The following is a 51047-nucleotide window of genomic DNA, read 5'->3' on the forward strand; positions in this document are numbered from 1 at the left end:
GCAGCAATAAAAGCGGCTCATCGGACGCCCCCAGGAAAGCGCCCAGCCGGAACGGAAATCGACTTCACGCTATGGTGATAAGCGATTTATAGAGAGCCCTCAACATTCACATATTTTGAAGAGTTTCAGCATATTATTCCTTATGAAAAAATGGATAATGAGTATAGGCATAATTTGTTTGATTGGAGCATTATATATGCTTCCTGTGGCATTTGGTGAGAGACTTACGGTTAAAGAGGATTCGCCTTCAACAACAGAGCAAGCTTGTGAAATATTCATAGAAGTGGAGGGACAACAGGAGAAAATCCCTTTAGAAAAGTATGTGACTGGTGTGGTAGCTGCAGAAATGCCTGTTTCATTTAAAAAAGAAGCTTTAAAGGCGCAAGCTATTGCTGCAAGGACATACGCGTTGAAATCGACAAATTACGGTAAAATAGCTATCGCTCCTACTGTTGCTAGACAAGTTTTTTACGATAAGGAGCAAAGAAAAGCGAATTGGACTAGCAATTTCCCGGGGAATGAAAAGAAAATTGTCGAGGCTGTTAACGAAACGAAAGGACAAGTTCTTCTATATAATAATGAATTAATTACGGCAATGTTTCACTCTACTAGCAATGGAAAAACAGAAAGTGCTTACGATTTTAGTGGCAATGATGTACCTTATCTACAAAGTGTTGCGAGTATTTCGGATCTATCATCACCAAAATTTTCAGCGACGAAAGAATGGACATTAACTGAATGGAATGCACTGTGGCCAGTTAAATGGCAGGCAAGTGATTTCAATCGTGTACAGTTCTTTATAAATGACTCAGGACGTGTTGAGCGCATGCAGTTAGGTAAGAATGTGTGGTCAGGACGAGAAGTACGAACACTTTTAGAAATATCATCAACGGATTTTAAAATTAACTATAATTCTGCCGCTGGAAAAGTACAGGTGAGCACAAAAGGATACGGACATGGAGTAGGGATGAGTCAATATGGAGCAGAGGCTATGGCAAGTGATGGGAAAAGCGCTGCCGAAATTTTACACTATTATTATCAAGAAATTGAGATAAAAAAGATAGATGCATGTTTAAAATAACTTCTAGTTGTTCACACTGCAACTAGAGGTGATGAAAATGAGAGAGGATAAAAATAGTAAAACTTCTCACAATCAACAAGATGAAAAAGTTCAATTACAGAAGAAACCGTGGTTTTGGCCGGCTGTTTACGCTGGTGGCGCTCTAATGCTAGCAGGTTTGCTACTTGGATACAATAGTCTCGTATCAAAGGTAGAAGAGGCGCCGTCACCAAATGTAGCAGAAGTAGATTCAGGTCCTGTAGTTGAAACAAATGCAAGAACAGAAACAATGAAGTACCCATTCAAGGAAGCAAATCTTAGTAAAATTCAAGTTTCTCAAGAGTTTTATGAAGTAGAGGCTAATGCAGAGTCGCGTGAAAAAGCACTAATGGTATTTAATCAAACATTTACGACATCTTCCGGTATTACTCTTTCTATGAATGGTGAAGAATTTGAAGTACTTGCTGCTTTAAGTGGTAAAGTAAAACAAGTAAAACTTGATGCATTTACAGGCAATAAAATTGTTATTGAGCATGCAGATGGTAAGGAAACACATTACAGCTCTGTAAAAGACATTGCTGTCAAGGAAGGCGATGAGGTAACACAAGGTCAAGTACTTGGAAAAGCGACTGACAATGAGTGGAACCAAAGCGCTGGCGTAAACTTGCATTTTGAAGTACTAGAAAACGGGAAATATATTAATCCGAAAAAATTACTAGCATTTTAATTTATTTCAGTAGAAGTCTCTCACCTCTATAGGTGGGAGACTTCTACTGGTTTAAGACACTTTTCAGCGAGTATCCAAAAAACTGCTGAAATAGAGGAACTCAGGCTAAGAACTTCACATCCTGTAAAAGCGCCTGAGTGACCACCATCGTGTTGCTGTCGCTACGCTTTCACGCTAAAAACTAAAGACTCCGAACGTAATTATGCCGAGGTATGATAGTAAAATTCGTAGATTTCAAATATAGTAAATGATAATTTACAATGGGAGAAACGAATACTAAAAAATGCATAAAAAATCAGTAATATATCGTGAAAATGTAAAACGTGTTCTGAATAGCTTTGTCCTTACATAAGGTGAAGAAATGCGCAGACGTGCATCTGATGCCAACGCCATTTGCGAAATTGTGTGGAAAGGACGAAGAACGTGCACGAGCACATTCGGAAGCGCTGCATACGCCTCGGTGAGTTATTGATTGAGACGCGTGAAACTGTGCGTGTCCTCGCGAAAATGACAGGTTTTTCAAAAAGTACGGTGCACAAAGATTTAACAGAGAGATTGCCAACAATACATGAAGGATTAGCTGAGCAAGTGAAGGAAATTCTCGCTTACCATAAGGCCGTACGTCATATTCGTGGAGGAGAGGCAACGAAAAACAAGTGGAAAGAAAGAGCGAGTCAAGATTGATTCGTTCTTTTTTAAATGCAAAGGACAAGCTAGATTCTTATTTTTGATTTCCTTACATAATTAGAATTTTTCAAAAACAGGGGCTCATCACCCAAAGTTGTGGGCTGACTATTGTTAATAAGTGTTTTCATTTTAAATAGTTGGTTGGAGTGGAGACTGGGTGACTCCTTGGGGATTAGCGATAGAGGAACGAAGGCTAAGGGCATCACGTCCTGTGATAACGCCTTCGTGACCAACATCGTGTTGGCCTAAGCGGCTCATTGGACGCCCCCAGGAAGCTCTGCTCTGCGCGAAAGCGAAGCGACAGCAACAAATGTTTAATCTGTGAGAAAGCGAAGCGACAGCAACAAATGTTTTAACTGTGCGAAAGCGAAGCGACAGCAACAAATGTTTTAACTGTGCGAAAGCGAAGCGACAGCAACAAATGTTTTAACTGTGCGAAAGCGAAGCGACAGCAACAAATGATTTATCTGTGCGAAAGCGAAGCGTCAGCAACAAATGTTTTAACTGTGCGAAAGCGAAGCGACAGCAACAAATGTTTTCTGCGCGAAAGCGAAGCGGCAGCGATAAAAGCGCCCAGTCGGAACGGAAACCAACCCTCGTTAGGTGATCAGCCAAAAAAGAATGTTTAAACAATTTCTTCTTTTCAATAACTGTTCATATAATTGAAGGAATGCAGTTCTATTCACTAAAATTAGGTGAAATTACCAAAAGGATATGATAAAATATTCTAGATAAACAGATAAAAATGAACGTTATGTAGTTGGAACTGGCGGGAAGGAGAAATAATAAAATGTTTTCTAAAGATATAGGCATTGACTTAGGAACTGCGAACGTATTAATACACGTTAAAGGTAAAGGAATCGTCTTAAATGAACCATCTGTTGTGGCGATTGATAAAAAAACAAATAAAGTATTAGCGGTGGGGGAAGAGGCTCGCCAAATGGTAGGGCGTACACCGGGGAATATTACTGCAATTCGACCACTACGAGATGGCGTTATTGCGGATTTTGATGTTACAGAAGCTATGCTAAGACATTTCATCAATAAATTAGATGTAAAAGGATTTTTAGCGAAACCACGTATTTTAATTTGCTGTCCAACAAACATTACTAGTGTTGAGCAAAAAGCTATTCGCGAAGCTGCAGAAAAATCAGGTGGAAAAAAAGTATACTTAGAAGAAGAACCAAAAGTTGCAGCAATTGGTGCAGGCATGGATATATTCCAACCTAGTGGTAATATGGTAGTCGATATTGGCGGTGGAACAACAGATGTAGCAGTTCTATCAATGGGTGATATTGTAACGAGCGAATCCATTAAGGTTGCAGGAGACGTTTTTGATAATGATATTTTACAATATATTAAAAAAGAATATAAATTGCTAATTGGTGAACGTACTGCAGAAGCAATAAAAATCACAATTGGTACAGTCTTTAAGGGCGCGAGAAACGATTCAATGGATATTCGTGGTCGTGACATGGTGACAGGTCTACCACGTACAATAGAAATTCACTCTGAGGAGATTGAACGTGCATTACATGAATCGGTTGCTATGATTGTCCAATCTGCAAAAAATGTTTTAGAAAAAACGCCACCAGAGTTATCAGCTGATATAATTGATCGTGGGGTCATTATTACTGGCGGTGGTGCATTACTACATGGAATGGACCAGCTATTAATAGAAGAGTTAAAGGTACCTGTGTTCATTGCAGAGCACCCTATGGATTGTGTAGCAATTGGTACAGGCATTATGCTTGAAAATATTGATCGAGTGCCCGCATCCTTATAAAAATATAATGAGGTGATTCCTTTGTTTAAAGGGTTTTATACAGTTGCAACTGGTATGATTGCACAACAAAGACGAACAGAATTACTAACTAATAATTTATCAAATGCGAATACACCAGGGTTTAAAGCAGACCAATCAACAATTCGGTCATTTCCCGACATGCTTATGTCAAGTGTAGGAAAAACAAATGCACCTGCTAATCAGCAAGCAGGCTCTCAATATATGAGTCAAGTTGGCGCTTTAAATACAGGGATTTATATGCAAGAAACATTGCCAAATTACATACAAGGTCAAATCTATAGCACAGACTTCACGACGGATATGGCTTTGATCGATGGAAACTTACCGCAAAATGAAGATGGCACTACTGGATCTATTTTCTTCCGTTTAGCACATCCAGAGGGTGGCGAGGCATACACACGTAACGGGAATTTTACATTAGATGGTCAAGGCTATTTAGTAAATCCACAAGGACTATATGTGCTATCAGACAGAGGTCAACGCATCCAGCTACCGAATGATGATTTCCGCTTAGATGAGAACGGTGCAATTTACGTTAATAATCAGCAAGTTGCTCGTGTTGGAGTATCATTTTCAGCGAATCCGAACATGCTACGTAAACAGGATAATGGGTTAATTCGAACAGAAAATGGTGAGAACTTACCTACAGCTTACGGTGCCAATGGCGTATCCTTTACACTGCGTCAAAATTATCTAGAGGGCTCAAACGTAGATTCTAGTCGCACAATGACGGATTTAATGACAGCTTATCGCGCTTTCGAAGCTAACCAAAAAGTGTTACAGGCTTATGATCGCAGTATGGAAAAGGCTGCCAATGAAATCGGAAAAGTATAATAGGCGAATAGGAGACGTTTAATCATGCTACGTACAATGATGACTGCAACAAACACGATGGGGCAATTACAAAATAAAATTGATACAATTAGTAATAACATTGCTAATAGCAATACACTCGGCTTTAAATCACAAGAAGCTACATTTAATGAAATGCTTTATCAGCAATTTAATAATGACAAGCAAGACCGTGCTGTTCGACAATCACCTGTTGGCATTCGTTATGGTTCAGGTGCAATGCTTGGACAAATCCAATCAAATCAAAAGCAAGGCTCTCTACAAACAACAAATCGTGACCTTGATTTAGCTTTTACAAAACCAAAGCAATATTTCAATATTTTGATGCCAAATGGTGAAAATGGCACAAAAACAGTGTATACTCGTCAAGGTGACTTTTATTTATCACCATTAAATAATGGAACAGTAATGGTTGTAACTGCAGATGGATATCCATTGGCAAACTCAACAGGACAAGCTATTACATTACCGGATAATGTGAAAAGTTTCGCGGTCCGTAATGGGGGCGTATTAGAGGCATTAGACTCAAATGGAAATACTATTCGTACTGATTTAGCAGTGACAGAGTTCCAAAAGCCACAGCTAATGGAGAAAGTTTCTGGCTCCTATGTTGGATTGCCGAATAACCTAGCTCAACTTGGATATACACAAGCTGAAGTTATCACTGAATTACGAGGAGCAAATCGTCAGCAAATTGGCATGCAAAGCGGGTCGCTAGAAATGTCGAATGTAAATCTTTCAAAGGAAATGACGGATTTAATGCAAACACAGCGCTCTTATCAATTCAATGCTAGAGCAGTAACTTTAGCAGACCAAATGCTTGGGCTCATTAATGGTATTCGATAGTAAATTCGTTATTACTGTTTAGTAAGGAATGAAGAGGAGTACAATCTATGACAAACGATTCAAGTCGAGGTTCTGTGCAAACAAAAGCAACCGATACGCCACCAGAAGAGAAGGAACACGGCTCAAATGGAGAGCAACAAGAGGTTCGATGGGTGCAAATACGGCTGATTCCGATTTGGCTACGCGTTGTACTTATTATCATCTTAGTTGTTGTTGCTGCAGTTTTAGGTGCAATGTTTGGCTATAGTGTGATTGGACAAGGTAAAGCCATGGATGTTTTTAAACCCGAAACATGGCAGCATATATTTGATATTATGAATGGTAAAGAATAATTTTATTCTTTACCATACTTTGTGTTTACATAATTTAAGGGGGAAAAGAAATGTTAACAGCAGAGCAAATTCAAGCAATTCTACCACATCGTTATCCATTTTTATTCGTTGATCGTATCGTTGAATTAGAAGAAGGTAAGCGTGCAGTTGGTTTAAAAAATGTCTCTATGAACGAGGACTTTTTTAATGGGCACTTCCCAGGCTATCCAGTAATGCCTGGAGTATTAATTGTAGAGGCATTAGCACAAGTTGGTGGAGTAGCTTTATTAAAAGCAGATGAATTCCAAGGACGTCTAGCTTTCTTAACAGGTATTGATAATTGTCGTTTCAAGCGCCAAGTAGTACCGGGAGATCAACTTCGATTAGAAGTAGAGTTCGTGAAACTACGTGGAGTAATGGGCAAAGGTCACGGTGTAGCGACAGTCGATGGAGAACTAGTATGTGAAGCAGATATTTTATTTGCAATTGGACCTGAGCAACCAAAACAGGCTTAATTTGCAATTATAGGCTAAAAGATATAAAATAATTATGTCGAATAATGTCTTTACTGTTAATCTTTCAATAGTTTATCTTTTGTGACATGAATGCAGTAAAAGAAAAGAATGTCATTTTATAAAAATGCAATGGCGTATATGTTATTGTGAATTGAAATACATGTAATTTTAGTTTTGTTTTTAAAACGTAGGAGGATTATATAGATGTATAAGGAATTGTCTTCAGGTGTTAAAATTAGCATTACACGTTCGATTTCAACATCTTTTGAATCATACTTAGCAAGTATTGATTGGAAAGAAGAGCGCTTTTCTATGGAAGACTTCATTGCTAGCTGGCAAACTTATTTTCAAGATAATGCCGCATGGATCGAAAAAATCCCAGCAGATGTTTTGATGAGTACTGAATTCCATGAAGAGATGGCGCAAAAAATCGATGAAGTAATTGCAAAAATTTTAAATGAAGAACCAACAGATAAGCAAGTTGAAACAATCGATGCCTTGCAAAAAGAGCTAGGTACAAATTATAGCTACAACTGTAAAGCAGAAGCAGCATACATTGAACAATTGTTAAAAGAAAAACAAAAATAGTTTGTACAAAAATCGGATAGTTCCCTCCTTTCCCGGGCAATCTATGTAGGATCACAAATGCACACGTTGTATTTGATGACATAGCACCGAGGAGAGGAGGTTTTTTTCTATGTGGAGAATGTCATTTTTGGCCATTATTCTTGCTGCTTTATTCCTTGGAGGTTGTAACTGGGGAAACAAGGCTGTTGAAACAAGACCGGTGGAGAATGTTAAACACGACGTTCGCCGAGGTGTAGAGAACGTTGTAGAGCCGACTAAAAGAAATGACGTCTACAATCGTGACGTAAATGGTGTTAACCGTAACACAGTTCTTCCTGAAGCTACAACACCAGGAACAACAGCACCAGGAACTACTACACCAAGAACTACAACACCAGGAACTACGACAGTACCAGGAACTACAACAGTACCAGGAACAAATACTGATTTAAATGGTACAAATGGTTATAACAACGTTCCAAATGCTAACGGCGTCGTGAAAGAAAAGGTCGTCGAAGAGAAAGTTACACGATAATATAAAAAAGAGTGTTTCCAACCAATGGAACACTCTTTTTTTCATTTCGAATTCGCGTGAAGGGGGGAAATATACCCGCGCGAGAGAAATACCCGCGAAAGAGCAAGGAATACCCGCGCGCGAGAGGGAAATACCCGCGAAGAGGGAGTGAATACCCGCGCGCGAGAAAAATACCCGCGAAGAGGGAGTGAATACCCGCGCGAGAGAGAGAAATACCCGCGAAGAGGAGGTGAATACCCGCGCGCAAGAGAAATACCCGCGAAGGGGAAGTAAATACCCGCGCGTGAGAGGGAAATACCCGCGAAGGGGAAGCGAATACTCGCGCGCGAGAGAAATACCCGCGAAGAGGAAGTGAATACCCGCGCGCGAGAGTGAAATACCCGCGGGCAAGAGGGAAATACCCGCGAAGGGGAAGCGAATACCCGCGCGCAAGCGAGAAATACCCGAGAAAAGGAAGAAATACCCACTCGAAATAAAAAAAACACTAAACAAACTATCTCCTCAGGACGAGCGGAAAATTGGCTTCATATATTCCACTAAATTTTCGGGTAATTGGTAAACACGATTTTTATAAGAACCTGTATAGGGAAATTGAAATTTTCTAAGTAAACGATTTGCAGCATCGCTAGAAGGAATATCGAAAAATTCACGTAACTGTTTGTTGGTTATTGTTGGTCTAACTAAGTATCGATAATCTTGTAAAGCTTCAGCAAAAATTTCTTCGCTCGCATACTGACAGTACGAACATATCCAAATTCCGCGCGAATAATGCATTTGAGACTTGTATTGGCATTTAGGACAAAGCACGCCTCGGCGAAATCGTGATGAATCAATAGAAGCCGGAAGTTTTGATGACTGATGTCTACTAAGGAATTGTTGAGCAATTTGAGTTAGTTGTTCATCACTTAAAATAGCTTGTGTATATTTTTTAAAAAGGGAATTAAGATGTGTTTGAAGTCCTGAAACATGGAAAATCGGAATTGTATTTGGATGACTTGCAATGATAGCAGAGGGGTTTGAAATGATAACCGCACCCTCAATGGGGAGAGAATAGTTTTGGTAAATAACTTTAAGAAATTGCATATGTCGTTGGGTCTGAGTAATTGCATTGGGAAATCCTTCGACAGTTCCATCTGGCTTCGTTCGAATACATTGATGAGTAATATCGTCAAAATCAAGACGTCCGTTAATATTTTTTATTTCAATAACTAGCATAAAATTACTGCAAATGAAAAGTGTGTCGAGTTGATGTGAATGTTGTGCAGAGTTCATCAGAATTAAATTATGTAACACTAAAAAAGTATAGGGACATACTAATTCAAGCCATTCACGGTCAACTTTCCTTTCACCAGCAAAGCCAGCATCGAATCTTCGAAATTGCTCATTATAATAACTAAAATCAGGGTCCTCTTCGAACAACCGTCTCTTTAAAGCCTCAAGCCACAATAATTTTAAAGGCTTTTCCCTAATAGCGATATTCAAGTGTAGTTACCTCCTATAATTTTTACATCGTATTTTACCTTAAAATCTCTACCTGTCCAATAAAAAATAACGATGCAATTTTTTGCATCGTTAAATCAAGTTCAATCATTTTTTAATTTTGGTCGTTCTTTCATATCGTGTGAGAAGCGGTCCAATAGCTTATCTAAAGTAACTCCCTCAGCTAGTAATTCGGCTAGTAATTGCTCGGCATATTTTGAGCGTTTTGTCTTTAAAGTCCCTTTTAAAAGAACAGAGATGTGTTCGCCAATTTCTTGAACTGTATGTACGACAACCTGGAATGGAGCAGGCTCATTATCTGGAAATGAAATAACTACACGTACATTAAAGATAGTAGCATTCGCTAAAAGTTCATCAAAAGTTGAACGATATTGTCGGTCCATAAACAGTTCGAGAATCCAAGATTGATGGCTGTTTTCCTGATTAATAATAATACCATCGACTAAAGGGAAAGGTTGTATGCCGTCTTTTGTGACAAGGTCAAAGGAAAGCATTTTAAATGTTTTCATTATGTAATATCCTCCTAAGTCGGTCATCCTTTTTAGTATAACATATTCAATTAGCCCTGTTTACGATAGGGTCAATGCTATATTTTCGCACAATCTACAAAAACAACGAAATTGTATATTTCAACAATTAGCATTTGCTATTACAGCGAAAAGCATTCAGCCCGAAAAATCATTAATTAATTGAAAAGTAAAAGCCTCAATATATCCAATTTATGATTAAAAACTAAGGGAAATGATAAAAATCGACTTTTGCCAATGCGGGATTAATTTTTGTAAGATGAGTGCAATCAAAAGTAAAGGAGGTGAATCAATGAACCAAGTCGGACTGGTTGGAAGGTTAACAAAGGATCCAGTGTTACGACACTTATCTGAAAATCGCGTGCAAACACATTTTTCCCTAGCCATAAATCGCAATTACAAAAACAGTCGTGGGGAAGTCGATGCTGACTTTATTCTTTGTACAGTATGGGGAAGGCTTGCAGAGCATATCGTCAAATATTGCGGAAAAGGCTCATTAATTGGGGCAAATGGTCGTATTCAATCAAGATCATTTATAAATGAAGAAAGCACAAAGGTTTTTATAACGGAAGTAGTCGTAGAAGATGTCCGATTTTATCAGCTTAAGCCAAGGGATAGTGACGGTGCTATTGTGTCACCAAAGTCACCTGATGAGCAGGATAGCTTAAAGGATTTTGTGCTACCCGAGGCAGAAGTACAATTACCAGTAATATAGCAGTTTTAAATGGTACATACGGGGCAAGTGACAAGTTGTCTGATCCGCCATTTTCCTTCTATTTACTTGCACCGTAATCAATTTAGAAAGGAATGAGGTATACCTTTTCATAACGCAGTTCATTGCTGAAGACCGCACAGCAATGAGCATTTTAAACACAACTAAATATTAATATGAAGTAAGTAGGGAAGAAGTAACAGCAATATCCACTGAAAAAAAGCGCCAAGAACTTTGAGCTCTTGGCGCATATACACTTTTTTTAATAATCGAGCTTCATTAAATCGCGAAGTTCGTGATCTTCTAACTCAGTTAACCACTGACTTGATTGAATGAGTTCTTCTGATAAAGCAGATTTCTGGGCCAACATTTTATCGATTTTCTCTTCGATGGTACCAATTGTCACAAACTTATGCACTTGCACAAATTGTGTTTGACCAATTCGATATGCACGGTCTGTCGCTTGATTTTCAACGGCTGGATTCCACCAGCGATCTGCGTGTAATACATGATTTGCAGCTGTTAAATTTAACCCTGTTCCACCTGCTTTTAAGGAAAGTATAAATATTGGGAAAGCTCCTGCCTGAAAAGCCTCTACTAAGCGGTCACGCTGCTGCTTAGGCATTGCACCAGTTAAGAACGGCGCATCAATATTATATAATTCACTAAAACAATGCTGTAGTAATTGCCCCATTCCAATATATTGTGTGAAAATGAGGCACTGCTCGCCGTTGTCTACGATTTCTGTAGTCATTTGCACGATACGTTCTAATTTCGTAGAACGAGTTAGCATTGATTCAGCATCCTCGAAAGGTTCTTTTAAATACAAGGCAGGATGATTACATAATTGCTTTAACTTACTGAGCATCTTTAAGACGCGTCCCTTTTTTTGAAAGCCTGTCAATTGTTCCAGCTGATCGAGCGTCTCTAATATATATCCTTCGTATAGAGATGCTTGCTCAGTTGTTAATGGGCAATACTCATGAGACTCTTGTTTATCTGGTAAGTTAAGCTGTAAGTGTGGGTCACGCTTTGTACGTCGCAGTAAAAACGGTTGAATTTTTGCACGTAGCTTCTGTTTATGTGACTCGGACTCATCTCGTTCTATCGGTAAAATAAATTCTTCGTTAAAGCGACCGAAGCTACCTAAATAGCCTTTATGGATAAAGTCAAAAATTGCCCATAGCTCTGATAAACGATTTTCGACTGGTGTACCTGTTAAAGCAATATGATGCGTACCATGTAATTTGCGAATAGCCCTTGATTGTAGCGTTTGCATATTTTTAATATTTTGAGCTTCATCTAGTACAACTGATGCCCATTCGACTTCCTGTAAAAACTCAGCATCCTGTGATACCGTTCCATAGGTAGATAAAATCACATGTGGTTTTTCTCTTGCTACTAGCTGTTTAAAAACATCCTCCTTTGCTCGATTCGCCTGATAATGTGTATGCACAGTCAAGGAAGGAGCAAAACGAGCTAGTTCCTTTTGCCAGTTGCCTAGCACTGACGTAGGACAAATAATTATAGATGGCTTTGTATCCTCAATTGTTTCATAAAGATGAAGCAGATATGAAATAAGCTGGACTGTTTTACCAAGGCCCATATCATCAGCTAGACATGCACCAAAGCCTTGTTCTCGCATGAAGACGAGCCATTCAAAGCCTTCATGCTGATAAGGACGTAATTCAGCCTGCAAAGATGTAGAGATTGGTACTGTTGGAAGCCCTTTTTTCTCCTGAAGCTGCTCCATATAGGATTTAAGCGATTGTTGCAATTCAAATGCAAATATCGGGTCATCTCGCATTTCATCATCGGCATCCTCTTCTTCAAGAGGTAAGGATAAATCCTCTGGTAGCTCACGAAATAGCAATTCGCGAACGGTCCAGCTTTCATCCTCTGCTTGCTGCATCAATGTACGCATTTCATGCATCCAGTTCGCATCGACTCGAAACCATTCAGTACCAATACGAATGAATTCGCGTTTCTCATCCACAAGCTTTTTAAATTGCTCAGGTGAAATGGACTGTCCATTCATAGAAAACTGCCATTTGAACGTTAAAATATCATCTAATCCAGCAACCTTCTTTGTCGCTACATTGCCAGTGCTTACACGAACACGCATTTTTGATTGTTTTAAATCTTTTAGCCAAGCAGGTAATACAACGTCAAAGCCGAGTGCCTGTAATCTTGCTAAATCCTCACGTAAAAATGTTCGAACTTGTAAATCTTCAAGCATAATACGAATGAAAATATCACTAGATAAATCTTCAATAGAAAGAAGATCTACAATTTGCCCTTGTTGTTGTTCAATAGCATCAGCATACATTTCCCATTTTGCTGGTAGAGCCTTAGCAATTGGTAGTGACTGCTTTCGCATAGCAGGCGTCCAGTAGTTTTTAGTTGTAGCCGTGCTAAGTACTGTTTCTAAAAGCCAAACATCAGAATCTTCCTCAGGCTCACTTAGACGTAGGGAGACAGTAACTGCACCTGCTTGTCGTTCCTGTTCTAATGGCCAGCCACCACGCAAGAAAAATGGCATTAGCTTTGGCAAATCAGACAGTACAAGACCAGCTTGTGACAGTTTTTGCTGCACTGCCACTTCTAATAATGCTGTATCTATATCGTCTATAGGGAATGTAAGCGAAGAAAAATCATCGGCAATAACTGCGTATGACCAGAGCGAGGACTCCTGCCAATATGTTTGTAATGCCGACGCTTTTTCTAGCCACTCCTGACTTTCTGTATTCACGCCTTGCCATTCAATAAAAGGATGCAAATAGCGCTGTGAAAAAATATTAAGGAGATCAGAAGTTGAAACTTCAACCGTAAGTTCTGAACGATTGGTTAATAAACCATAGACATTCGCTTCATAGTTAAAAAATAATGAAGAAATGAGTGAGTCTGCTTCTATTGCTGCACCATCAGCAGTAAATCCCTGTAACGTAAAATATCCTTCCTGTGCTGCATTAATACGAAGCTGTAGTTTTTTTGAAAACGGGGAAGGAGCATTATAAGTTATCATACTAAGTTTCCTTTCTCAATTTCTTCCTGTAATGCACGAAGTCGTTTATACTCTGCACGAATTGTTTGCATATATGTTTCAAAATAAGCAGTTTTACCAGCACGCTTTGCTGCACTGCGCATACTTTTCCAGATTCGTACAGCCTGCTTATAGTTCATCCGTGATTTTTGTGTAATTTCAGCCATGGCGTATAGATGGTATAAGGGCAATACTGTTGCAGGAGCAACCTGAAGCACATCCTTTAATCCACACATTTCTAAATAAGAAAGAGAGGAGAGATTTAACTGATGGAGGGCTGCCCATTCACGATAGCGTTCTTTTTTAATAAGAAAGAACGAAAACGGTTGAAGCCCGTAAACACCAAATGCACTATATAATGTAGCTTCCTCTTCCTCCGTAAGCTGCATGTCTTCGTATAAAAGCTGGAATTGCCGTACGTATTGAGCACGTTTTACAACTGGCACAGTTTGCTGTAAAAAGACTTCGGTAAATGGTAGCATCGCACGTAAAATAATTGACTGTGCATGTGATTCGCTAGCCCGTTTTGCAAAAGTAGCCAGCTCAAATAGGTCCTGCATATGTTGTACATCAATATGTGCAATGCTGTCCTGTAATAAACTTTCTTTTTGTAGCAGCACATAAAATAGCAGTTGTAATGACTGCAAGGATATCTCAGGTGAAGGATTCTCAAGGTTATTTATCAGTGCTAATTCCTGTTCACGACGCGGCTTCTCGTAAAAAAGCACTGCCCAAAGCAGCATATAAATTTGTAGTCGTTCAGCAAACAATCCTTGTCGTTCCAATAATAACTCTCGCACTAATTCCTGAATCGCATCATAAAATGGATCAGTAGCAAAAAGTCGTGATCGACCAGTCAGCTCCGTAAATATACTTTCGAATGATTGAACACTTTGATCAATAAAATATTTCATATAAGGAGAATCCAATGAATGTCCTTTTGTTTCATTTAAATGGCGCCATATTGTATTAAAGATGGATAGCTCCATAAAAAGCTTATAAAGTGGCTGCCACTCGCGCTCGAAAGGCATATGCCGTTGAAGTCGCTCCAATGCATCTGTCCGTATAGCAGAAAGGCCATACCCTTCTAGAATACGCCCAGGTGGCAATAAACGTTTCATGACTTCATTGACCATCAATTGCCAGCTTTCTGGACTCCGCTCATCTGCCAATGATTTTAATTGCACTGATTTTTGCGCACGCCAAGCGCTCGACCAATTTTGCACCGAGTCAAAATACTGATAGAGGGCAAGCAATGCGCCAACCTGATGTCTGCACCATTTTAGCTGTGGACAGTTACAGCTCAACTCCTCTTTGGCAAAATCAATTTCTACAGAGGCAGGTCTGACATCCTGTACGCTTGCATATAATATAGAACTTGCTCCATTAAAACGTTCAAAGACAACTGATTTGTTCCGCACTGAAAAAACAGCACGACGCACTAGCTCTTCGTCTTCAGTAGAGGAAGGATGTAACGCCTGTTCAGCTTCCTGTAATTTGGCAAGGATAAATTCTTGATGTTCCTTAGCTAATTGGGCAATAGACAATGCCATAACCTCACTCCTTTCAAAATGTATAGCTAGTGGGCATTTAAGTGATGAAGGAAAAAAGACTGTCCTTCCATTATACGATTAAAATGCGTACATGATAAGCTGAATGATTCGAAAGAAAAAAATCAAGGAGAAGATAGTTAACAAGATAATTAATATGTGTTAAAATCTGAATAATCAGATAAATAGGGAGGGATGAAGGATGATGCAAGTTCAATATATGAAGCCATTTTACACAAAAATCACGGGAGACAAACTACGTCTCGTGTTTGCTTATCAATATTTCTCTATTTTAAAAGAGAATGAGATTTTCCATTTCATTCCCATCGAAGGTAAAGAGATGATTATCAACTTGAATACACAGCAAATTGAAAATATATCTGAGGTATTTGTTTTCCAAAAGGGGAATCGCTTTATCCGACTGCCGTTATATCAATTATTATTAATTACAAATGTTCATGAGCATCTAACACCGATTCTTGAAAGCGCAACACCAAAGCCTCAGTTACCACTTGTTTCATCAGTGACTGTTGGCGAAGTGGATCAACTCATTGCAGAATTGGAGCAGAAAAACATAGATTATTTAATCGACCAGGCATTACTAGATAATAATAAAGCTCTCTTTTTTGAACTTCTACAACAAAAGAACCATCAACTCGGAGGTTTCGAAAATTGAATACACGGTATTTCAATTAAGCACCTACTTTTCACATGTGAGAAGCGGGTGCTTTTATATATATGGGTACAAAGTCTTGATTGTAAAAATGAATTAAAAATCATTACTATATATAACCTATTAAATTAGAATACATTACCAATATAGACTTAAAAAAATAGAACGTAGACCGATATAAATAACAATAGGGGTGGTGAAATTATGCTAGGAAAATGGTCAGCAACGGGGTTGTCAATTTTAAATAATATGAATAGACATTACAGTGCAATGAACAAGGCCATGCTTCGAATATCCTCAGGCTACCGCATCAATAGCGCTGCGGATGATCCAGCAGGACTTGCAATTTCTGAAAAAATGCGGGCGCAAATTCGCGGACTGAACATGGGGGCGAAAAATATTCAGGATGGTATTTCACTTGTTCAAACAGCTGAGGGTGCACTAAATGAAACACATGATATGATTCAGCGCATGCGCGAGCTCGCAGTCCAGGCGTCCAACGACACATTAACGGATAGTGATCGTAAGAAACTCGATTTGGAATTTCAGGAATTAAAAAAAGAAATTCAGCGCATCTCGAAGGACACTGAGTTTAATACAAAGACATTACTAAATGGGGATTATGCTGCAAACGGTATTAAAATTCAGGCAGGTGCCAACTCAGGTCAAAGCATCGAACTGTTTATTAACGATATGGGTGCTGGAGCACTTGGCTTGGACGCTAACACATCCATTGCAACTCGTGAGGATGCCAATAAAGCGATCTCCACAATGGACGAGGCTTTAAAAAGTGTTTCAAGCGAGCGCTCAAGACTAGGTGCCTACCAAAATCGCCTAGAGCACGCATACAATGCGAACGTAAACACGGCAGAAAACTTACAAGACGCCGAATCTCGCATTCGCGATGCAGATATCGCGAAAGAAATGATGAATATGGTTAAGGCACAAATTTTAATGCAGGCAAGCCAATACGTACTAGCAATACACATGCAACAAGCACAATCAATCCTAAAACTACTCGAAAGCGGAACAACGAGGAATCCCCGATACTAAAGGCGATTCCTTTTTTTAGTTTGGATTGAAGTGCTGATAAAAAGTGAAAGCCGCGATAAAAGCGAGGCAATCCTTGATAGAGAAGTGAGAACCGCTGATAAAAGTGGAGTAATCGCTGATAAAAAGAGACTATCGCTGATAAAAGTGCAATAATCGCTGATAAAGAAGAGAACATCGCTGATAAGAGTGCAACAATCGCTGATAAAGAAGAGAACATCGCTGATAAAAGTGGAACAAACGCCGATAAAAAACAATAAACCGTTGATTAAATCGCAAAACCGCTGTTAAATGTGCTATAATCGCTGGAAGGATTCGAAAATAGCTAATAAACCTAACAAAATTTCAATAGAAAAGGAGAGAATTGATTGATCATAAAATCCTTCGCACCATCCCCGTTGACTAAAGGACTTCAAGCACTTGTGACTCGGTTGCACCCCACGCACCCACAATATCAAAATTTTCAGCAGGAACTTAAAAATAAAGAAGCTGGTGATTTTGGTGAGCAGTATGTTATGAAGGAACTACAGCAAATGGCACTACTCAATGATTGCTACATTCTCCACAATGTAACACTTCCCTCTGCTTTACCCATGCAAATTGATATTTTACTCATTGTCCCTAACGCTATTATTCTATTAGAAATTAAAAATATACGAGGAACGGTACATTTAAAAAATGACCCCCGCCAGCTCATTCGTACATCGGATTCTGGAGAGGTTCACGTTTTTACGCATCCTGAAATTCAGCTTGAACAGTATATTCAAGGTATGAAACATTTCTTAGACACCCAAAATGTTTCGATACCTATTTATGGAGCGGTTGTTTTTCCTTTTAATAATGTAAATATACATCGAGAGGAAGGACGATTGCCAATTTTAATGGCAAAAGAGCTACCGATATTTCTGCATAAACATTTAGAGAAAAGTAAAGAGACGACAACAATGGCAGAAATCAAAAACATTATTTTGTCACATTTGCGTAACAGAACGCCATTTCCACTTTGCCAATACTATCAAATTGATGCCTCTGCTTTGCGGCGGGGTGTTTATTGTGAAAACTGTGGTGGGTTTGGGATGGAGAAATTGAAAATAGGTTGGCATTGTCAGATGTGTCAACATCGATGTCGCGATGCTCATATACAGTCGCTAAAAGATTATTCTATGCTTGTCGGTGAGACGATAACGAACCGTGAATGTCGGGATTTTTTGATGATTGAAAGCGAGCATGTTGCAAAACGTATATTACAAAAATTACAGTTACCACGTAGTGGATCTAATAAAAATTCAAGGTACAAATTGTCTGGTTTATATATGAATCGCTGATAAAACCAGCATAATCGCTGATAAACTTCTGAACATCGCTGATAAACTTCTGAACATCGCTGATAAACCCTGAGAATCGCTGATAAAATCATTATAATCGCTGATAAATCCCAGAAACCGCTGATAAACACGCTCAATTCCGCCGCTAACCAACAAAACTTTTGCTAATCGGACACAGAAAACAGCTTTGAAATAACAAATTGATTCACACTTTCCCTTGAAAGATGTATACTATAATGCAGAACAAAAATGCATCATGCATTTAAAGAACATATAATATAACTACTCGTTTTTGAAACGGAAGGAAGAATAGAGAATGACGAAATCAATTTGTGTCGTTGGACTTGGTTATATCGGATTACCAACGGCTGTAATGTTTGCCAACCACGGCATAAAAGTACATGGGGTGGACGTAAACCCAGCAGCAGTAAAAAGTATTCAAGAGAAAAAACTTCATATTGAAGAAAATGGATTGCAGGAGCGCCTGAACAAAGCGGTTGATGAAGGTTTCTTAACGGCGTCAACGACACCACAGGAAGCGGACGTGTTCATCGTTGCTGTTCCGTCGCCAATTAATCCTGATAATACAGCGAATTTAGAATATGTACGTCAAGCTACGGCTTCTATCGTGCCATTCGTGAAAAAAGGTGACCTTGTCATTCTTGAATCGACAGTACCACCGAAAACTGTAGAGAACATTATGCTACCAGAGTTGATCAAGGCAAATCTTGAGTTTGGTGTAGATTTATTTGTAGCACATTCACCAGAGCGTGTTATTCCTGGTCGTATTTTTGAAGAACTAGTGAACAACGACCGTATCGTTGGTGGTATTGATGAGAAGTCTGCGCAAATGACAAAAGAGCTTTATCAAACATTTGTGAATGGAACAATCCACCTTACAGATGCAACAACAGCTGAGTTAGTAAAAGTAATGGAAAACACTTACCGTGATGTAAACATTGCGTTTGCCAATGAGCTTGCAAAATTAGCAGAGAAGCTAGACGTAAACATTTGGGAAGCCATTAAGTTTGCGAACTATCACCCACGTGTAAATGTTCACTTCCCAGGTCCTGGTGTAGGTGGTCACTGTATCGCGGTTGACCCTTGGTTCCTAGTTGAGCTAGGTGGCGAGACAGCACAACTTATTCACTTATCTCGTAATACAAATGATAGTATGCCAAGCTTCACAGCACAAAAAACACAAGCAATCTTAAATCAAAACAAAATTGCTGGTGGCAAAGTAGCTGTACTTGGACTAGCCTTCAAAGGAAACGTAGATGACATGCGCGAAAGTCCATCTACAATCGTTATTGACGAGTTACAAAACCTTGGATTAGAAGTTATTTCTTACGATCCACACATTAAAGAAAACAAACATGCTACACAAACACAAAGCTTAGAAGAAGCTACAAAAGATGCAGATATCATTGTTGTTCTAACGGATCATAATGAATTCAAAGCATTAAACGCAGCAGAAATTACAGCGAAATCAAAAATCGTTTTCGATACGAAAAACTGCTTAAAACGCGATAATTGGGAAGAAGCAGGCTTCCAGTTCCACCTTTTAGGAGATGCGAAAAACCGATGAAAGAAACAGTACTTGGCATCAATGTCAATACGGAAGGCTACGATGAATTAATGGAGATGGCATTCGAGCGTATTGAAACAAAACAAAAGGCGCTCGTTGTTGCCATCAATCCAGAAAAGATTATCAAAGCAAAAGAAGACCCTGCTTTAAAGAAGCTGCTTAACGAAGCGGAATTTCAAATTCCAGATGGCATTGGGGTTATTCTTGCTTCCAAAATTCAAAAAGGGCAAATTCGTGAACGTGTTACAGGCGTCGATATGATGATGAAGCTTTGCGAGGAAGCGGCAAAACGTGGCAAGCCTATTTTCCTTTATGGAGGGAAACCAGGTGTAGCAGATGCAGCAAAAGCAAAGCTAGAATCATTATTTCCTTCTATTAAAATTGCTGGCACACAGGACGGCTATGAAAAGGACGAACAGAAGGTACTTGACCGCATTAATGAAGCACAACCTGATTTACTTTTTGTAGCAATGGGAAGCCCAAAACAAGAAAACTGGATTAATGCAAATCGCGATCAATTGCATCCAACCATTTATCAAGGAGTGGGTGGATCATTCGATGTGCTTGCAGGTACAGTTAAACGAGCACCGGAGATTTTCCAAAAATTTGGCCTTGAATGGTTTTATCGTTTAATGAAAGAACCGAAGCGTATCAAGCGTCAAATCGCTCTTCCATTATTTTTATTGGAAGTGGCAAGGCAGAAACGGCAATAATTTTTAAAAATGGTATTGTTGTTTTATATTGAAAGTGTTAGACTGTATGTGTATAGGAATTTCCTCTATGAAATAAATAGAATTCCCTGCAAGGAAACAACGGTTGGTAGCCCAAGCGAAAAAAGCTCAAGCATTTATATGCTTGAGCTTTTTTCGTGTATAAAAATATTATTCTACTCTTAGAGAGTCTAAAAACATAGACTACATTGTCCAAAGATCCCTCAATAATTCACCGGAACACCTTCAAATTTAAGCCACTATAATTTCCATAGAAGTAAATAAGATTACCAATTTTAATACCACTAAAAATATATATAAAACCTATAATTGGATATGATTGTAAAAACTTTGAACATTTAAGGTTTGCATTCCATATTCTTGTTGGAAAAGATGTGTAATATCACTTGAAAAATCAGCGAAAATAGATAACAATGGTAAAAGAGAGTTGCATGTCCATGTTTTTCCGGAAATGAATTAGAAACTTTCCCAAAATATGATTGACAACTTTTAGGGATACAACTATACTTTTATGTGTAGTTGTTTATTTACTGCATTTCTATGTATTTGTAGTAGAGACATAATTTATGAACTTAGAGGAGGAAATTTTTCTATGGCTAACCAACCAAAGAAATACAAAAAATTCGTAGCAACAGCTGCTACAGCTACATTAGTAGCATCTGCTATCGTACCAGTTGCTTCTGCAGCAGGATTCACAGATGTAAAGGGCAATTCTCACGAAGAAGCTATCAACGCTCTTGCTGATGCAGGTATCATCAATGGATACGCTGACGGCACATTCAAACCAAACCAAACTATCAACCGTGGTCAAGTAGTTAAATTATTAGGCCGTTGGTTAGAGTCTGAAGGCTTTGAAGCTCCAGCTGACTGGGATACAAAACAACGCTTCAACGATCTTCCATTAACAGCTGAAAAAGAATTAGTAAAATATGCTGCACTTGCTAAAGATGCAGGCGTATTCGCTGGTTCAAACGGCAACTTAAACTACACTCAAACTATGCAACGTCAACAAATGGCAGTTGTTTTAGTTCGTGCAATCAACGAAATCTATGAATTAGATCTAGTTAAAGAATACAAAGCTGATAAATTCAAGAGCGAAATCTCTGACTTAGACAAAGCTTTCTCTGCTGAACAACGTGAAGCTATCACTGCTTTAGAATATGCTGAACTAACAAATGCTGCTACTCTACCAGGTAAAGCATTCAACCCAGCTAACTCTATCACTCGCGGTCAATTCGCTTCATTCTTATACCGTACAATCAACATTGATGCTACAACAGACGTAAACGCTTCTGTTAAAGCTATCAACAACACAACTGTTGAAGTAACATTTGACGAAGAGCAAGATAACGTAGATGGTCTTAAATTCGAAATCAAAGATTTAGAAATTAAAAACGCAGCAATTAAACAAACAAACAAAAAAGTTGTTGTTTTAACTACTGCACCACAAAAAGCTGACAAAGAGTACACTGTATCTCTTAACGCTGAAGAAATCGGTAAATTCAAAGGTATCGAAGCTGTAGTACCAAAATCTATCGTATTAAAAACTACTAATACACAAGGTAAAGTTGGTAACCAAGTAACTCTTACTGCTGATGTTGGCGTAAAAACTGCTGGTATCCCTGTAACTTTCAACATTGATGCTCCAACTGGATCATTAAACAAAGACTCTGTAGTAGAAGTAGTAACAAACGCAGAAGGTATTGCTTCTTATTCTTACACTCAATATGCACCAGACGCTGATGATGTAACTGTTTACCCAACAGGAGCTCCTCAATTACGTGCATTCGGTACTGTGTACTGGGGCGTTGAGAACATCTTAACTCTTGAAGAAGTTACTGCTGGTAACGTTCAAGCTAACGGTGTTAAGAAAATTTACAAAGTAACATTCAAAGATCCTAAAACTGGTGCTGCACTTAGCAACCGTGCTTTAAACGTATCATTTGTAGAAAACACAAATGTTGCATTTAACGCTATTTCAAAAGCTACTGTTACAAACCCAGCAACTGGTTTAACAGTAACTCCATACCAAACTACTACAGGTTTAGTAGAAGAAATTAAAGTAACAACTGATTCAAACGGTCAAGCTACATTCGTAGTTTCTGGTACAAACACTGCTGTAACACCTTACGTTTTCGTTGATGGTTCAAGCTCTGTATTAGGAGTTTCTACTGTAACTGGAACTAATGGAGTTACACAACCTGCTACTGCAAACAAAAAATGGGAAGCAACTGAATTAACAGCTACTGCAGCTCAAGTTAAATTCGAAGGTGCTCAATTAAACCACCAAATCACTGTAACTCGTGACGGTGAAGAAGAAGCAGCAGCTCAATATGGTAATAAATTTAACGGTCGCGAATACAAACTAAAAGTGCTTGACAAAGATGGTAAGCCATACGCTAACGGTCTTGTAAACATCGGTCTTGACGAAGTACTTGATCGCAACTTAAATACAAACTCAAAAGCTATGTTTAAAAATGTTGATGATAGCACAGCATTAACTTTAAAAACTGGCGCTAACGGTCAACAAGGTCAAGTTAAATTAGACTCAAAAGGTGAAGCAACAGTACTTCTTTACGGAGCAAAAGGTGAAGTTGGAACTCCATTAGTATGGATTGACCAAAACACTTCTCAAAACAACCAAACTGGTGTACTTGAAGATGGTGAGCCATTCTTCAAAGCTCCAATTTCTAACTTCCAATATGAGCGTGTAATTGGCGCTGAGTTCACAGTTGAAGGTAAAACTTCAAACCAAAATGTAAGTAAAGATGGCATTGCAAACTATGCATTTGCTCTTACAAACCAAAGTGGTGAAGCATTAGATCGTTTACAAGGTAAAATGACTTACGAAATCCGTAACACAAGTGGTCAACCAATTGAAGTTACAACTCCAATTGCTTACCGTGACCAAAATAATCAATCTAATACAAAATTCAAAATTGAAGAATATGGTAGCATCACAATTACTGCAGATGTAGCTTCAGTTGCAAACGCAGCATTCACAGTTGAAACTGCTCCAAATGGTAAAGCAGCTACTGTAGTTGTAACACCATCATTCGTTACAGCTAACAACTTCGATGCAAGTGGTGATAACGGTGCAACAACAGATGCACGTGACTTCAATAAATATGTAACAGCTGCTGGTTTAACTGCTACATTTGGTAACAGCACAGAAGTTGGAACTAACTATACAGGTACTGTTCAATACTTCAATACAGCTAAGAAAACAATTACTTTCAATGGTAAAAATGCAGTTAAATACGCTGGTGAATCTGGTAAAACTTACAAATACTTCGGACTTGGAAGTACGCCAATCACAACAGCTGATGATTTCATTGCTCAATTACAAAATCATACTGCTGGTTCAGTTACAGTAACTTATAAAGTAGTAGACAATGAAATACAATTCTACATTGTAAGCTTTAATACTACTGGTACTCCTGCAGTAGCGGAACCAACAGCTGTAGCGCCAACTGATGGTACAATTGCATTTACTAACGCATCATTTAATGCAAGTGCAAACCAAACAATTACTGTAAAAGATGCTGACTTAAATGCTAATGCAACAGTAGCTGACACTACAACAGTTAAAGTAACTTCAGGCACAGTTGTTTATACATTAACTGCTACTGAAACTGGTGTGAATACTGGTGAATTCGCAGCTACATTAACAACTGCACAATTAGCTGTTTTATCTGACGGTGTAATTACAGCAACTTATGAAGATGTTCGTAATACAACTGGTTCTTCAGTAACACGCACAGCTACAGCTACGTTAAATACAGTGGTGGGTGCTTTTAATACTGCTACTGCAACACCATCTGCTCCAGCTTCAAAAGTAGCAGCAACACATACTACAACTACAGTATCTGCAGGTACTGCAATGGTAACAGATACAGTTGACTTTACTATTGGCGGAGTTACTAAATCTGTAACTATTCCTGATGGTGTTGCTTTAGCAACAGCAGAAGACAATGCAGCAATCGTGGCAGCAGCTATTAATGCTCAATTCCCAAGCGTTGCGACAGTAGTAGGCCAAACTGTGAAAATCACAGCAAAAACTGATTCAGACACTATCGTTATTGGTGCAGCAGCAGGAACGACTGCAGGATTTGCAACTACAGCAACTACTGTTAATCCAACTAATGTAGCAGCTACTCCAGCTAAGTGGGAAGTTGCTTTAACTTCTAACGTAGTAGCTGGTGAAAAAGTAAAAGTAGTATTTAATGGTGTAACTAAAGAATTGACTGCAGTAACTGGAACACCTACTGCTAACCAATTTGTTGTAGGCGCTACTTCTGCAGCAACAGTTGCTAATATCGTAGCAGCATTAACTGGAACACCTGCAGCATTTGGTCCGGATTATACTGTTACACAAGCAACACCAACTTCTAACGTAATTACTATTACTCAAGTTACAGCTGGAACAACTTCAGCAACTTTATCAGCAACAGTTACAAAATAATAGTAACGACTTGAAACTAACAGGCTATTAGATTCTTAGAAACTAATACGACGTTAGAATATAGAAGAACCCTACATGAGATTCACATCATGTAGGGTTTTTACTTTAGTATTAACAATAAGAAACGGAAGTTTTCGCTCCATAGGATGATTTGTTTATAGTATGATGGCTATATATAAATGGATTATATTAATAAAGGGTGGAAAAAATAAGACTTACTAAACGTGTTAGGAGATATATACTGCCAGTATCGTGACTTTTGTCTTAGTTGGTTTAAATTTGTCGAATGTTATGGGAGTAAGCAGGACAAGGAATTTGCAACAATTGAAGCGTTGTACAATCAAGAGATTTAGTTGTAAAGTAATAAAAATAATGCTGAAGTGATGAAGGTAACAGCGGCAACTATTGTTTTAGCACGTAACTTAACTCCAAATGTATTAGGTACAGTTTCAATTATATCAGGATCGAAAGTAGTCACAGTTACTCAATCAGCACTAGCAGCAACTGTATTAACTTTAGGTGCAATAGTTTCTAGATAGTACTAGGTATCTGGTACTCACACGATTCAGGTTCTATTCTTACAATTATATGATTGGATGGATTACAGAATCATAAATGTCTCAATGAGGAGAAATCTTCATAGAGCTTTTCTTTGCTTATAAATCGCTATAAATAGAAAACTAAGCATATATCATATAATTGTATAGACCTATATCAGCCCTAATTCCTTTTTGGAGTTAGGGTTATTTTATTTAGTCACATTAACTTAGGAGGAATTCACATGGAAGAAAAACGTCATATCCCAATAAATCGTGTAGACATTGTACAGAGAAAGTTAGTGCGAGAGAAAACGATGCTTTACAAAGAAAGACGTATTCGTTCACCTCATGATGCCTACAAAATATTTCAAGGGATAGTCGGGGATAGTGACAGAGAAGTGTTCGCTATCGCTTGTCTAAGCACTTGTAACGAAATCAACTGTTTTCAAATCGTACACATTGGTTCCATCAATATCAGCATTGTCCAACCTAGCGATGTTATGAAAGCTGCAATCCTTTCAAACAGCACATGCATTTTAGACTTCTACAATCATCCATCAGATGACAGTACACCTTCACCTGAAGATATTGCTATAACGGAAAGAATTGTAGAAGCAGGAGAAATCATTGGAATTGATGTATTGGATCATTTGATTTGCACATCAAAAGGTTTCCGTTCACTAAAAAAATTGGGTTACATGTAAGTGAAAGGAGGTTTAGAGGATGGAAGCATTACAACGAAGGAATGAATAGGTTAATAGGGAAGACAATTTCAGTAAATGAAGTTGGTTATGAATCACTACAGTTTGAGAAAGAGGAAATCGATGAAATACTAATTCCTACTGAAATACTTGCACCACTATTAGAACCTATAATGACAACTTCAGTAGATTATACAGATGCAGAGGGTAATTATTATCTGTATTTATCTGTGTCCCGTGATGAGATCGGATTACCATCGTATGAAGTATGGTTAGTAAATGGTGAATTAATTCCCAATGTTTTTGGAGGCAGTGAAGATGTACGTTAGAAAATGTGTGAAAATACAAGTGAATGGTGATACCTACTACAGAGAAAAGAATGTCGTCGGTTATTACGGTAAATTTCTAGTGGCACCACTGGAACCATTCGATATTGTGGAAGAAATAACGATAGAAGCTTATGAAATACTTTATTTAGTTAATCAAATTCAAGATGTAAAACTTCATGGTATCTTTCGTCATTACATTGCATATTTAGAAAAATTGGTTGTCGCAAAATAGTCAGATTGAATGAGGTATTTCATTAAACTGACGACATTTATAATGAAAATCTAACGACATTAGTATTTACCAATGACATAGAAAATGAGAAGTGCATGCGATACATAGCATGTGCTATTTTTGTGTGCCTAAAAAGTTATGACATTATTATATAACTGTCGTGAGAGTTCAAAAGATTATATTTGAAAGGAGGTGAAGTAGATGAATCTATGGAAACAACTAGCGGTAACTGTAGTGATAGCTGTAGTAATATTAGTGCAAAAGAAATTATTGAAGGAGATTAAGTATGGTAAAAATATGTTCGTGTTTATTAACAGATAAACGTTGTAGGCGTTGTAAATTAGGATTATTTGTTAGGTGGTAATATTCCTCTTGCAGGGAAGTAATTTGAAGTAATGGTCAAAAGACTGTTGCTTCTTTTTTGAGGTGATGAAATGGAAATTTTAATATTAATGCTATTCAAGAAATGGCTAGTATGAAGAAGGGAAAGCGGTGAAAACAATTGAAAGCTATACGACAGATGTACGGATGTTTCAAAATTACTTATTAGAAAAGGATGTTGATCCAGAAATCATCGGTATTGATATTTTGGATCATTTGATTTGTCCATCAATAGATTTCCATTAACTAAAAGAATCGGGGGTTATTTAAGTAATAATAGGAGTTTAAGATAATGAAAGTATTACAACGCTTTATAGCAGGAATGGATTGTTTAATAGATGCATGAGTTCAATATAAACGATCTCATGCATTTTTTATGAAAATCTTTATATGCAAATAAACATTATCTTTTGATATAAAAATAATAATAATTTACACATATAATACTATTACTAACAATAAATAGATAAATAATTAATAAGGCATTAACAATAATATGTTTACATATATATGTAGTGGGTAAATATGTTTTAACGCATATTGAGTATGATGATAACCCTGCATACGAAAATGATCTTATCTTTTGCATTTTAAAAAACTATCATTCTTAAAATCGAAAGGAGAATTGACTGGATGTCAAAGAAGAATTGGAAGAAGCAGATAAATGCCTTTTTAGCAACAACTCTAGTCGCAAGTGTTGCCGCACCAATAGCACCTCTCACTGTAAAAGCTGAAACAGTTGCAAAGGATTTAATCATTTCAGAGTATATTGAGGGAAGTTCCTTTAATAAAGCAATTGAAATATATAATGGAACAGGTGTCGCTGTAGATTTAAGTAATTATACTTTAGAGCTTCATACGAACGGAGAAACTACCGCGAAAAATAAAGTGAATCTGACAGGTAATCTAGAAAGCGGTGCTACGTATGTTTTATATCATAAAGATGCAAATCCAAACATTAAAGCAAAAGGAAATCTAGAAAACATAAATGTTATTAATTTCAATGGAAATGATCCAGTCGTATTAAGGAAATCTGGTGAAATAGTTGATTCCATTGGACAAGTTGGTTCTTCAGCAGATTTTGCTAAAGATGTAACTTTAGTAAGAAAGAGTTCGGTCTTGTCTGGTGATACAATTATTGATGATTCTTTTAACGCAGCATTGGAATGGAATTCATATCCGATAGATGATTCATCCAATTTAGGCCAACACGTAATGGATACCGATTCAGGTGGACCTGTTGATCCTGTTGACCCCGAAGCACCGGTAGTTCTCTCAATTGGAGATGCTCGGAATAAAGGTCTGGGTGAAACAGTTACTATTAAAGGTAAAGTTGCAGCGGGCTTGAAAAATACGTTCTCGGTCCAAGATGATACAGGTGGTATTGCCGTAAGACCTACTAATTTAGCTATGTCTATTGGTGATGAAGTTACTTTAAAAGGTAAGTTAGCTGACTATCGTGGATTACTACAATTAGATGGTGCTACAATCGTTGAAAAAGTTGAAAATGCCGGTGTACCTTCTCCAAAGGTTGTAACAGGTGCTCAAGTAAATGAAGATAGTGAATCACAGCTAGTAACAGTGAAAAATGTTACTCTTACAGATGTTCAACAAGGGGCTGGATGGGCAAACTTTACTGCAAGTGACGGAACGAATTTCCTTGTTCGAGATGAAACAAATTCGCTTGGCTTAAATGTTGGTACAAACTATGAATCTATTACTGGTATTGTTCAACAGTTTGATAAAGACTACCAAGTGATTCCTCGATCAAAAGCAGATATTGTAGCAGATAGTTCAGCACTGAAGCCTGCTAGTGCATCTCCTGAAAGTGGAACGTTTGTTGGTAAGACAACAGTTACTTTAACAACACCGACAGCAGATGCAGAGATATATTACACTTTAGATGGTACGGAGCCAACCGATAAAAGTCTTAAATATGAGACACCAATTGAGATTAGCAAAAATACTATTTTAAAAACTATAGTTAAAGCGGAAGATGGCACATTTAGTGATATCACTACATTTGATTATAGCATTACCGATAAATTACAAATTCATGATATTCAAGGTGCAGGGCATGCTTCTACATTTGATGGTAAGACAGTTGAAGGAATTGAAGGAATTGTAACGTATTCATTTACGTTAAATAATAATTGGTATTATACGATTCAAACGCCAGATGAATTAATCGATAATGATCCGAATACTTCTGAAGGAATTTTTCTGTACAGTGGAAAGAAACCATGGCCAATTAAGGTAGGGGATTTAGTATCTGTTAAAGGTAAAGTAAGCGAATATGCATACGATGGCTATGATGACAGGCAGCAAACAGATTTAAAAACAACACAGATAAATGTGCGTGACGATCAAGATGGAAAAGTAGAAGTCATTAAAAGTAGTGTTGCATTACCAAAAGCAATTGGAATCGATAAGTTAAAAATGTCTTTTAGTAAAATTGACAGTGATCAGCTTGGCATTTTTAATCCAACAATCGACGCTATTGATTTTTGGGAAAGTATCGAAGGTATGAGAGTAGAAGTTGGCAACGTGAAAGCGGTAGCGCCACAGGAGCATGGAGATTTAGTAACAGTACTTGAGGATGAATCAACAAACACACTTCACGGTGGGGTATTGTATGAGAAAGAAAATGCAAATCCAAATAAAATTCAATTCCGATTAGAACCGAATGGAGCTGCACGTGATTTTGAGGTTGCTACAGGTGATAAATTTAAAGGGCCAATTACAGGAATTGTAGGCTATTCCTATCAAAACTTTAAAATCTATGCTTCTTTAGATGAGATGAAGGCTGCGTATGAAAAAGGAGATACATCGCCAGAGACAACAAAAATAGTAAAGGCAGAAGATAAGTTAACAATTGCCTCGTATAATTTGGAGAACTTCTCTAATAACAAAACTTCTACTACTGATGATAAAGCGAAAAAACTAGCAAGGGCAATTGGTATTGATATGGGCAGCCCTGATATTGTTGGTGTAACAGAGGTGCAGGATAATAACGGGCCGTCTCCAGGTGATTCCAAAGCGGATCAAAGTTATCAAAGATTAATTGACGCTATTAAAGGTGTAGGTGGTGTCGAGTATCAGTATGTTAATATTGATCCAATCAACAATCAAGATGGTGGAGCACCGGATGCAAATATTCGAGTTGGCTTCCTTTATAACCCAGAGCGAGTTAAGTTAAAGGAAGGTATTCCGGCAGGGGATGCTACAACAGCTGTTGGTTATCAAGATGGGAAATTAACACTGAATCCTGGTCGTATTGATCCAGCAAATGACGCGTTTAAAAGTAGCCGCAAACCTTTAGCAGCACAATTTGAATTCCAAGGTGAAGATGTAATTGTTATTGCAAATCATTGGAATTCTAAAACTGGAGATACGCCTTTATTTGGGGCGATTCAACCTCCACAGTATGGAAGTGAAGTGCAACGTAAAAAAATCGCCAACATTGTTTCTAATTTTGTTGGGGACATTAAATCAAAAAATCCAGATGCAAATATTGTTTCTTTAGGTGATTTTAATGATTATCAATTTGCTGATGCTCTTAAAATCCATGAAGGGCAACAGATGACAAATATGATTAATAAAGTGGATGCTTCTGATCGTTACACATATGTATTTCAAGGGAATTCACAAGTATTAGATCATATTTTAGTTTCAAACAATCTGGCAGAGAAAACGGATGTTGATATTCTTCATATTAATGCAGATTTTACGGACATGGCTGGCCGTGCAAGTGACCATGATCCTGTAATGGTTCAAATAGATGTTAATAAACCAACTGTTGAACCGATTCAGCCTGAAATAGTATATGACTATAAGAACTTCAAAACAAACAAATTGACAATAAATAAACCTAGTGTGGCAGTGCATTTAGATGCTCAATCTGTTATTCCAAAAGGCGTGTTCCTTAAAGGTGCCTATGCGGAGCTACATGGAGAAGGCTTTAAGACAACTGATGTTATTCTTAGCCCAGCGAAAGCAGGGATGATTATTGACCTTAAAGGCACTAGCGTGAAAACACTCACAATTGAAGGTGCAAAAGTCAGTGCAATAAGAGGCGCTGAAAATTTAGATTTAAAATCGATCATATATACAAAGGGTGCAGCTCCTGAGCAAATTAAATTTACAAATTCGAAGGGGAAACCCATTGTGGATCCATCTGTGCCTGCAGAAAACAATCAACCAATAATTCAAAATCCGATTTCAAACAAAACTGTAGCTGTAGGAGAAGAAATTAAAATTGATTTAACAAATCATTTTTCTGATCCTGATGGTGATGAACTTTCATTTACTGCTACAAAAGGCACTATCAATGGAAAGGTTTTAACGCTTAATTTAGAAGCGGGTAGTCATATTGTTGGCGTTACAGCATTTGATGGAAAGAAAAGTGTCACTACAAGTTTCAGTGTTACAGTGATTGCTAATGATTATTATGCAGGTGCTTATAACAAGGAAGGCCAAGCACTAAAAAAGGTTCTTCATGATATCATTTCTGAACAAAAGGTACTTTCTTATGATGATGTTTGGGATGCATTGAAGTATACAGATGAAGATCCTTCTAATCCTAGTAATGTCATTTTATTTTACTCTGGTAAATCTAGTCCAAAAACAAACAGTGGTGGTAATGTAGGGAACTGGAACCGAGAGCATACGTGGGCAAAGTCACATGGTAACTTTGGGACAAGCAATGGACCCGGAACAGATATCCATCACTTACGCCCAACCGATGTACAAGTTAATAGCTCAAGAGGGAATTTAGACTTTGACAATGGTGGCAGTCCAGTGGCTGGCTGTAATGGTTGCTTGAAAGATTCAGATTCATTCGAACCACCTAATCGCGTAAAAGGTGATGTAGCACGTATACTATTATATATGGCCACTCGCTATGAAGCTGGAGATAAGGTGGATCTTGAATTAAATGACAAAGTTAATAATGGAACAGCTCCTTACCACGGTAAACTTTCTGTTCTTTTACAATGGCACAAGCAAGATCCTGTAGATGAATATGAAAAACAAAGAAATGAAAGAATTTACGAAATTCAAGGAAATCGAAATCCGTTTATAGATCATCCTGAATGGGTGGAGAAGATTTGGTGATGGAAAGTTCTATTAACATGGTGACTTAAACTTGTGATATTACTTTCCACCTTATTAATATAGAAGAGTACCTAAAACGCCACTTCAAAGTTTAATTTGAAGTGGCGTTTGTTTATGCGAAATTTTATGAAGGAACTTTTTAAACAACAACTTGTAGATCACTCATTCTTTTCAACTCTGCCTCATGCTGGATCGAGCGGGCTGATAGTAGTTCAATAATGCGGTGCTGGCTTTCTTGAATAACTGCTAGTCGGTTTACTTTTTCATTCGTTTCTAAAACAGCTTGTTTGATTTGTTGTTGCTCAAACTCTACTACTTCAAGACGATTTTCAACCGACTCAAGACGGCATTCCACTGACTCAAGACGATTCTCAATGGAATCAAGACGTTGATTGATTTGCTTTAATTCGCTTAAAACTTCCTCCATCGATTTCACCTCTCTTCTGTTAAATGTATCTATTTTGTTAATCTATCTCTCTTTAACTTCTTTCAGCGGGTGTCCAAACATCCGCTGAAAGAAGTTAAAGCCTCCGGCAGATGTCATGGAATCGGAAAGGAACTCTTAGAGGATGTTAGCGTAAGATCATCGCATCCATGCGATAACGGCTAACTGACCTGCATCGTGCAGGCCTAAGCACAAAGCCGATTCCGGACGCAATTATGCCGAGGCATAATTGATTATAATTCCTCCCATTATAGCATAGAAAATTAGATTACAAGTATCGGCATTGAATTCATCGACAAATTATGACAGACTTAATGGAGATATAAAGATACTAGGAGAATGTTAAGTGATTAAAGAGTGGGATTTACTACGTGTGGTAGCGTGTTTGTCTATTTTATTATTGCACACTTCTTCGTGGATTATTATGGAGGTTGGGGCAATACCGGAGCAGACGTTTTATTTGTTTTTAAGGATTGCGCTGTGTTATGCGACGCCGACGTTTATTTTGTTGTCTATGTTAATTTTGGCGAATCGTTATCAGGATAAATTACCGAGTAACTTTTGGTCGAATAGAATTCAATATATTTTTCTACCTTATTTAATATGGGCATTGCTTGATTCAGTACTTGTGGAGTTAATTTTCGACAAGGGCTTATTATGGGAAAAGTTTGTGCGCAATATCGTTTATAGTGAGTTTGTAGGCTGGTTTGTTGTGGTCATTATGCAGTTATACATAGTTTTTGTGTTGATGAAACGTTTTAAGTGGTCTATGGCTTGGTTTTTACCGTTATGTGTGATGATTACGCTTATTCATCATTCAGTGATTGCATTGCCATATCCATTTTTTGAAGAGAATACTATAATGTTTCGTTTACTCTTTACGGGCTGGCTTGGCTATCTTGCCATAGCTTATGTGATGGGTGTGTATTATACGCAGATTGCTGCGCTTGCGAAAAAGTATCGTTACGCGACGATTGTGTTGTTTGTGTTATCCGCTGTCTTTTTATACATACGTATGCTGCTCGGTTATACAGAGACGCATTCGAGACGACTTGATTTAGTACCACTTGTTATAAGTATTACTTTGTTGGTAATTGCTTGGGGACAGTCGATACCTAATATGAAAACGGTCCAAGTGGTTAGTCGATATGCGTTTATGATCTATCTCATTCATTGGGAGGTTCTGCGTCTATCAACAGGATGGTTTGTGGAGCATTTTAATAGTACGCTAGTCCGAGTACCATTGCTAATGCTGTGGACGATAGTCATTTGCATTACGGTGACGAAGCTGATTTCTATGCTTCCATATAGTCAATGGGTAGTTGGGAAAATAAAAAAGCGTGCCACATAGGAAAAGCAGTGATTTCTTCAATTAGAGAAATCACTGCTTTTTTGTATTGCCAGTAGCATAGAGAAGTGCAAGATTGAAGTATCGGCGGTAGCAAAGCGGATTGCGCCGCTAAAGATTAGAGTATCGCCGCTAGCATCACAAATCCGCTGCTAGAGATACAATATCGCCGGTTATACCAACGATCCCGCCGTTAGAAGTCCATATATGCACCATCTCTACTCCGGCATCAATTTTAAATTGCGGTCATTGTAAGCAAGCACGACGTAGTCTGGGTGCATGCTTTGTAAATAAGGAATTATATCTTTTTTCAAGTAACGTAAGTCTAAAATCGTCAGCTCTTTAAAGTGACTTGCAACATGAAATTGAATAGTGTTAAAGTATGAATCTTTGATTACGACGATATGTTTATCGCTGTCATAGTGTTTGTTTACAATTGTGAGCTCTGCAAAGTCTCGGCTATAGGCATCGGCATAGTTAACAACTGCATCAGGATTCATTTTTTTTGCACGGCCGTATACTGCGTCGTACGGAGCCGTGACGCCACCTTCAATTGTACCGTCGTAAATTGTAAATTGCGTTGCGAATGAAGCAGGCTCATTATAGCAAATTTGATCGTGGTTATCGACGGTCATGTACAAAATTTTATTCCATGAGCCAGCAAACTTATTTGTTAAGCAATAAGTATTGGCTTCATCGTATGGAATTGGCTTAATCGATTCACCAAGTCGCTCATTCATTGTTTTAATTAGCGCCTGATAGCCTGAGTATGCACCGCGTATTGTCCAGTGATGATCGGTTTTGAAGAAGTTACGTTCAGCAGAAAAGTCGTTCTTCATTTCATCATAGAGACGAACATTGTCTACGCCCGCAGCGGTCACAAGCTCATGGAGGCGTGCATTATTGGCAATTCCAGCGTCATCGGGCATATAGCTTGGACTTGGTTCACGTGAGTAAGTCGCCTTTGCTGGTAGTGAGTAAAACGTAAACGGTATATTTTTTTCAGCTAGTCCTTCGCTTAGCTTTTGTAAATCAGAGGCGAAGGAAGCAAGCTCTTCATCAGATTTTGCTTCAGCGGGCTTGGAAATAATCCAGCCGCTTTTATCATCAACAGCGTATTTATCGTTTAAATAGGTTTTCCCCATTGCACGTTGGAAGTAAACATAGTTGCGCATCCAAGTATCACGTGCAGGAAATTGATCGGAAATATATGTTTCTACCTGTTTCGACCATGCCCCAGAAAAGATCTCCTGTAGGCTCGGTGAAAGGTTTGCAGATTCTAACGGACGGTTCTCCATTTCAGATTGTGGACGATCCACCGTTAATATATGCACGACGAATCCACCGAAAATGATGCAAAAAAAGGTTATTGGTAATAGATACATTTGTATTTTTCGCATATTGTCCCACCTAGAATCTAAAGTAAATGAATGGATTATGTGTTGCGTTCACTAAAAACATCGTGATAAAGAGCAACAATGCCCCATAGTAAATTGTTTGTACAAGGCGTAGACTCCAATCAAATGACAGGGAAGTCATCGCTTTTTGCTCGCTCCATGTTTGATAAAGTCTATAAATTGGCATAGCGAATATGATTGCTACAACAAAATACACGGCATAGTCCTTCGCAAGCAAAATCGTTTCATAATTGTACAGCGCCGCATCGGAAAGCCCGAACATCGTTTTGATAAAACTAAAGGCATATGTAAAGTCATTCGCTCTAAAGAATACCCAACCGATCATAACGATAACAAGAATATAAATATGGCGTAAGAAACGAGGTATACGTTCTAACCATTTTAAAAGCACCCATTTTTCAAGGCATATTAATATTCCGTAATAAAAACCCCATGCCATAAATGTCCAGCTCGCCCCGTGCCAAAAGCCCGTTAACGTCCAAACAATTAATAAATTTCGATATAGTTTCCATTCGTGGCTAACACGACTACCTCCAAGTGGGAAGTAGACATAATCTCTAAACCAGCTGCTGAGTGAAATATGCCAGCGACGCCAGAAGTCTGTTACGGACTGTGCAATGTATGGATAGTTAAAGTTCTCTTCAAAATGGAAGCCGAAAATTCGCGCTAAACCAATAGCCATATCACTATAACCAGAGAAGTCAAAATAGATTTGTAACGCGTAAGATAAGATCCCAATCCAAGCAGTACCTGTTGTTAAATCTCCACCTGATAAACTGAAAACCTGGTCGGCAACTTCACCCATCGGATTCGCAATAAGTACCTTTTTAGCTAACCCCTGTACAAAGCGACGTGTACCAATCATCCAATCTTCTGCTGTAGAGAATCGCTTTTTGATTTGTTCGGCAACCGTTTGATAACGAACGATCGGTCCAGCCACAAGCTGTGGAAACAGTGTAATGAAAAGTGATAAATCTAAAAAATTGCGCTGTGCCTTTACGTCCCTTCGATAAACATCGATCACATAACTAAGTGCTTGGAACGTATAGAATGAAATACCGATCGGAAGCGGTACAGCCTCCCATTCAATTGGCTTATCCAAATAGTTGTTAATAATGTCCACGAAAAAGCCGGCATATTTGTAATAGCCTAGGATGGCCAAGTTACTCACAATAACAAGCCAAAGTAACGCTTTTCGTTTAGACTGCGAAACTGTATTTTCAATGACAATCCCCAAAATATAGTTAAGCAAAATGGAAATCATCATTAATAGTACATACTTCGGTTCACCCCATGCATAAAAGAACAGGCTGGCCAAAAGTAGAATTGTGTTGCGTAACATCTTCGGAGAGATGAAGTACACAATAAGCACTAATGGTAAAAAGACATATAAAAATATAAGGCTACTAAAAACCATACCTTCAAATCCTCATCTCTAAATAATTGTTTGCTGATAGTATCGTGAAGATCACTGGTAACTGCTGAGATCGCTGATTGCAATATGAAAACCGCTGATAAAGTGCAAAGTATCGCTGATAACATCGCGAAAATCGCTGATAAAGTGCCGAGAATCGCTGATAACATCGCGAAAATCGCTGATAAAGTGTAAAGAATCGCTGATAACATCGCGAAAACCGCTGATAAAGTGCAAAGAATCGCTGATAAAGTGCAAAGTATCGCTGATAACATCGCGAAAATCGCTGATAAAAAGCCAAAAATCGCTGTTAACATCGAAAAAACTAATATAAAAAATTACCAACAAAAGCATAGCAATCGTCGCTGATTAAAAATTGTGAGTCAGCTCCAGAACAGTAATTTTAATGACAATTGCCTAAGAAATCGCCAAAATAACTGATAATCTGCAAAACTTCTAGAAAATTCTAATATAATCAAGGAAATACAAGAATAAATTACCTACCTTATTGTAACGTAAATTCACGAATTGTTCACTAATGGTTTTTTATCAATTTTTGGTTAAAAGTCGAATTTTGTCGAAAAGATGGATGGTAAAAATGACATGGGTAGTATGGTATATTTTCCTTACGGCAGTAAGGTTTGTATGTTAATTTTGAGGATGGAAGACATCATTAAAAATATATAAAATATGGTTATAAACCCTTTGGGAATAAGGAGTTACCACATTTTTCATTCCAGATATTGCACTTTGAAATTTATTAACTAGTAATCTTATAATGAATTAGTAGTCATAGGATGGCTAATTTATCTAGGAGGTTCTTTCATATGAAACAAAAATATAGTAAATGGGTTGTCGGCGCAGCGTCAGCAGCTCTAGTAGCATCAGCAATCGTACCAGCAGCAAGCGCAGCAAGCTTTTCTGATATTGAAAAAAGTGACCATAAGGAGGCTATTTTAGCATTAGCAGACGCTAAAATCGTATCTGGTTACCCAGATGGTACATTCAAACCGAACGCTGTTGTTACTCGTGGTAATGTAACAAAATTCTTAGGGAAATGGTTAGTATCAGAAAACTACGAAGTTCCTGCAGACTATGATACAGCAGCTCGTTTCACTGATTTACCAACAACAACATCTGACAAAGAGTTATTAAAATATGCAGCACTTGTTAAAGATGCTGGCGTATTCAAAGGCTCAAATAACCAATTAATGTACACTAATAACATGAACCGTGAGCAAATGGCGGTTGTTTTAGTACGTGCTATCAAAACTGTTTACAACGTAGATTTAGTAGCAGATTACAAAGAATCTGACTTCAAAACTACAATCACTGATTTAGACAAAGCTACAGCTACAGAAAATCGTGAAGCAATCATCGCGTTAGAATATGCTGGTCTTACAAACGTAAAACAGTTCAATCCTAAAAACACATTAACACGCGGTCAATTTGCATCATTCTTAAACCGTACAATTACAAACATCGGTGAAGAAGCAACTTTAACTGTTAAAGAAGCTAAAGTTGTAGATGCAACTACATTAGAAGTAACACTTTCTGATGATACAAAACATACTGTAAAATTAGAAACTGCTCTTCCAGAAAACAAAGAAACTAAAGTAGACTTCGAAATTGAAGGTAAATCTTATTCAGCTGTAGTTACATATAAAGTAACTGAAGCTAAATTAGAATCAGTAAAAGCTATTAACGCTAAAACAATCGAAGTTAAATTCAATAAAGCTGTAGAAGATACTTCTAAAGCTGCAGTTGAATTATTACGCGGTACTTTCAAACAAAACGTAACTCTTGTTTGGGCTGCAGACAAAAAATCAGTTCAATTAGTAGGTGCTACAAACTTCCAAGCAGCTGACTACACTGTAAACGTATCTGGTTTAACTGAAAAAGTATTAACTAGCGATGTTAAAATTGAAGCTCAAAAAGTAACTTCAATTGAAATCTTAGACGAAGTAGCTGTAGTTGACAAAGCCGTTAAAACTGACGGTACTTTCGATGCTGGTACTACTGCAACTGTTGGTTATGTAGTTAAAGACCAATATGGTACAGATATTACAAAAACAACTTCTTTAAAAACAAATGATAATGCTAACACAACTGTAGTTGCTGATTCAGCTAAAGGTGTAGTTAAATTATCAGGTGCTGTTGTTGAAGGCAAAAAAATCGGCGATTTAGTACCAGTAGTATTATTTGATTCTGCTACAGGTACATCAGTTTCAAAAACTGTAAAATTATCTGCTGAATCTACAGTTTCTTCTATTGAAGTAGCTGGTGTTTATAACGCTAAAGGTGAAGAAGTAGCTTTAAATGATGCTTCTAAAGCTTCTGATGCGTATATCGTATTAAATCTTAAAGATCAATACGGAAAAGAAATTACTGACCCTGCTAAAGCAACTGGTTTAGTAATTACAAACACAAACACAACAAACTTAACAATCGCTAACACTGTTTCAAAAGTTAAAATTGGCGATAAAGATAAATTAGTAGTTGCATTATCATCTATCTTAAAAGCTGGTGATACTGATGTATTATTAATTTCAACAACTAACGGTCAATCAGCTAAATATACTGTTAAAGTTGCAGAAACTTCTACAACTAATGCAATCTCTGTTTCTCAACCAGAAATCGCAGTTGCTGGGGAATCTACATTAATCCCATTAACAGTTACTGATAAAGAAGGCAATGTAATCACTAACAAAAAAGTGTTAGCGGATGCTAACAAAGGTATTAAAGTTGGTGGTACTACTGTTCCTGAATCAGCTCTTGAAGTAAAAGATGGTCAAGTATACTACAAAACAACATTTGGAGCGGCTGGAACACAAGCATTAGTATTCCAAACTTCAACTTATAAAGTTGCTACTATTACTGTAGATGTTAAAGCAACAGCAAAACCAACTGTTGTTCGTGGACTTAAAAAACCTTTAGTAATTTCAACTTTTAAATCTCCAGTTACAATTACAGCAAAAGACCACTTAATCATTGAAGACCAATATGGTCGTGAAATGAAAAACTCTGATGCACCTGTAACAGTAACATTAGTTGGAACTTCAGATGTAGTATCAGTAAATGCAGCAAATGAAGTAACTGCTCATAAAAACGGTACTGCAACATTAAATGTGGCACTTAAAACTCCAAATGGCACAATTGATTCTGCTGTAGAAGTAAAAGTACAAGTAACTGATGGTACAGAATACAACGGTTATGAAATTGCTGAAATTGGTAAAACAAAAGCAGGAGCAGAAAAAGAAATTACAGTTAACGGTTTACTAAACGGTGGTAAAGTAGCACTTGTTAACAGCGAATATACTGCGACAGTAACTGGCGGTAAATTAACTGCACCACAAGTGGTATCTGCAGGTAAAGTAAATATTGCTGACACAGCTTTAAACACTGATACAACAGCAGCAGCTAACAAAATTGACACAGAATTTACATTAAAAGTAACAATTAATGCTACTGGTCAAATTTTAGAACAAAAATTCGTTGTTTCAGCTGACGCTGAAAAAACGCAAGATTTCTTCTTTACAGCATCAGAAGCAAAAGGTGATTACAACCTAGCTAAAGCTATTACAGAAGCTACATTAGTATCTGGTCAAACTGTAGCAAGCTTAAAATCTACAGGTGATGCACCTGCAGTAGTAAACGTTGCAACTGTTGACCAATACGGTAACAAAGCAATCACAGCACTTGCTGCAGATACAGTTACAATCGTACCTGAAAAAGTAACGGATTTAACAATTACTGGTAATGGTACAGCGGATGCAACAGCAACATTAAAATCTGATGTTAAAGAAGCAAAAGCTACTTTAAAAGTTAAAGTAGGTAACGCAACAAAAGAATTAAAAGTAACAATTGTAGCTGCTCCTTAATTAAAAGGATTATCCTATAAACTAGTGAACTAGTAACTTAGCCTTGTGATTAGATGAAACTTTTTGTTTCATCATGGTCACAAGGCTTTTTAATGGAGAGAAATCTCCGTAATTTTTTGTATATGTAATGAAGTTATAGCCCTAACATTTAATACAGATGTTAGGGCTATTTCTATTTGTAGTAAAACATGGAGAAAAGCTCGACAACACATTCTAGAATACAAAACAATAATAGATTTTGAGATATTTAGATTTCCTTAAACGTAATATAATAGTATGATAGACAAAATATGTTAAGGAGTTGAGTTGGTGATGAATAAGCATACTTTATTTCAGGGAGCATTAGTTGCTGCTCTAGCGACGAGTGCTATTGTAGTAGTACCAACTGCGCAGGCAACAGATAAATTTTCTGATGTTGATTACACGAAGGAATACGGTGCTGCAGTAAAGAATTTAGCTGAACGTGGAATTATTAAAGGTTATGCAGATGGTACGTTTAAGCCATTCGCTGATGTGACGCGTGGACAAGCATCGAAGATTTTAGCAGGTCTTCTAGGGCTGGATACCAAAAATGTAATGGACCCACAATTTACCGATGTAAAGCCAAGCGATGAATATTATGGGGCAATCGCAGCCTTAGAAAATGCAGGAATTATTTCAGGATTTGCTGATGGTAGTTTCGGTGTCAATCAAGCGATTACACGTGAACAATTAGCGCGAATGCTAACAACTGCATATCAGTTAGAAATTGCTGAAGTCGATCAAGCTTTACCATTTACGGATATTGTAAAATATTCGGATGCTTATTATGCAGTTGCTCCATTGTTTGAAAATAATATAACAAAGGGGATTACACCAACTACTTTTGGATTAAAAGAGACTGTCAACCGTTCGCAGTTTGCATTATTTATTCATCGTATCGAAGCAATGCAGGCTAAACGAGTTATCCAAACGTTTACTGCGAGTGAGCTTAATTCAAATAGTATTGATGCTTACTCTACAGACAATCTAGCGCCAGATAGAGAGCATGAATTCTTCCGCATTTTTCGATCAAATAATGATGTGAAGGTTGAGGCGTTAAGAGAGGGATCGGGCTATTTTATGCTTATTGGTTACAATATCGATAATGAGGAAAATTATGAAATAGTCGAAATGCAAAAATATAAAATTGATGTAACAAAAGTAGATGGAAAATTACAAATTAACTGTCAGCCAACAGATGAAGTGACACCAGGCTCAGCGCTGTTTTTAGAGCAAGATTTAGGCTTTGATCCGAAAAATATTCAGCTAACTACAGCTGCTGGTCATGCTGTTAGTGATAAAGTTTTCAGCTATAAGCCATTTAAATTTGATGGTTGGGAGAAAGAAACGATTCCTAAGGGTGGTAACTATATGTTGTTGTTATCACAAACAGGTGACTATATTGCGACTCTATCTGATAATAAAGGGCATTCGGTACGTATAGGTATCCGTGCAGAATCTGATGGGTATGAATTGTATACAACATCAGCGGTTGAAAAAAATAGTGCGTTCATTCCAAAAAGTGAAATAGGCTTTAAAGTGAAGGATTTCAAAATAGAGCAATATACCGGAGCAATGCATGATCATAAAATAGTTGATGTCGAGCTTTCAGCAGATGGTGTAACTGTAAAAAGAGTCGGAAAAGGTAATTCTATTTTTTCTGTCCGTCTGAATGGAGAGAATGGTGAAAAACTATATGTACACGGTATGATCTATGAGGTAAGTGGTATAACAGCAATGAACTATGAACTAGCGACACAAGAACAAATGGAGAATTCATCATTTAATTAATAAATAGATGTGATCACCGGTAGAATATCGAAGTATCGCTGATAAACATCGAAGAATCGCTGATAAAACCCGATAAATCGCTGATAATCATTAAAGAATCGCTGATAAAACAAAATAAATCGCCGATAAACATCAAAGAACCTCCCCGAATTATTTTCGGGGAGGTTCTTGTATACTAAAAGACAATATATTTCACATAGTCTTTCCAACCGATTTCTTTGAAATGTTGCCACTCAATTTTTTTAAGAGGTATTGAACGGAAGGAGCGGGCTAAAATATTGCGTTGTTCATTTACAATAATTGGTGTTCCAGCTTCCATATAGCCTGTAAAGATAGTAGAATCAGCCGTTTTAAAGGCAACCTCGATATCCTCAAGGCGTACTTTACCATGTTCATCAAGCGTATAAACGCTATGTTTATTATTCTTTCCTGATTTCACCCATGCGGATTTCACCTTAAATGCGTTGGATGCCTCATTTACGGTAATTGAAGCCTTACCAACAGTTGAAAATGGAATGTTTTCTAGAATGTCATCATCCTGGTGCAATATTACTTCATAGCTTGAAGGCAGTGGTAGCTTCTTAGACTTGGCTAATTCGTTTGCCCAAGGTGATTCATTATTCATTGGTATCATTTGTTTTTGAACGACAGTACCTGTTAGATCGCCATCATAATGCTGCAATTTAAAACTAACGGTTTGTCCATCTTTTACCTTTTGCCATTCATCTTCAGATAAGTAGGCAAGCATAGATTTTTCAGATGAATAAATTTCAAATGTCACGGCACCAGCTTCTTCAGTGATTTTTGAGATTACACCATCTACTGGGCAGATAACGCCTTGGCGTGCTTTAACTTGAGCTATTTGTGCATCCATTAATGCTACTTGACGAGTAGTCTCCGCAATATGACGGTTTAATATTGCCACTGCAGTTGATGGAGAAGTTTGCTGGCCTAATTCAAATTTAACAGAGACATTTAGCTTGTCACTAATCTGGTCGGTATTAATAGAGCTTTTCGGGTCTTTGGCTCCACCGTATTCAGATTCTATCTCGGCTAAAGCAGATTCTAAATCACTTAATTCAGTTTCGTAAGCAGTGCGTTCAGCCTCAAGCTTTGTTAATTCACCGTCAACTTCCTCTGTTTTATAGGTAGCTAGTAAATCATTAGCATGTACTTCCTGTCCACGTGTTACATCTATTGCAGAAAGGCTTTTCGCATCTGCTGAAATTGTATAGGTTTGTGTAGGTGCAACAATCGCATCCTTGTCAACCGTCTCTACACGGTCACCAGTAGTAGCTCTTTGAAATTCGTCGATAAAGTAGGATCTTGCTACCTTACTATCATCCTTAAATACAAAATAAGCATTTACACCAATTAATAAAGCTACCACAATAATACTTAAACTTGTCCAAGGTCTGGATTTAATAAAGCGCATCATCCTAACCCCCTTGTAATCCATTCTTGTAGAGGTAACGCACTAACCATTCCGATAAAAATAGCCATTACCACATATAGTCCAATAATTTTTGCTAATAATGCCTTACGATCTGACCATTCCTCCCATTTTGAAAGGAATGTGTATTGCACAATAATTGTTAATACAGTTGCTACAGTTAATTGATTGATAGCAAATAGCACAAAATCCGTATCAATTACTTGCTGAGCCATAGGTGCAAGTGAAAAGAAGGAGAAGTTTGTCGTGTAACCAACTGCATAAAACACCGCAAATAAAATTGTTTTTTCAATAAGTAAAAATACCATTACATAAAGTTGTACCTTCTGAATCCACTTGTAAGGAATGTCTGTTAATAGATGTAACAAGTATGTAACGCCATAATAATGGAAGCAATAATAGATGATTCCCCAGGCAATTACCCCAACCATTGATAGTAAACGGGCAGTATAGTATTCATTTGGATGATTTGATGCAAATAATGTTGTTAAGCTTTCAGTACCCATGCCCCAAAACTCACGAACAATAAATAGAAGCATAAAGAGCATGAAAACTGTGAAGGATCGTTTCTTATAGCCTGTTATCTCTCCTTGTTCAACAGCTTGGGTAAAGTTAGTGGGATGCATTAAGCTGTGCCAAAACTTATATTGATAAAACATATATAGCTCCCTTTCTCGTAATTTAAATATTAAAGTTGTAGTATACACCTAATTACTGGTAAATGACATAGTGGAAATGCTAAGTTTTTCATAGATTTCCCTCGATAAAGAGAAAATTTAATCGTTGTTTTAGACAATGATAGAAATTATTTATTCACCAATCTAAGTAAGTCTTCGACAAAATATTTCCCGAAAAATATTAAGCGCAAGTACATGTAGAGTAGTGCTTTCTATTAAATAGTACATTAAATATTCCGTTGGTTCTTTTAACGCTTCGCTTTCGCATTTCAGCTGTGTCTGTTTTTTTCTATTAGCATTTTTACTCGCGATTAGTCATCTTTTGCCAAAATTTCTGCCAGATCAATGCATATAATTTAATTATATAGTATCCTAACAATAACTTCCTATAAAAAGACTATTCAATCTAAAAAAATTATCTTTCTGCTTAGTGAAGAGGAAAAGCTACTTTAATAGATTAGCTTGAAATAGGATAAAATGCACCGATACAAAAGGTAGCAAATTAGAAATCAATGATACATATCTATTTACCTATAAAAAGAAAGGGTGGGCATTTTGAAGAAACCAATACAAGTTGGTGTAATAACAAGTCTATTATTAACTCCGGCAGCGATTGCCAATGCTCAAGAAGGACAACCTCAAACAATCTCTCAGACGAATCAAGTAGCTAATGTGAATGTAGCAGCAACAGATGCTAGGTCACAAACCATTGCACAATTTGGAAAACTATCTGTTACGTCAACTAATGATGAAATGGTGATAGCAAAGGGAGATGTAGCGGTTTTAGGTGATAAAGGCTTCAATCCAGCTGAAGTCAATTTTATTAAAGCTAAATACGACTATGTTGTAGCCCAACGAGATTTATTGGCCAAATTAAAGACTATTGGGGACAAAATTGGTAAGTTGTCTTATACAAGTAAAACATTTGTGGATGAAGTTACAGCAGTTTATGAAGAGTACGATACTTTTTTAGTTTCAAACACTAAAGAAGAGCCTTATTTAAAAGTTCAAAAGACTTTCGAGAATGCTGTAAATGCAGCACTCGCATCACAGGATGCAAATGGCATTGCTTCTACAATTCGAGGTACATCTCTACAATATGGCTATGAAGGGCCTTATCTTATTGATTATTTCAAAAAGAACGGTGCAGATACTGAGAAGCTTTTGAAAATGAACGAAGATGCAAAGGCTGTAGAAAACGCACTTTTGGAATTAAATTCTTTTATGGGTGTTCTAAACAATGAGTCATCTACATCCACTGAAATTGCAGAAGCAGCTGCTAAAGTAACAACTGAATTGAGCACTCTCACAGCTGATCAAAAGAAAATCATCACAGCCTATAATCCTAAAAATGCAGCAGTGACACCATACAAAAAATATACAGATGTGTTAGCTAACCTATCTTCAGCTGATCAAGTAATTGCGAGTATTACACAGCTGGCGAAAAAGACTCCAGAAGACTTTGCATCTGCTACAAGCTATATTAGTGCAGTAACAGCAATTGAAACTGCCTACAATAAACTGGATGAAGGCTCAAAACGTCTAGTTACAAATTCTAAAGATTTTGAACCATATAAGACTGCCGCTAATATTTCTAATCAAATTACAGCATTAAAGCCCTCAAATAATGCAGATTATCGAACAGCAGTGAAGTCAGCAAGGGAAAAATACTCTTCATTATCATTAGACAAACAAGGATTTGTAAAAAATATAGCTGACTTAGAATTAGCTGAAGCAAATATAGTAGCAGCGGAAGCAATTGAGAACCTCATTTCGGGAATTGACAAAGCTCCGGATAAAATAACACAAATAGAGCAAACACGCGCTGCTTACAATGCGCCTGTTGCACCTGAAGGGAAGAAAATAGATCCAGCCACTGTCAAAAAAATCGTCAACAATTTGTCATTGCTAACAAGCTGGGAAACTTCACATAAAGCTGTTTTAAATGTACTTGCGCTTGTGGAAAAGCTAGACCCAGCTGCGAAGGATTATACTAAAAAAGCGCAGGCAGCTAATACGGCATACTTAAAGCTAGATACTGCGAAACGTGAGTCCGTAAAAAACTATAAATCGTTGCAGAATCAAGTAGAGGCGATGGATATTGTGTCACGCATCATGGCCTTAAACCCATCACAAAAAACATATACGGAAACAGTCACGAAGTTATATGAAGATTATGGGAAACTTTCACCTGAGGGAAAACAACTTGTAACGAATTATCCTGATCTTGAAACTGCGAATGGCTATATTAAAACAGCAAAAACTTTCGATGATCGTGTTATCGCTTTAGCTAATGAGCCAGATGCTACATTTGTAGCGCAAGTAGCAGCGATGTCTGCTGAATATAAAGTGATGGATAAAAATGCGAAAAAATTAGTAACACAATACAAGACATTAACAACTTATGAGAAAAATAATGCTAATGTTGTGAAGGTTATTAATGCAATTGCAGCTTTAAATCCAGCAAATAAGGATTATTCAAAAAAGGTTTTAGCAGCACGTAAAGCATACAATGCATTAGACCCTGCCTCACAAAAACGTGTAACAAACTACGGTCAGTTAACAGCAGTTGAGGATGTTGCTACATTAATAGGCTTGATTGAAACATTGAAACCTACAAGTAAAACATTTTTAAATGATTTAGATAGTGCGCGCAAAAATTATGATGCATTACCATTAGAAAAGCAAAAAGCTGTCATAAACTATGAAAAGCTTGTCACAGCTGAGACTGAGCTGAAATCTGCGCATATAGTTATTGAGTTGATAGATGCGGCAACGCCTGAAGACCCGGATTATTTAACGAAGCTTATGAATGCTCGCGTTGCTTACGATAAACTTTCATCAGGACAGAAAAAGCTTGTGTCTAATGTGAAGGTGTTAACAGACCGTGAAAAACAAGTAAAAGCAATTTTAAATACTATGGTACAAATTGATGGTTTAGAGCCGGGCACAAGCAAATTTGTCAGTCAAGTAAACTCAGCACGAAAAGCTTACGATAAGCTGACAAAAGATCAAAAGCAATATGTTAAAAATATCGATATTTTACAGAACTATGAGCCGACTGCCAAAGTGATTGAATTAATTAGCAAGTTAAAGCCGTCAAGTAAAACGTTCAATGCGGATACTGTACAAGCTCGAGCATTATACGAGGCTCTAAGTAAGGACATGCAGCAATATGTTACAAACTACAATTTATTACAAGCTGCTGAAACAAGCATCTTAGGTGCAGGAAATGTACAGCGCATGATTGATGAGCTTCCGACTGTCCCAGCAAATCAATATATTAAACGTATTGAAGAGATACGGGCAGCATATAATGCGTTACCAAAAGATCAACAATATGCGGTTGAAAACTATAAAACATTGCAAGAGCAAGAAAAAATTATTAAGCCTGTCATTAGCGTTGTCAATGAGATCGATAAACTGATGACATCGAAAAATATGGACAGCCAATATCAAAAGATTTTAAAAGCATATGACAATCTTAATGCCACTCAGCGTAAATATGTTTATAACGAGCAGCTACTTCTATCGTTAGATAACGTTATTAAAGTTTATAAGAGTATTGCCGCTTTAAAGCCAAGCGACAAATTGTATTTTGGTATGATAGAATCTGTGCGAAAAGATTACGATAGCTTGAGTACAACAGATAAGCAAAGGGTATCTAATTACAATATTTTGCTTGAAGCTGAGAATAGTATGAGTGATGTAAAGAAGGTTGTTGAAATTATAGCTGGTCTTAATCCGACTTCTAGCACATATATTCAAGATGTAGCGAATGCTTCTGCTGCATATAAAGCGTTAGACTCTAAAGTAAAAGGACAAGTCCTTAACTACGATACTTTGAAGAATGCGGAAAAAGATATAACTGCTGTGTTAAAAGTAGTTAGTGCGATCGGCGAGTTGGATCCAGATGCTAAAACGTTTGAAAAGAAAGTACTGGCTGCACAAAAACTATACTCTGCACTTACTCTTGATCAGCAGGACTTAGTGTATAATTATCGTATTTTACAGGATCATTTAAAAACATTAGGTTTAGATTAAGAAGAGAGGGCAAGTCCCTCTTTTCTTTGTTTATAATAAGGAAAGGGAGCGTTAATTTGTCAACTAAGAAGGTACATAAAGCATGGGCTTTTGCAACCGCGGCAGTAGTAGTTCCCTGTGTTACAGTTATGCCTACAGCAGCAGCCACAATGCCATTTACAGATATAAAAAATAGCGGAAGCGAAGTTGAACTATACAAGGCCGTTAACGAATTATATAGCCAGGGAATTGTATTTGGGACAACATCGACTACGTTTAGTCCATATCAAAATTTAACGTGAGGGGAAGCGGCATACTTTTTAGCTGAAGCTCTAAAGTTGGAGACAAAAAATGTAGTAAATCCTGGCTTCGGTGATGTACCAGCCACTCATAAATATTACGGACATATAGCTGCACTTGCTGACAAGGGCATTATCCAAAAAGGTACAAATTATAATCCGGATCATTTTATTAAGCGAAGTCAAATGGCAAAGATGTTGACACTTGGCTTTGATTTACAGCAAGCAACAACATTATCTGCACCATTTTCAGATTTTACAAAAGATAGTGAAACTAATAAGTATATTCAAACGTTATTAAATCATGGGATTACACAAGGGACTAGTGCGACAACATTTTCACCATATACAGATGTTCGACGCGGTCAAATGGTTTTATTCCTATACCGCACCTTGCAAAAAACTGAAGACAATTTTTATGTTATTAGCGTTGAATAAAAGCGAAGGCTCACTCTTAGATTATCCGCAATCTTGGAGTGGTTTTTTTAAAACTATCGAGGTAAAATTAGGTAATAATGGAATACTTGTGCGCGCCATCCAAAGTCGGGAGCCAAGACCAGTCGACCTTGAAGCAGCTATTTAATTCTGTGAAAACGCTTTTATTGCCCCAACGTGTGAGTTCACTATACGCCTCCAGTGAAACTTTGGCTGTAACAGAGATTTAACCATTGTACTTCATGTGAATACGAACTTTGTGGAAGTAAATGGCGGTCTTCGTGGATGGTAGCAAAATTGTTCCTTTAGAGTACTCTACATAATTAAATGAAGGAGGAGATAGCAATGTTAAAAAAAGTATCTAGTGTTGTTGGCATGTCTCTTATTTTGCTGACTACATCATATGCTGTGCCTCTGACAAACACATCTGAAGAAGTATTGGCAGCCAATATTGCAAAGGATGTTTCACAATCACATTGGGCTAGAAGCTCGATAGAACATATGCTAGAAAAGCGCTATATGACAAATTATCAGGATGGCTTCTTTAGACCAGAACAACCGATTACTAGGGCAGAGGCTGCAGCTGCAATTGCTCGTTCTATGCAGCTAAAACTTGATACCGATTACTCTCCAAATTTTACAGACTTATCAGCCAATCATTCGTACTATAAAGAAATTTGTGCGTTAGTGGAGTTAGGAATTTTACAAAATGGTGATTTCTTCAACCCTGATGCACCTTTAAAACGTGCGCAAATTGCCAAGATGTTAACGCTCGCTTATCAAATTGAAGTCGATTCCCAAAATAATAGTAAGTTTAGCGATGTTAATGAGGGAAACTGGGCAAAAGACTATATTGAATCACTTGCAGATGTAGGTGTTATTAAAGGAATCAATGCACAACAATTTGCACCGAATCAATTAGTAACACGTGCGCAATTTGCTTCTATGGTTGAAAGAAGTCTCGACTTTACAACGAAGGTAACAAATTTAGAGGTAGTTTATGACTATTTATCAAAGTCTTATATTCCTACAAAAAATTATTCACCAGCCATGTCTAATGATGTAATACGTCTAGTCAACGTCGAAAGACAAAAAAGAAAGCTAGAACCTCTAAATTTTGATGCAGCTTTAACGCAAGTTGCCGTTATTAAGGCACAGGATATGGTGAATCGACATTATTTTGAGCACGAATCACCTTACTACGGAATGCCATGGGATTTAGCGACATTATTCGATTATCCATATACGAGCTTAGGAGAGAATATAGGAAGAAACATTCCAACACCTGATGCGGCCGTTAAAGCATGGATGGCTTCACCAACACATCGTGACAATATTTTGCGAGAAAATTACACAAATACCGGGGTAGCGATTGCAGTTGATAGTAAAGGATTTTACTATTGGGTCCAGTTATTTTCTAGTCAATAGCTTGTGCGGAACGAGTAATACCCGTAAAGAAGCATAGGGATACCCG

The 51047-nt window shown here is 37.6% G+C and carries 40 protein-coding genes; 30 read left to right on the forward strand and 10 right to left on the reverse strand.

The features are described 5' to 3' along the window. Nucleotides 1–196 precede the first annotated feature (196 nt). The 10 genes from spoIID to ACQKMV_RS00760 all read left to right on the forward strand — a co-directional run bounded on the left by spoIID (nucleotide 197) and on the right by ACQKMV_RS00760 (nucleotide 7907). Nucleotides 197–1081, forward strand: coding sequence for a stage II sporulation protein D (gene spoIID, locus ACQKMV_RS00715; RefSeq protein ID WP_427501933.1), 885 nt, complete (start codon nucleotides 197–199; stop codon nucleotides 1079–1081). A gap of 37 nt (nucleotides 1082–1118) precedes the next feature. Beyond that, entirely contained in the window at nucleotides 1119–1787 is a 669-nt protein-coding gene (locus ACQKMV_RS00720; RefSeq protein ID WP_427426021.1) for a peptidoglycan DD-metalloendopeptidase family protein, read from the forward strand. A gap of 423 nt (nucleotides 1788–2210) precedes the next feature. Further along, nucleotides 2211–2471: a sporulation transcriptional regulator SpoIIID gene (locus ACQKMV_RS00725; protein WP_427426022.1), complete on the forward strand. Its 261-nt coding sequence runs from the start codon at nucleotides 2211–2213 to the stop codon at nucleotides 2469–2471. Nucleotides 2472–3264: 793 nt separating this feature from the next. Next, complete coding sequence (locus ACQKMV_RS00730; protein WP_068986217.1) at nucleotides 3265–4260, forward strand: rod shape-determining protein; 996 nt, start codon at nucleotides 3265–3267, stop codon at nucleotides 4258–4260. A 21-nt stretch (nucleotides 4261–4281) separates the two neighbouring features. Further along, a complete protein-coding gene (locus ACQKMV_RS00735; protein WP_427501934.1) occupies nucleotides 4282–5115 on the forward strand; it encodes a flagellar hook-basal body protein in 834 nt (277 codons plus the stop codon). Between the two features lie 24 nt (nucleotides 5116–5139). Then, complete coding sequence (locus ACQKMV_RS00740) at nucleotides 5140–5979, forward strand: flagellar hook-basal body protein (protein ID WP_427426024.1); 840 nt, start codon at nucleotides 5140–5142, stop codon at nucleotides 5977–5979. A gap of 47 nt (nucleotides 5980–6026) precedes the next feature. Next, a complete protein-coding gene (locus tag ACQKMV_RS00745; protein ID WP_427501935.1) occupies nucleotides 6027–6311 on the forward strand; it encodes a DNA-directed RNA polymerase subunit beta in 285 nt (94 codons plus the stop codon). Nucleotides 6312–6361: 50 nt separating this feature from the next. Continuing rightward, nucleotides 6362–6805, forward strand: coding sequence for a 3-hydroxyacyl-ACP dehydratase FabZ (gene fabZ / locus ACQKMV_RS00750; protein WP_427501936.1), 444 nt, complete (start codon nucleotides 6362–6364; stop codon nucleotides 6803–6805). Between the two features lie 204 nt (nucleotides 6806–7009). Next, on the forward strand, nucleotides 7010–7393 hold the full coding sequence (locus ACQKMV_RS00755) for a hypothetical protein (RefSeq protein WP_427501937.1): 384 nt from the start codon (nucleotides 7010–7012) through the stop codon (nucleotides 7391–7393). 109 nt (nucleotides 7394–7502) lie between these two features. Further along, complete coding sequence (locus tag ACQKMV_RS00760) at nucleotides 7503–7907, forward strand: hypothetical protein (RefSeq protein ID WP_427501938.1); 405 nt, start codon at nucleotides 7503–7505, stop codon at nucleotides 7905–7907. 501 nt (nucleotides 7908–8408) lie between these two features. Here ACQKMV_RS00760 and ACQKMV_RS00765 read toward each other — a convergent pair. Then, nucleotides 8409–9389: a nuclease-related domain-containing protein gene (locus ACQKMV_RS00765; RefSeq protein WP_427501939.1), complete on the reverse strand. Its 981-nt coding sequence runs from the start codon at nucleotides 9387–9389 to the stop codon at nucleotides 8409–8411. 101 nt (nucleotides 9390–9490) lie between these two features. Continuing rightward, nucleotides 9491–9916: a YwpF family protein gene (locus ACQKMV_RS00770; RefSeq protein ID WP_427501940.1), complete on the reverse strand. Its 426-nt coding sequence runs from the start codon at nucleotides 9914–9916 to the stop codon at nucleotides 9491–9493. 310 nt (nucleotides 9917–10226) lie between these two features. Here ACQKMV_RS00770 and ACQKMV_RS00775 point away from each other — a divergent pair, with 310 nt between their 5' ends. Next, nucleotides 10227–10649: a single-stranded DNA-binding protein gene (locus ACQKMV_RS00775; RefSeq protein ID WP_427501941.1), complete on the forward strand. Its 423-nt coding sequence runs from the start codon at nucleotides 10227–10229 to the stop codon at nucleotides 10647–10649. A gap of 259 nt (nucleotides 10650–10908) precedes the next feature. Here ACQKMV_RS00775 and ACQKMV_RS00780 read toward each other — a convergent pair whose 3' ends face one another. Next, nucleotides 10909–13671 (reverse strand): DEAD/DEAH box helicase, encoded by a 2763-nt coding sequence (locus ACQKMV_RS00780; protein ID WP_427501942.1) that lies wholly within the window; start codon nucleotides 13669–13671, stop codon nucleotides 10909–10911. After that, the gene (locus tag ACQKMV_RS00785; protein ID WP_427501943.1) at nucleotides 13668–15242 is read right to left on the reverse strand and encodes a hypothetical protein; all 1575 of its coding nucleotides are present in this window, start codon (nucleotides 15240–15242) and stop codon (nucleotides 13668–13670) included. Before ACQKMV_RS00785 ends, ACQKMV_RS00780 begins: the two co-directional genes overlap by 4 nt. Nucleotides 15243–15441: 199 nt before the next feature. On the opposite strand from ACQKMV_RS00785, the gene ACQKMV_RS00790 reads away from it, so the two are divergent. The 12 genes from ACQKMV_RS00790 (at nucleotide 15442) to ACQKMV_RS00845 (ending at nucleotide 32368) form a co-directional block, all read left to right on the forward strand. Continuing rightward, a complete protein-coding gene (locus tag ACQKMV_RS00790) occupies nucleotides 15442–15915 on the forward strand; it encodes a transcriptional regulator (protein WP_427501944.1) in 474 nt (157 codons plus the stop codon). A 201-nt stretch (nucleotides 15916–16116) separates the two neighbouring features. Next, entirely contained in the window at nucleotides 16117–16965 is an 849-nt protein-coding gene (locus ACQKMV_RS00795) for a flagellin (RefSeq protein ID WP_427501945.1), read from the forward strand. Between the two features lie 365 nt (nucleotides 16966–17330). Next, nucleotides 17331–18287 carry a nuclease-related domain-containing protein gene (locus ACQKMV_RS00800; protein WP_427501946.1) on the forward strand — a complete coding sequence of 319 codons (957 nt, stop codon included), beginning with the start codon at nucleotides 17331–17333 and terminating at the stop codon, nucleotides 18285–18287. A gap of 316 nt (nucleotides 18288–18603) precedes the next feature. Next, on the forward strand, nucleotides 18604–19875 hold the full coding sequence (locus tag ACQKMV_RS00805; protein WP_427426038.1) for a nucleotide sugar dehydrogenase: 1272 nt from the start codon (nucleotides 18604–18606) through the stop codon (nucleotides 19873–19875). Next, nucleotides 19872–20588, forward strand: a complete 717-nt coding sequence (locus tag ACQKMV_RS00810; RefSeq protein ID WP_427426039.1) for a WecB/TagA/CpsF family glycosyltransferase — start codon at nucleotides 19872–19874, stop codon at nucleotides 20586–20588. The genes ACQKMV_RS00805 and ACQKMV_RS00810 overlap by 4 nt, the downstream gene beginning before the upstream one ends. A 610-nt stretch (nucleotides 20589–21198) precedes the next feature. Continuing rightward, nucleotides 21199–25071 carry an S-layer homology domain-containing protein gene (locus ACQKMV_RS00815; RefSeq protein ID WP_427501947.1) on the forward strand — a complete coding sequence of 1291 codons (3873 nt, stop codon included), beginning with the start codon at nucleotides 21199–21201 and terminating at the stop codon, nucleotides 25069–25071. Between the two features lie 383 nt (nucleotides 25072–25454). Continuing rightward, entirely contained in the window at nucleotides 25455–25610 is a 156-nt protein-coding gene (locus tag ACQKMV_RS00820; RefSeq protein ID WP_427501948.1) for a hypothetical protein, read from the forward strand. Between the two features lie 242 nt (nucleotides 25611–25852). After that, nucleotides 25853–26314, forward strand: a complete 462-nt coding sequence (locus tag ACQKMV_RS00825) for a JAB domain-containing protein (RefSeq protein ID WP_427501949.1) — start codon at nucleotides 25853–25855, stop codon at nucleotides 26312–26314. Nucleotides 26315–26355: 41 nt separating this feature from the next. Next, complete coding sequence (locus ACQKMV_RS00830) at nucleotides 26356–26640, forward strand: hypothetical protein (RefSeq protein WP_427501950.1); 285 nt, start codon at nucleotides 26356–26358, stop codon at nucleotides 26638–26640. Then, entirely contained in the window at nucleotides 26630–26872 is a 243-nt protein-coding gene (locus ACQKMV_RS00835) for an ATPase (protein ID WP_427501951.1), read from the forward strand. The genes ACQKMV_RS00830 and ACQKMV_RS00835 overlap by 11 nt, the downstream gene beginning before the upstream one ends. A 492-nt stretch (nucleotides 26873–27364) precedes the next feature. Continuing rightward, nucleotides 27365–27499, forward strand: a complete 135-nt coding sequence (locus ACQKMV_RS00840) for a hypothetical protein (RefSeq protein ID WP_427501952.1) — start codon at nucleotides 27365–27367, stop codon at nucleotides 27497–27499. Nucleotides 27500–27886: 387 nt separating this feature from the next. Then, nucleotides 27887–32368, forward strand: coding sequence for an endonuclease (locus ACQKMV_RS00845; protein ID WP_427501953.1), 4482 nt, complete (start codon nucleotides 27887–27889; stop codon nucleotides 32366–32368). Between the two features lie 139 nt (nucleotides 32369–32507). Here ACQKMV_RS00845 and ACQKMV_RS00850 read toward each other — a convergent pair whose 3' ends face one another. Next, a complete protein-coding gene (locus ACQKMV_RS00850) occupies nucleotides 32508–32795 on the reverse strand; it encodes a hypothetical protein (protein WP_427501954.1) in 288 nt (95 codons plus the stop codon). A 364-nt stretch (nucleotides 32796–33159) separates the two neighbouring features. Here ACQKMV_RS00850 and ACQKMV_RS00855 point away from each other — a divergent pair, with 364 nt between their 5' ends. Continuing rightward, on the forward strand, nucleotides 33160–34164 hold the full coding sequence (locus tag ACQKMV_RS00855; RefSeq protein ID WP_427501955.1) for an acyltransferase family protein: 1005 nt from the start codon (nucleotides 33160–33162) through the stop codon (nucleotides 34162–34164). 215 nt (nucleotides 34165–34379) lie between these two features. Here the strand turns inward: ACQKMV_RS00855 and ACQKMV_RS00860 are convergent, their stop codons facing one another. From ACQKMV_RS00860 to ACQKMV_RS00870, 3 genes are read right to left on the reverse strand one after another with little or no spacing between them, the layout of a single operon-like run. Further along, the gene (locus tag ACQKMV_RS00860) at nucleotides 34380–35561 is read right to left on the reverse strand and encodes a DHHW family protein (protein WP_427501956.1); all 1182 of its coding nucleotides are present in this window, start codon (nucleotides 35559–35561) and stop codon (nucleotides 34380–34382) included. Nucleotides 35562–35571: 10 nt separating this feature from the next. Beyond that, a complete protein-coding gene (locus tag ACQKMV_RS00865; protein ID WP_427501957.1) occupies nucleotides 35572–36996 on the reverse strand; it encodes an MBOAT family O-acyltransferase in 1425 nt (474 codons plus the stop codon). Next, the gene (locus tag ACQKMV_RS00870; protein ID WP_427501958.1) at nucleotides 36951–37310 is read right to left on the reverse strand and encodes a hypothetical protein; all 360 of its coding nucleotides are present in this window, start codon (nucleotides 37308–37310) and stop codon (nucleotides 36951–36953) included. Before ACQKMV_RS00870 ends, ACQKMV_RS00865 begins: the two co-directional genes overlap by 46 nt. A 510-nt stretch (nucleotides 37311–37820) precedes the next feature. Between ACQKMV_RS00870 and ACQKMV_RS00875 the strand changes: the two genes are divergently transcribed. Both ACQKMV_RS00875 and ACQKMV_RS00880 read left to right on the forward strand, forming a co-directional pair. Beyond that, nucleotides 37821–40874: an S-layer homology domain-containing protein gene (locus ACQKMV_RS00875; RefSeq protein WP_427501959.1), complete on the forward strand. Its 3054-nt coding sequence runs from the start codon at nucleotides 37821–37823 to the stop codon at nucleotides 40872–40874. A gap of 312 nt (nucleotides 40875–41186) precedes the next feature. Beyond that, entirely contained in the window at nucleotides 41187–42686 is a 1500-nt protein-coding gene (locus ACQKMV_RS00880; protein ID WP_427501960.1) for an S-layer homology domain-containing protein, read from the forward strand. A 175-nt stretch (nucleotides 42687–42861) separates the two neighbouring features. Here ACQKMV_RS00880 and ACQKMV_RS00885 read toward each other — a convergent pair whose 3' ends face one another. Beyond that, nucleotides 42862–44121, reverse strand: a complete 1260-nt coding sequence (locus ACQKMV_RS00885) for an HlyD family secretion protein (RefSeq protein WP_427501961.1) — start codon at nucleotides 44119–44121, stop codon at nucleotides 42862–42864. Beyond that, nucleotides 44121–44798, reverse strand: a complete 678-nt coding sequence (locus ACQKMV_RS00890) for a hypothetical protein (RefSeq protein WP_427426066.1) — start codon at nucleotides 44796–44798, stop codon at nucleotides 44121–44123. The genes ACQKMV_RS00885 and ACQKMV_RS00890 overlap by 1 nt, the downstream gene beginning before the upstream one ends. A 573-nt stretch (nucleotides 44799–45371) precedes the next feature. Between ACQKMV_RS00890 and ACQKMV_RS00895 the strand changes: the two genes are divergently transcribed. The 4 genes from ACQKMV_RS00895 (at nucleotide 45372) to ACQKMV_RS00910 (ending at nucleotide 51001) form a co-directional block, all read left to right on the forward strand. After that, nucleotides 45372–48860, forward strand: a complete 3489-nt coding sequence (locus ACQKMV_RS00895) for a hypothetical protein (RefSeq protein WP_427501962.1) — start codon at nucleotides 45372–45374, stop codon at nucleotides 48858–48860. Between the two features lie 56 nt (nucleotides 48861–48916). Then, complete coding sequence (locus ACQKMV_RS00900; RefSeq protein ID WP_427501963.1) at nucleotides 48917–49141, forward strand: S-layer homology domain-containing protein; 225 nt, start codon at nucleotides 48917–48919, stop codon at nucleotides 49139–49141. A 36-nt stretch (nucleotides 49142–49177) separates the two neighbouring features. After that, nucleotides 49178–49576 (forward strand): S-layer homology domain-containing protein, encoded by a 399-nt coding sequence (locus ACQKMV_RS00905; RefSeq protein WP_427501964.1) that lies wholly within the window; start codon nucleotides 49178–49180, stop codon nucleotides 49574–49576. Nucleotides 49577–49918: 342 nt separating this feature from the next. After that, on the forward strand, nucleotides 49919–51001 hold the full coding sequence (locus ACQKMV_RS00910) for an S-layer homology domain-containing protein (RefSeq protein WP_427501965.1): 1083 nt from the start codon (nucleotides 49919–49921) through the stop codon (nucleotides 50999–51001). The last annotated feature ends 46 nt before the right edge of the window (nucleotides 51002–51047 follow it).

This window comes from Lysinibacillus sp. NPDC094403, from assembly GCF_050278745.1.
In the GTDB taxonomy this organism is placed as follows: domain Bacteria; phylum Bacillota; class Bacilli; order Bacillales_A; family Planococcaceae; genus Lysinibacillus.

Coding starts and splice junctions, on each gene's coding strand:
- spoIID (WP_427501933.1), top strand. CDS start 197: ATGCTTCCTGTGGCATTTGGTGAGAGACTTACGGTTAAAGAGGATTCG.
- ACQKMV_RS00720 (WP_427426021.1), top strand. CDS start 1,119: ATGAGAGAGGATAAAAATAGTAAAACTTCTCACAATCAACAAGATGAA.
- ACQKMV_RS00730 (WP_068986217.1), top strand. CDS start 3,265: ATGTTTTCTAAAGATATAGGCATTGACTTAGGAACTGCGAACGTATTA.
- ACQKMV_RS00740 (WP_427426024.1), top strand. CDS start 5,140: ATGCTACGTACAATGATGACTGCAACAAACACGATGGGGCAATTACAA.
- ACQKMV_RS00745 (WP_427501935.1), top strand. CDS start 6,027: ATGACAAACGATTCAAGTCGAGGTTCTGTGCAAACAAAAGCAACCGAT.
- fabZ (WP_427501936.1), top strand. CDS start 6,362: ATGTTAACAGCAGAGCAAATTCAAGCAATTCTACCACATCGTTATCCA.
- ACQKMV_RS00755 (WP_427501937.1), top strand. CDS start 7,010: ATGTATAAGGAATTGTCTTCAGGTGTTAAAATTAGCATTACACGTTCG.
- ACQKMV_RS00760 (WP_427501938.1), top strand. CDS start 7,503: ATGTGGAGAATGTCATTTTTGGCCATTATTCTTGCTGCTTTATTCCTT.
- ACQKMV_RS00770 (WP_427501940.1), bottom strand. CDS start 9,916: ATGAAAACATTTAAAATGCTTTCCTTTGACCTTGTCACAAAAGACGGC.
- ACQKMV_RS00775 (WP_427501941.1), top strand. CDS start 10,227: ATGAACCAAGTCGGACTGGTTGGAAGGTTAACAAAGGATCCAGTGTTA.
- ACQKMV_RS00780 (WP_427501942.1), bottom strand. CDS start 13,671: ATGATAACTTATAATGCTCCTTCCCCGTTTTCAAAAAAACTACAGCTT.
- ACQKMV_RS00785 (WP_427501943.1), bottom strand. CDS start 15,242: ATGGCATTGTCTATTGCCCAATTAGCTAAGGAACATCAAGAATTTATC.
- ACQKMV_RS00790 (WP_427501944.1), top strand. CDS start 15,442: ATGATGCAAGTTCAATATATGAAGCCATTTTACACAAAAATCACGGGA.
- ACQKMV_RS00795 (WP_427501945.1), top strand. CDS start 16,117: ATGCTAGGAAAATGGTCAGCAACGGGGTTGTCAATTTTAAATAATATG.
- ACQKMV_RS00805 (WP_427426038.1), top strand. CDS start 18,604: ATGACGAAATCAATTTGTGTCGTTGGACTTGGTTATATCGGATTACCA.
- ACQKMV_RS00810 (WP_427426039.1), top strand. CDS start 19,872: ATGAAAGAAACAGTACTTGGCATCAATGTCAATACGGAAGGCTACGAT.
- ACQKMV_RS00815 (WP_427501947.1), top strand. CDS start 21,199: ATGGCTAACCAACCAAAGAAATACAAAAAATTCGTAGCAACAGCTGCT.
- ACQKMV_RS00820 (WP_427501948.1), top strand. CDS start 25,455: ATGAAGGTAACAGCGGCAACTATTGTTTTAGCACGTAACTTAACTCCA.
- ACQKMV_RS00825 (WP_427501949.1), top strand. CDS start 25,853: ATGGAAGAAAAACGTCATATCCCAATAAATCGTGTAGACATTGTACAG.
- ACQKMV_RS00830 (WP_427501950.1), top strand. CDS start 26,356: ATGAATAGGTTAATAGGGAAGACAATTTCAGTAAATGAAGTTGGTTAT.
- ACQKMV_RS00835 (WP_427501951.1), top strand. CDS start 26,630: ATGTACGTTAGAAAATGTGTGAAAATACAAGTGAATGGTGATACCTAC.
- ACQKMV_RS00845 (WP_427501953.1), top strand. CDS start 27,887: ATGTCAAAGAAGAATTGGAAGAAGCAGATAAATGCCTTTTTAGCAACA.
- ACQKMV_RS00850 (WP_427501954.1), bottom strand. CDS start 32,795: ATGGAGGAAGTTTTAAGCGAATTAAAGCAAATCAATCAACGTCTTGAT.
- ACQKMV_RS00860 (WP_427501956.1), bottom strand. CDS start 35,561: ATGCGAAAAATACAAATGTATCTATTACCAATAACCTTTTTTTGCATC.
- ACQKMV_RS00865 (WP_427501957.1), bottom strand. CDS start 36,996: ATGGTTTTTAGTAGCCTTATATTTTTATATGTCTTTTTACCATTAGTG.
- ACQKMV_RS00870 (WP_427501958.1), bottom strand. CDS start 37,310: ATGTTAACAGCGATTTTTGGCTTTTTATCAGCGATTTTCGCGATGTTA.
- ACQKMV_RS00875 (WP_427501959.1), top strand. CDS start 37,821: ATGAAACAAAAATATAGTAAATGGGTTGTCGGCGCAGCGTCAGCAGCT.
- ACQKMV_RS00880 (WP_427501960.1), top strand. CDS start 41,187: ATGAATAAGCATACTTTATTTCAGGGAGCATTAGTTGCTGCTCTAGCG.
- ACQKMV_RS00885 (WP_427501961.1), bottom strand. CDS start 44,121: ATGCGCTTTATTAAATCCAGACCTTGGACAAGTTTAAGTATTATTGTG.
- ACQKMV_RS00890 (WP_427426066.1), bottom strand. CDS start 44,798: ATGTTTTATCAATATAAGTTTTGGCACAGCTTAATGCATCCCACTAAC.
- ACQKMV_RS00910 (WP_427501965.1), top strand. CDS start 49,919: ATGTTAAAAAAAGTATCTAGTGTTGTTGGCATGTCTCTTATTTTGCTG.